At 71.1% G+C, this 40,846-nt stretch carries 38 protein-coding genes and 1 pseudogene; 24 read left to right on the top strand and 15 right to left on the bottom strand.

The window, feature by feature from the left end; all coding sequences use genetic code 11:
* Positions 1 to 192: 192 nt before the first annotated feature.
* Complete coding sequence (locus tag ACFCX4_RS00400; protein WP_376137576.1) at positions 193 to 1,080, bottom strand: hypothetical protein; 888 nt, start codon at positions 1,078 to 1,080, stop codon at positions 193 to 195.
* Positions 1,081 to 1,317: 237 nt separating this feature from the next.
* On the opposite strand from ACFCX4_RS00400, the gene bioB reads away from it, so the two are divergent.
* The 7 genes from bioB (at position 1,318) to ACFCX4_RS00365 (ending at position 8,559) form a co-directional block, all read left to right on the top strand.
* Positions 1,318 to 2,589, top strand: a complete 1,272-nt coding sequence (gene bioB, locus ACFCX4_RS00395; RefSeq protein ID WP_376137574.1) for a biotin synthase BioB — start codon at positions 1,318 to 1,320, stop codon at positions 2,587 to 2,589.
* A gap of 68 nt (positions 2,590 to 2,657) precedes the next feature.
* On the top strand, positions 2,658 to 3,962 hold the full coding sequence (locus ACFCX4_RS00390; protein WP_376137572.1) for an adenosylmethionine--8-amino-7-oxononanoate transaminase: 1,305 nt from the start codon (positions 2,658 to 2,660) through the stop codon (positions 3,960 to 3,962).
* Positions 3,959 to 4,807 carry a dethiobiotin synthase gene (gene bioD, locus ACFCX4_RS00385; RefSeq protein ID WP_376137570.1) on the top strand — a complete coding sequence of 283 codons (849 nt, stop codon included), beginning with the start codon at positions 3,959 to 3,961 and terminating at the stop codon, positions 4,805 to 4,807. Before ACFCX4_RS00390 ends, bioD begins: the two co-directional genes overlap by 4 nt.
* Before the next feature lie 141 nt (positions 4,808 to 4,948).
* The gene (locus ACFCX4_RS00380; protein WP_376137568.1) at positions 4,949 to 5,395 is read left to right on the top strand and encodes a hypothetical protein; all 447 of its coding nucleotides are present in this window, start codon (positions 4,949 to 4,951) and stop codon (positions 5,393 to 5,395) included.
* A gap of 262 nt (positions 5,396 to 5,657) precedes the next feature.
* Positions 5,658 to 6,740 carry an endonuclease/exonuclease/phosphatase family protein gene (locus ACFCX4_RS00375; protein ID WP_376137566.1) on the top strand — a complete coding sequence of 361 codons (1,083 nt, stop codon included), beginning with the start codon at positions 5,658 to 5,660 and terminating at the stop codon, positions 6,738 to 6,740.
* Positions 6,741 to 6,860: 120 nt separating this feature from the next.
* Entirely contained in the window at positions 6,861 to 7,511 is a 651-nt protein-coding gene (locus ACFCX4_RS00370; protein WP_376137564.1) for a hypothetical protein, read from the top strand.
* A 238-nt stretch (positions 7,512 to 7,749) separates the two neighbouring features.
* Complete coding sequence (locus ACFCX4_RS00365; protein WP_376137562.1) at positions 7,750 to 8,559, top strand: thioesterase family protein; 810 nt, start codon at positions 7,750 to 7,752, stop codon at positions 8,557 to 8,559.
* A gap of 55 nt (positions 8,560 to 8,614) precedes the next feature.
* On the opposite strand, the gene ACFCX4_RS00360 is transcribed toward ACFCX4_RS00365, so the two are convergent.
* From ACFCX4_RS00360 to ACFCX4_RS00350, 3 genes are all read right to left on the bottom strand, one after another.
* Positions 8,615 to 9,172, bottom strand: a complete 558-nt coding sequence (locus tag ACFCX4_RS00360; RefSeq protein WP_376137560.1) for a hypothetical protein — start codon at positions 9,170 to 9,172, stop codon at positions 8,615 to 8,617.
* 193 nt (positions 9,173 to 9,365) lie between these two features.
* Positions 9,366 to 9,806: a GNAT family N-acetyltransferase gene (locus ACFCX4_RS00355; RefSeq protein ID WP_376137558.1), complete on the bottom strand. Its 441-nt coding sequence runs from the start codon at positions 9,804 to 9,806 to the stop codon at positions 9,366 to 9,368.
* A gap of 43 nt (positions 9,807 to 9,849) precedes the next feature.
* On the bottom strand, positions 9,850 to 10,551 hold the full coding sequence (locus ACFCX4_RS00350; RefSeq protein ID WP_376137556.1) for a methyltransferase: 702 nt from the start codon (positions 10,549 to 10,551) through the stop codon (positions 9,850 to 9,852).
* Positions 10,552 to 11,093: 542 nt separating this feature from the next.
* Between ACFCX4_RS00350 and ACFCX4_RS00345 the strand changes: the two genes are divergently transcribed.
* Positions 11,094 to 12,278 (top strand): ROK family protein, encoded by a 1,185-nt coding sequence (locus tag ACFCX4_RS00345; protein WP_376137554.1) that lies wholly within the window; start codon positions 11,094 to 11,096, stop codon positions 12,276 to 12,278.
* A 138-nt stretch (positions 12,279 to 12,416) separates the two neighbouring features.
* Here ACFCX4_RS00345 and ACFCX4_RS00340 read toward each other — a convergent pair whose 3' ends face one another.
* Entirely contained in the window at positions 12,417 to 13,190 is a 774-nt protein-coding gene (locus ACFCX4_RS00340; protein ID WP_376137552.1) for a GntR family transcriptional regulator, read from the bottom strand.
* Between the two features lie 295 nt (positions 13,191 to 13,485).
* On the opposite strand from ACFCX4_RS00340, the gene ACFCX4_RS00335 reads away from it, so the two are divergent.
* The 4 genes from ACFCX4_RS00335 to ACFCX4_RS00320 all read left to right on the top strand — a co-directional run bounded on the left by ACFCX4_RS00335 (position 13,486) and on the right by ACFCX4_RS00320 (position 16,646).
* A complete protein-coding gene (locus ACFCX4_RS00335) occupies positions 13,486 to 14,289 on the top strand; it encodes an exodeoxyribonuclease III (protein ID WP_376137550.1) in 804 nt (267 codons plus the stop codon).
* Between the two features lie 640 nt (positions 14,290 to 14,929).
* Positions 14,930 to 15,070: a hypothetical protein gene (locus tag ACFCX4_RS00330; RefSeq protein WP_376137548.1), complete on the top strand. Its 141-nt coding sequence runs from the start codon at positions 14,930 to 14,932 to the stop codon at positions 15,068 to 15,070.
* 89 nt (positions 15,071 to 15,159) lie between these two features.
* Positions 15,160 to 15,624 (top strand): hypothetical protein, encoded by a 465-nt coding sequence (locus ACFCX4_RS00325; protein WP_376137546.1) that lies wholly within the window; start codon positions 15,160 to 15,162, stop codon positions 15,622 to 15,624.
* 194 nt (positions 15,625 to 15,818) lie between these two features.
* Complete coding sequence (locus ACFCX4_RS00320; RefSeq protein ID WP_376137544.1) at positions 15,819 to 16,646, top strand: SAM-dependent methyltransferase; 828 nt, start codon at positions 15,819 to 15,821, stop codon at positions 16,644 to 16,646.
* Between the two features lie 13 nt (positions 16,647 to 16,659).
* Here the strand turns inward: ACFCX4_RS00320 and ACFCX4_RS00315 are convergent, their stop codons facing one another.
* Positions 16,660 to 17,583, bottom strand: a complete 924-nt coding sequence (locus ACFCX4_RS00315) for a helix-turn-helix domain-containing protein (protein WP_376137542.1) — start codon at positions 17,581 to 17,583, stop codon at positions 16,660 to 16,662.
* A gap of 128 nt (positions 17,584 to 17,711) precedes the next feature.
* Positions 17,712 to 17,951 (bottom strand): DUF397 domain-containing protein, encoded by a 240-nt coding sequence (locus ACFCX4_RS00310; RefSeq protein WP_376137540.1) that lies wholly within the window; start codon positions 17,949 to 17,951, stop codon positions 17,712 to 17,714.
* 309 nt (positions 17,952 to 18,260) lie between these two features.
* On the opposite strand from ACFCX4_RS00310, the gene ACFCX4_RS00305 reads away from it, so the two are divergent.
* Entirely contained in the window at positions 18,261 to 18,773 is a 513-nt protein-coding gene (locus tag ACFCX4_RS00305) for an excalibur calcium-binding domain-containing protein (protein ID WP_376137538.1), read from the top strand.
* A gap of 454 nt (positions 18,774 to 19,227) precedes the next feature.
* The gene (locus ACFCX4_RS00300; RefSeq protein WP_376137536.1) at positions 19,228 to 19,614 is read left to right on the top strand and encodes an STAS domain-containing protein; all 387 of its coding nucleotides are present in this window, start codon (positions 19,228 to 19,230) and stop codon (positions 19,612 to 19,614) included.
* A gap of 28 nt (positions 19,615 to 19,642) precedes the next feature.
* Here ACFCX4_RS00300 and ACFCX4_RS00295 read toward each other — a convergent pair whose 3' ends face one another.
* Entirely contained in the window at positions 19,643 to 19,975 is a 333-nt protein-coding gene (locus tag ACFCX4_RS00295; RefSeq protein ID WP_376137534.1) for a DUF6296 family protein, read from the bottom strand.
* A 205-nt stretch (positions 19,976 to 20,180) separates the two neighbouring features.
* Here ACFCX4_RS00295 and ACFCX4_RS00290 point away from each other — a divergent pair, with 205 nt between their 5' ends.
* The 7 genes from ACFCX4_RS00290 (at position 20,181) to ACFCX4_RS00260 (ending at position 27,533) form a co-directional block, all read left to right on the top strand.
* Positions 20,181 to 20,444 carry a hypothetical protein gene (locus ACFCX4_RS00290; protein ID WP_376137532.1) on the top strand — a complete coding sequence of 88 codons (264 nt, stop codon included), beginning with the start codon at positions 20,181 to 20,183 and terminating at the stop codon, positions 20,442 to 20,444.
* The gene (locus ACFCX4_RS00285; RefSeq protein WP_376137530.1) at positions 20,441 to 21,418 is read left to right on the top strand and encodes a hypothetical protein; all 978 of its coding nucleotides are present in this window, start codon (positions 20,441 to 20,443) and stop codon (positions 21,416 to 21,418) included. The genes ACFCX4_RS00290 and ACFCX4_RS00285 overlap by 4 nt, the downstream gene beginning before the upstream one ends.
* The gene (locus ACFCX4_RS00280; protein WP_376137528.1) at positions 21,418 to 22,446 is read left to right on the top strand and encodes a Ku protein; all 1,029 of its coding nucleotides are present in this window, start codon (positions 21,418 to 21,420) and stop codon (positions 22,444 to 22,446) included. The genes ACFCX4_RS00285 and ACFCX4_RS00280 overlap by 1 nt, the downstream gene beginning before the upstream one ends.
* A 545-nt stretch (positions 22,447 to 22,991) precedes the next feature.
* Entirely contained in the window at positions 22,992 to 23,714 is a 723-nt protein-coding gene (locus tag ACFCX4_RS00275) for a DUF1524 domain-containing protein (RefSeq protein WP_376137526.1), read from the top strand.
* Positions 23,715 to 25,231: 1,517 nt separating this feature from the next.
* Positions 25,232 to 25,522, top strand: a complete 291-nt coding sequence (locus ACFCX4_RS00270; RefSeq protein ID WP_376137524.1) for a trypco2 family protein — start codon at positions 25,232 to 25,234, stop codon at positions 25,520 to 25,522.
* Positions 25,519 to 27,129 carry a restriction endonuclease fold toxin-2 domain-containing protein gene (locus tag ACFCX4_RS00265; RefSeq protein ID WP_376137522.1) on the top strand — a complete coding sequence of 537 codons (1,611 nt, stop codon included), beginning with the start codon at positions 25,519 to 25,521 and terminating at the stop codon, positions 27,127 to 27,129. Before ACFCX4_RS00270 ends, ACFCX4_RS00265 begins: the two co-directional genes overlap by 4 nt.
* Positions 27,130 to 27,158: 29 nt before the next feature.
* A complete protein-coding gene (locus tag ACFCX4_RS00260; RefSeq protein ID WP_376137520.1) occupies positions 27,159 to 27,533 on the top strand; it encodes a hypothetical protein in 375 nt (124 codons plus the stop codon).
* Between the two features lie 450 nt (positions 27,534 to 27,983).
* On the opposite strand, the gene ACFCX4_RS00255 is transcribed toward ACFCX4_RS00260, so the two are convergent.
* From ACFCX4_RS00255 to ACFCX4_RS00240, 4 genes are all read right to left on the bottom strand, one after another.
* Positions 27,984 to 28,733 (bottom strand): hypothetical protein, encoded by a 750-nt coding sequence (locus ACFCX4_RS00255; protein WP_376137518.1) that lies wholly within the window; start codon positions 28,731 to 28,733, stop codon positions 27,984 to 27,986.
* A gap of 196 nt (positions 28,734 to 28,929) precedes the next feature.
* The gene (locus ACFCX4_RS00250; protein ID WP_376137516.1) at positions 28,930 to 32,256 is read right to left on the bottom strand and encodes a hypothetical protein; all 3,327 of its coding nucleotides are present in this window, start codon (positions 32,254 to 32,256) and stop codon (positions 28,930 to 28,932) included.
* 253 nt (positions 32,257 to 32,509) lie between these two features.
* Entirely contained in the window at positions 32,510 to 33,331 is an 822-nt protein-coding gene (locus ACFCX4_RS00245; RefSeq protein ID WP_376137514.1) for a hypothetical protein, read from the bottom strand.
* 22 nt (positions 33,332 to 33,353) lie between these two features.
* A complete protein-coding gene (locus ACFCX4_RS00240; RefSeq protein WP_376137512.1) occupies positions 33,354 to 34,844 on the bottom strand; it encodes a recombinase family protein in 1,491 nt (496 codons plus the stop codon).
* A gap of 138 nt (positions 34,845 to 34,982) precedes the next feature.
* On the opposite strand from ACFCX4_RS00240, the pseudogene ACFCX4_RS00235 reads away from it, so the two are divergent.
* Positions 34,983 to 35,120, top strand: a pseudogene (locus ACFCX4_RS00235) (exodeoxyribonuclease III); the annotation flags it as partial.
* Positions 35,121 to 35,129: 9 nt separating this feature from the next.
* A protein-coding gene (locus ACFCX4_RS00230) for an IS5 family transposase (RefSeq protein WP_376137510.1) occupies positions 35,130 to 36,055 on the top strand; the annotation gives its coding sequence in 2 pieces (ribosomal slippage) (positions 35,130 to 35,517 and positions 35,517 to 36,055; 927 coding nt in all).
* Positions 36,056 to 36,114: 59 nt separating this feature from the next.
* Here ACFCX4_RS00230 and ACFCX4_RS00225 read toward each other — a convergent pair.
* Together ACFCX4_RS00225 and ACFCX4_RS00220 are read right to left on the bottom strand one after the other, a co-directional pair.
* Complete coding sequence (locus tag ACFCX4_RS00225; protein ID WP_063352004.1) at positions 36,115 to 36,324, bottom strand: DUF6243 family protein; 210 nt, start codon at positions 36,322 to 36,324, stop codon at positions 36,115 to 36,117.
* 1,095 nt (positions 36,325 to 37,419) lie between these two features.
* Complete coding sequence (locus tag ACFCX4_RS00220; protein WP_376137508.1) at positions 37,420 to 39,054, bottom strand: zinc-ribbon domain-containing protein; 1,635 nt, start codon at positions 39,052 to 39,054, stop codon at positions 37,420 to 37,422.
* Between the two features lie 117 nt (positions 39,055 to 39,171).
* On the opposite strand from ACFCX4_RS00220, the gene ACFCX4_RS00215 reads away from it, so the two are divergent.
* Entirely contained in the window at positions 39,172 to 39,585 is a 414-nt protein-coding gene (locus tag ACFCX4_RS00215; RefSeq protein WP_376137506.1) for a hypothetical protein, read from the top strand.
* 563 nt (positions 39,586 to 40,148) lie between these two features.
* On the opposite strand, the gene ACFCX4_RS00210 is transcribed toward ACFCX4_RS00215, so the two are convergent.
* The gene (locus ACFCX4_RS00210) at positions 40,149 to 40,724 is read right to left on the bottom strand and encodes a hypothetical protein (protein WP_376137504.1); all 576 of its coding nucleotides are present in this window, start codon (positions 40,722 to 40,724) and stop codon (positions 40,149 to 40,151) included.
* Between the last annotated feature and the right edge of the window lie 122 nt (positions 40,725 to 40,846).

Raw genomic sequence — 40,846 nt, 5'->3', positions numbered from 1 at the left:
GGGTGGGGAATCCGGGGCGGGCCGCGGTGCGGGCTCTCGCGCGGGGCGGGGGTTGGGCCGCGGGGGGCCCCCCGCCCGGCGCCCGGCCGCGGCCGGGCGGGACGACAGCGGCCGGGCGGGCACGACAGCGGGGGCGGGACGCGGTGGACGCGTCCCGCCCCCGTGGCGGTCCGTGGCACGGCCCCGGGGCCGTCACATCCAGACGAACGGCGCGCCCGCGGTGTAGGAGACCGCCCGGGTCGCCTCGTCCAGCAGCTGGTCGATGTTGGCGACGGTCGCCGAGGGCCCCGGCTGCGGGCCCGCCGCCGGCCCGGTGGCACCCGGGGTCGCCGTCGGGCCCGCGGAGCCGGACGGGCCGGCCGTCGGGGTCGGCGAGGCGCCGGCCGGCAGGTGCGCGTCGGCGGGCCGCGAGCTGGTCACCGTCACGTAGTGGCCGACGAGTTCGACGTGCGGCTCGGTCGCGGGCCGGGCCACGGCGGTCGGCAGGACGGGGGCGGTGGAGGCGTCCGGCAGGATGAACGCCACCGAACCGGGCTTGCCGCGCAGCGCCTCGGCCGCCCTGGCGGCGGCCGAGGCGTCGGTGAAGCGCAGCACGGTGGCGCTGCTGAGCACCGGCTTCTCCTGGGCGGTGAAGCTGACGGCCAGGTAGCCCTTGCAGCCGGCCTCGCGCAGCAGGTCCAGGGTGCGGTCCTGGAGCACCTCGGTGCAGTTGTCGCCGCGCCGCACACCGGAGCGCTTGCCCTTGTAGCCGCCGGACTCGACGACCCGCTGGGCGGGGAAGTGCGCGTCGACGTCGAGGGCCTCGGGGTCGGCGAGGGCGCGCGGCGGCGGGTCGCCCACGATGGGCGGGGTCTTGGACGCCTCCCTGCTGGAGGGGCCCAGTCCGGGTATGTAGTCGCCGGGCGTGGGGCGGGTGACGATCCAACCGCCCGCCGCCACCACACCGGCCACCGCGACCCAGCCGACGACCCGTCGGTTGGTCACGCGTCTGGCCCGGTACGACCCGGCCGGCCGCTGCTGGGACGTCTGGTCTGCCGGTGGCCCGGCCGGTGACGGGGCGCGCTCCCCCTGCGTGGTCATGCGGCAGATTGTATGCAGCTCACGGGTGGTGAAGATCACGGGGGCGGAGGTCCCGCGGACGGCGGCGCGGCCGCTCCCGGGGACCGCCCGGCGGCGGCGTCCGGGGGCCCGCCGACCGACGTGACCTGCACCACTACCGTGAGCTGCGACACTGTGACAACTCGCACAGCTTCGCCGGTATCTTCTTGGTGGGTTTCCTCTGGCGTCCGTCGCGGCGCAGCAGGCAGGATCAGCCCCATGGATCTGCTCGATACCCTCACCGCCAAGGGCCTGCGTGGGGAGACCCCCACCCGCGAGGAGGCGCTCGCCGTTCTCGCCACCACCGACGACGAGCTGCTCGACGTGGTCGCGGCCGCCGGGCGGGTGCGCCGGCGGTGGTTCGGCCGCCGGGTGAAGCTCAACTACCTGGTGAACCTGAAGAGCGGGCTCTGCCCGGAGGACTGCTCGTACTGTTCGCAGCGCCTGGGGTCCAAGGCCGAGATCCTGAAGTACACGTGGCTCAAGCCGGGCGAGGCCGCGGAGGCGGCGAAGGCCGGTGTGTCGGGCGGCGCCAAGCGGGTCTGCCTGGTGGCGAGCGGGCGCGGTCCGACGGACCGCGACATCGACCGGGTGACCGACACCGTCGCGGCCATCAGGGAGGCCGACCCGGCGGTGGAGGTGTGCGCCTGTCTGGGCCTGCTCTCCGACAACCAGGCGGAGCGGCTGAAGGCGGCCGGCGTCGACGCCTACAACCACAACCTCAACACCTCCGAGGGCACCTACGGCGACATCGCCACCACCCACACCTACGCGGACCGGGTGGACACCGTGCAGAAGGCCCACGGCGCGGGCCTGTCGGCCTGCTCGGGCCTGATCGCGGGCATGGGCGAGAGCGACGGGGACCTGGTGGACGTGGTCCTCGCGCTGCGCGAGCTGGGGTCGGACTCGGTGCCGGTGAACTTCCTGATCCCGTTCGAGGGCACCCCGCTGGCCAAGGAGTGGAACCTCACCCCGCAGCGCTGCCTGCGGATCCTGGCGATGGTGCGGTTCGTCAACCCGGACACCGAGGTGCGGATCGCCGGCGGGCGCGAGGTGCACCTGCGCAGCCTGCAGCCGCTGGGGCTGCACGTGGCCAACTCCATCTTCCTGGGCGACTACCTGACCAGCGAGGGCCAGGCCGGGCAGGCCGACCTCGACATGATCCGCGACGCCGGATTCGAGGTCGAGGGCATGGGCGAGGGCACCCTGCCCCGGCACCGTGCGGACATCGCGGCGGCCGTGACGGCGGGCTCCGGCGGCGGCTGCGGGACGGCCGCGGCGGGTGCGGCGGCCGGTGCGGCCGGCGGCTGCGGGACGGGTGGCGGCTGCGGTCCGTGCGGCGGCCACGACCACGGCGCCGTCGAGGACGCGGCGGCCGGGACCCCGGCCGTCGGGGCCCCGGTGACCGCCGGCGGCGGCGACGAGGTGCGCACCGACCTGGTCCGGGTGCGCCGCCGCGGTGCCGGAACCGAGCTGGCGCCCAACGCCTGAGGCCGGGCGCCCGTCACCGGGCCCACGCCCGAGCCCGCCGCCGAACACCCCCGGAAAGACCCTTCCCCATGACCCAGTTGTCCACGGACGCCCTGCTCGCACTCGACCGGGCACACGTCTGGCACCCCTACGGGCCGATGCCCGGCACCGTCACCCCGTACGTGGTGGAGTCCGCCTCCGGCGTGCGGCTGCGCCTGGCCGAGCCGGCCCCCGGCGGGCACCGCGAGCTCGTCGACGGCATGTCGTCGTGGTGGGCGGCGATCCACGGTTACGGGCACCCGGTGCTGGACGAGGCGGTGCGCGGGCAGCTGGGGCGGATGAGCCACGTGATGTTCGGCGGGCTCACCCACGAGCCCGCCGTCCGGCTCGCCGCCACCCTGGTGGAGATCACCCCGGAGCCGCTGCGGCACGTGTTCCTCGCCGACTCCGGCTCGGTGTCGGTCGAGGTCGCGATCAAGATGTGCCTGCAGTACTGGCAGTCGACCGGCCGGCCGGCCAAGCGGCGGCTGCTGACCTGGCGCGGCGGCTACCACGGGGACACCTTCCACCCGATGTCGGTCTGCGACCCGGAGGGCGGCATGCACCACCTGTGGGGCGGGGTGCTGCCCGGGCAGCTGTTCGCGCCCGAGCCGCCGGCCGGGTTCGGCGCCCCGCTCGACGAGGAGTACGCCCGCGCCTTCGACGAGTTGATGGGGCGTCACGCGGACGAACTGGCCGCGGTGATCGTGGAGCCGGTGGTGCAGGGCGCGGGCGGGATGCGCTTCCACTCCCCCGCCTACCTGCGGATGCTGCGCGAGCTGTGCGACCGGCACGGGGTGCTGCTCGTCTTCGACGAGATCGCCACCGGCTTCGGCCGCAGCGGCGCGCTGTTCGCCGCCGACCACGCGGGTGTCTCCCCGGACGTGATGTGCCTGGGCAAGGCGCTGACCGGCGGCTACCTCACCCTGGCGGCGACGCTGTGCACGGCCGAGGTCGCGGACGGCATCAGCCGCGGCGAGATGCCCGTCCTGGCGCACGGGCCGACGTTCATGGGCAACCCGCTGGCGGCGGCGGTCGCCGGTGCCTCGATCGCTCTGCTGCTCGAACAGGACTGGGAGCGCGAGGTGAAGCGGATCGGGGCCGGGCTGGAGGCGGGCCTGGCGGACGCGGCCGGGCTGCCCGGCGTCAAGGACGTGCGGGTGCGGGGCGCGATCGGCGTCGTCCAGCTCGACCGTCCGGTGGACATGGCCGCGGCGACCGCGGCCGCCGCACGGGAGGGCGTCTGGCTGCGGCCGTTCCGGGACCTCGTGTACACGATGCCGCCGTACGTGACCGGCGACGAGGACGTGGCACGGATCGCCGCGGCCGTGACGGCGGCGGCGGTGGCCGGATGAGCGCGGCGAACCCGGCGGAGCGCACGGACCCGACGGGCCCGACGGACCCGACCCGACGGGAGGGCGGCGGGCGGGTCGTCTTCGTGACGGGGACCGGGACCGAGGTCGGCAAGACGGTCGCGACCGCGGCCGTCGCCGCGAGCGCGCTGCGCGCCGGGCTGCGGGTCGCGGTGCTCAAGCCCGGACAGACCGGCGTCGCGCCCGGCGAGCCCGGCGACGCCGAGGAGGTCGCCCGGCTGGCCGGCCCGGCGGCCGGCGGCCCCGGCACGCTGACGCTGCGCGAACTCGCCCGCTACCCCGAGCCGCTGGCGCCGGACACCGCCGCACGCCGCGCCGGGCTGCCCTGCCTGGCCGCGGAGGACGTGGCGAAGGAAGTGGCCGCCTTGGCCGGACGGCACGACCTGGTGCTGGTCGAGGGCGCGGGCGGCCTGCTGGTCCGCTACGACGAGCAGGGCCGCACACTGGCCGACCAGGCCCGCGCGGTGCGTGAACTCGGCCGGCCTGCCGAGGTGTTGCTGGTGGCGGCGGCCGGGCTCGGCACGCTCAGCACCACGGCGCTGACCGCCGAGGCACTGAGCGCGCGCGGCCTGCCGCTGCTCGGCGTCGTGGTGGGCGCCTGGCCCCGCTCCCCCGGCCTCGCCGACCGCTGCAACCTCACCGACCTCCCGCGCGCGGCGGGCGCCCCGCTGCTCGGCGCCCTGCCCGAACGCGCGGGCCTGGCCGGGGACTTCCCCGCCCTCGCCGTCGCCGCCCTGGCCCCCGAGCTCCACGGCCACTGGGACGCCGCCGCGTTCACGGCAGCCTTCACCGCGGAGCACGGCGGAGCGCACGCCGACGAGGGCTAGAACGGTGCCTCGCCGCAGCGGGCGCCGGGTGGACAGGACCACCCGCGTCCGCGCGGCGGAAACCGGCGGATTTCGCTCGAACGGGTGAGTTACCGGCCGGAGCGCCACCCTCCTGCGACCGGCCTCAATACGGTTCTCCGCATGACGGATGGCCTGATGGTGGACGAGGCCCTGCGGGCCCTCGCCGCGCTCGAAGCGGCATGGAAGGACGACGACGAGGCCCTGGCCGCGCTGGCCGCGCGGGGGCCGGCCGAGCGGCCGCTCGCGGAACTGGTCGCCCGGTACGGCGAGCACGCCGTGGACACCCTGATGGCGCTGGCCTTCGGACTGCGGTCCAGCATGAGCGACGAGGAACTGGCCGAACTCACCGACGCCGTCAGCTCCAACATCGGCGCCCGGATGAGCGCACTGCTCACCCGGACCCTGCGGGCGTGGGGCGGCACCGCCGGGGACGACCTCGCCGTGGTGAAGGTGATCGCGCACGCGGTGATCGACGCCATGCGGGCGGTCACCGAGGAACCGAGCAAGACCGACGTCCTGCCACTGCTGGCCACCTTCCGGACCTACGCCCTGAGCAACACGCCCTGAGCGGCACGCCCTGAGCCGCACGCCCTGAGCGGCACCCGGCGGGCAGCAACCGCCGGGCAGCAACCGCGGAGCGGCGGCCCCTGCGCGGCAGCCCTCGGGCGGCGCCGTCCGTGCGGCACCCTCCGAGTGAGGTGCCGGGACGCGAGGTGCCCCGGACGCGAGGTGCCCCGACGGACCGCCGGAGCGGCGCCGGGCAGGCAGGACGGCCCCGGGAACCGGGCAGCGGAATCGCTTCTTCCGGCCGCCTGCTACGCTCCGCGCCATGGATCCGGACACCGTCCCGCCCCGATTTCGGCGTGCCCCCGCCCAGTGGCTGACGGTCGGCGCCGCCGCGCTGTGGGCGGTGTTCCTGGTGCTGGACCTCGTGGCGAACGGCCGCTGGTGGTTCTGGCTGATACCCACGCTGGCGCCGCCCCTGCTGTTCCTCGCCGTACCGGTCACGCTGCTCGCGCTGGCCCGGACGGTCCCGGGCCGCTCCGTGCGGCGGTGGCTGCTGCCCGCCGTGCTGGCGCTGCTGGTCGCCGGCCTGCCCCGCGCCGGACTCAACTGGTCGGCCCTGGTGCCGGGTTCCGCGGCCTCGCCGGCCGGCCCGGCGCTGACCGTCTTCTCCTGGAACACCGAGTACTGGGACACCACGGACGACCCGGACACCTTCTACCGCTTCCTGCGGGACCGCGACGCCGACGTCTACCTGCTGCAGGAGTACATGGCGTGGGCGGGCGGCACGCACACCGAGATCGACGGACTCGACCGGATCCGCCGCGAGTTCCCCGACCACGAGGTGGTGGTGGCCGGCGAACTGGTCACCCTCTCCCGCTTCCCCGTGCTCGCCGCACCCCCGGTCGGCGCCGCGCCGGCGGCGGACGCCCCGTGGGCGGAGGTGTTCGACCGGCGGAAGGTGCTGCGCACCGACCTCGACCTGCACGGGCGCACGGTCTCCTTCTACAACGTGCACATCCCCGTCCAGGTGGACACCGAGCGGTCACCGTTCGGCAGCGGCTTCTACCGGGTGGTGCGGGAGGCCGACACGGCCCGCCGCGAGCAGTTCACGGCCCTGGAACGGGACACCGCCGCCAACCCGCAACCGCTGCTGATCGCCGGGGACTTCAACACCAGCCCCGCGATGGGCGACCTCGACCGGCTGCGGTCCCGCTACGCCGACGCCCGCTCGGCGAGCGGTGAGCTCTATCCCGGCAGCTGGGGCGGCATCCTCGGCACCGACTGGTGGCGCCTCGACTGGGCGTTCGCCGACCGCCGGATCGCGGTGGAGCGCTACACGTTCGTCGACGACCTCGGGATGTCCGACCACCGGGGCCAGCACCTGCGGATCTCGCTGCGGCCGTAGCGGGCACCCGGCTCCCCCCGGGGTCCCGGTGCGTCTCTGACGCCCCGCACGGCCCGCGCCCCGCACCCCCCGCCCGTCCCGCCGTCACCGTTCGTCGGTGGCCCGTGCTTCACTACCGGCATGCACGACTCGCACCACGCCTCCGACCTGCACGGACTCCTCGCCCGCCTGCCCGAGCCCGGCACGCTGCGCGACCGCTGCCGGGGCATCGCCATGCTCGACGCGATCCTCGCCCCCGACTGGGTGGACCGCTACTACTCCTTCGACTCCCACTGGGGCGACGGCGAGGAGACGGCGTCCATGCGCGACGGGGAGGGCGACGACTGGTACCTGGTCTTCTCCCCGGCCGGCGTGTACGCCCGCGGCTTCGACCACACCGCGCCCAACGCCGGTGCACGGCTGCTCCCCGAGGTGCCGGAGGCCTTCGCCTCCTGCGTCCGGGAACCGGCGTTCGGCGAGGAGGACGGCGTACCGCTCGCCACCGTCTGCTTCTGGCGCGAGCGCGAGGACGACGCCTGGCGGGCCCCGTCGGCCGCCCCCACCGGCGGCGCGGAGCTGTTCGGGCTGCTCGCCGCCGAGGATCCGGCGCAGGCCTACCGCGACTGGGCCGAGGAGTACCACGAGGCCGAACAGGGCCTCGACCTCGCGGCGATCGCCCACGTCCTCGCCCTGCGCCCGCTCACCGCGGCCGTCGTGGCGGCGCTGCGCGGCGAACCCGGCACGGACGGCCTCGCCGACGACATCGCGGAGATCGGCTACCCGACGGCCTGACCGTCACCGCACCTCCGATCCGGGCCCGGGCGGCGTGCCGCGTGCCGGTGCGGATGCCGTGGTGCACCGCGCCGGTGAAGTCCGTGAAGGAGCCGACAGGGTCGGCGGCCCCGTTCGGCCGGGATCGTCCCGGTGTGCGACAGATCACGGCGACCCGCCCCGGCACCGCCGCCTACGATTCGTGATCGACGTACCCGCTCCGGTGCGTCGCACCGCCCTGTTCGAGGAGACGGATCCCGTGACCACCAGCGATGCCGCGCGCGAGAGCTACTACGAGCGGACGGGCGCGCACACGTTCAAACCCACCGCGCACGCGGGTGGCGCGTGGAGCCCCGACGAGCAGCACTTCAGCCCGCTGGCCGGTCTGGTGGTGCACGCGATCGACGGCTTCCTCGCGGGGCGTCCGGGCGGGCTGACGCTGTCCCGGATCAGCTTCGACATCCTCGGCCGGCTCGCGCTCGACGAGTGCGCGATCACCGTGGAGACCGTCCGGCCGGGCCGCACCATCGAGCTGCTGGAGGCGACCGTGGTGATCGGCGGGCGCGCCGTCGTCCGGGCCCGGGCCTGGCTGCTGACCACCCTGGACACCTCGGCGGTGGCCGACAGTCCGCGGGAGCCGCTGCCGGCGCCCGGGACGCTGCCGTCCTGGGCGATGTCGGAGTCCTGGAACGGCGGTTACGTCGCCTCGGTCGACGTGCGCCGCGTGCCGCCGGTCCGCCGGGGACGCACGGCGGCGTGGCTCTCCTCGCCGGTGGAGCTGGTGGCCGGCGAGCCGATCGGCGACCTCGCCTCCTTCGTCGCCCTGGTGGACACCGCGAACGGCATCGCCGTGCAGCAGGACCCCGCCGAGTGGATGTTCCCCAACCTCGACCTGACGATCCACCTGCACCGCCGGCCGCGCGGCCGCTGGACCGGGCTGGACACCACGGTCACCTTCGGGCCGACGGGCCAGGGGCTCACCAGCAGTGTGCTCCACGACGTGGACGGGCCGGTCGGCCAGGCCGAACAGATCCTCACCGTCCGTCCGCAGCCGGGCGTCTCCGGCTGAGCGGTCCCGGCTGCCGGGCCGGGCGGCACCGAGCACCGGGCACCGGGCACCGGCATCAGGTACCCGCGCCGCCCGCGCCGCCCGGCCGTCGGCCGCGCAGCCACAGCGCCCCGCCCACCAGCAGCGCCGTGCCCAGCGCGTAGGCCGGCAGCCAGCGCGTCGTGGTCGCCGCCAGACAGTCGTCCACCGCCACCCGGCTCTGCTGCTCCTGCACGTGTGCCAGCGCCACGGGGTCGCTCCCGGCGAGGTCCCCCAGCGCGGCCTGCGTGCGCAGGCTCTCGTAGCGGCCCGACTGCACGCATCCGGCACGGGTGCCCGGCATCGGGAACAGCCAGTCCCAGCGCTGCAGCGCGGGGGCCACCGCGAGCGCCACGCACAGGCCGACGACCAGCGCGTACGCCGCCACGCCCCGGTGGTCGGCGGCCGGGCGGCCGGCGCGCTCCCGCCCCGGGCCCGGCCCCGGCATCGGACCCGGCGTCGGTACCGGCACCGGCACCCGGCCGAAGGCCAGCACCACCGTCAGGAGCGTCAGCCCGAGGTAGGCGGAGAACCACTCCCAGGAGCCCTCGGCGAGCGAGAAGGCCAGCACCACGCCCAGCGCGGTGCCCAGCACGCCCGCGTCACTGCCCCCGCCCGCGGAGCCCGCACGGCCACCCGCACGACCCGCGGGACCACCGGCCCGTCCACCCGCACGACCGCCCACACGCCCTCCCGACCGCCCGTCCGTTCCGGAGCGACCAGCCTCCCGCCCGCGCCGCCCGCCACCCCCGGCGCCACACCGGCGGAACGCGCGCCACCCGAACGGATCAGCCCGCCGTCAGCGGCTTCGCCCAGCGGGTCCACTGCGGCTGGGGACCGTACCCCGCCGCCTGCCACGTCCGGTGGCCCAGCAGGTTGTCGTCCAGGACCATCGCGTCCGCCCGCCGGCCGCCGAGCTCGGCGAACCGCCGCTCCGCGGCCGCCAGCAGCGCCGCGCCGATGCCCCGCCGCCGGTGCCCGGGATCGACGGCGAGCCGGTAGAGGTGGCAGCGCCAGCCGTCCCAGCCCGCGATGACCGTGCCGAGCAGCACCGACGGGTCGTCCGACCGCACGGCCACCAGCAGGCAGTCCGGGTCGCGGGCGAGCAGCGCCGCCACGCCCCCGGCGTCGTCGGTGATGCTGGTGCCCCTGGCGGCGCGGGCCCAGAGGGCGAGCACGGCGGGTATCTCGTCGGGGACGGCTGCGCGCAGGCCGAAGAAGTCGCTCACGGCCGAGTGTCTACCAGGGCCTTCGTCCGGCCCGCAGGGATTTTCAGCGGCCGGACGGACCCTCCGCCAGCTCCCACACCGTCGTCGTCTTCAGCGCCGCGTCCTCCAGGTCCGCGATCACCGGGACCTCGTACGCCGCGAGCGCGGTGAACCGCTCGCGCGGCAGGTAGGCCCGGCCCGGGTCGCCGACGATCACCACCGCGCCGCGGGCCCGGGCCCGCTGGAGGAACGGCAGGAACCGGGCCGCCATCGTCCGCTCGTAGAAGACGTCCCCCGCCAGCACGACCTCCGCCGGTGCGCCGTCGCCGTCCAGCAGGTCCTCGACGGCCGCGGTCACCTCGACGCCGTTCGCCGCCGCGTTGACGCCGATGGCGGCGACCGCGTAGGCGTCGATCTCGGCGGCCCGCACCGTGCGGGCGCCGCGCAGCGCCGCCGCGATGCCCACCAGACCCGAGCCCGCCGCGAGGTCCAGGACCGTGCGGCCGGCGACCAGTTCCGGACGGTCCAGCACGTAGCGGGCCACCCCGACGCCGCCCGCCCAGGCGAACGCCCAGAACGGCGGCGGCAGTCCGCGCTCGCCCCGCGCGGACTCGGTGGTCTCCCACAGCGCGATCGCGTCCTCGGCCATGTGCAGCCGCACCTCGGGCACGAAGGGCACCGGCGCGATCCGGGTCCGGGCCCGTACGAAGTCCCGGTCCGACGACATGGCAGCCCCCGTGCGGACCGGGTGTGTCTCGCTCAGCATGCGCAGCAGCATAGGGCCCCTGAGCGGGTGCGCCGCGCCGTGCGCCGGCGCGGGCGAAGCCACGCCCGACGGGGCCGCTCTGACGGACCGTCCGCCGGCCGCTCCGGTTCCCTCCGCAGCTCCGTCCAGGGCTCCTTCCGCAGGTCCGCGCGCCGGGCCGCCGGTGCGCCCCCGGACGGTCCGGCGCGCCGGAAAAGGGCCGCGGACCTGCGCCGGCGCGGCAGTCGCGGGGCCTCCGGGACGGGACGGCGGAGGCCGGATCACGCACCGCCACCCGATGCGTACCATTTCGATACCGAAGCCTGGGTGAGCTGGGAAGATGCTCGCCGGGCGGGGCGGGGCCCCGGTAGCATCCGGCTCAGGCCACCCGGCCCGGCGCAGGCGGCGCAGCACCGTCGTGCCGGATCCGCCGGGCGGCGGACTCCCGCGGGCCACCCGGGGGGCGGCCTCCGGCACGACTTGTCCGGTGGCGCCGTCCGGCGGTGTCCGCGCACACGGCACGCGCGCCAGGGCAGTCGCGCGGAACGGCGAAGGGCAGCGTCTTGGCGGACAGACTCACCGGTGGCGACTCCTCACTCCTGCGGCGGATCAACGCCGCGGTCACCCTGCGGGCACTGCGGGAGGGCCATGCGGTGACCCTGACCCAGCTGGTCGGTGACACCGGACTCTCCCGGCCCACGGTCGAGGGCGTGATCGAGGGGCTGGTGGAGACCGGCCTGGTCGCCGAGGTCGAGCAGCCGCAGGCGGGCGGCCAGTCCGGCGGCGGCCGGCGCGGCCGGCCGGCCCGGTGGTTCCGGTTCCGGGCCGAGGCGGGGCACATCCTGGGCATCGAGATCGGGGTGCACGACATCCGGATCATCCTGGCGGACCTGGCCGGTGAGCTGGTGGGCAGCCACTTCCGCCCGGTCGAGGAGAGCCTGGACGCCGAGGAGCGTCTCAGCACCGTGCGCTCGGTGATCGCCGAGGTGCTGCGCAAGGCGGGCGTCTCCCGGGACAACCTGTGGGCGGTGGGCGTCGGCACGCCGGGCATCGTCGACCGGGACGGCACGGTGCAGCTGGGCACCGCGATGCCGGGGTGGACCGGTCTGGACCTCGGGGCCCGGCTGCGGCGGTCGTTCCGCTGCCCGGTGATGATCGAGAACGACGCCAACCTCGCGGCGATCGCCGAGCACTGGCAGGGGGCGGCGGTCGGCGCCGACGACGTCGTGTTCGTCATGGCGGGCCTCAGTCCGGGCGCCGGTTCCCTCATCAACGGCCGGCTGCACCGGGGTTTCGGCGGCGCGGCGGGCGAGATCGGCGCGCTGCACCTGCTCGGCCAGGAGGTGACGCCGGAGCGGCTGCTCTCCACCACGGGCAAGCCGCTCAACCCGCTGGACGAGGCGGCGGTCGCCCGGGTGCTGCGGCTGGCCCGCGAGGGCGACGAGGTGGCGAAGGTCGCCATGGACCGCTTCCTGACCCGCCTGGTGCAGAGCGTGGCCGCGCTCGTCCTGGCCATCGACCCGCAGCTGGTCGTCGTCGGCGGCTGGGCCGCCGGCCTGGACGGCGTGCTCGACCCGCTGCGCGAGCGCCTCGCGGAGTTCACCCTGCGCGCGCCCGAGGTGGCCCTGGCCGCGCTGGGCTCCGAGGTCGTGGCGATGGGCGCCCTGCGGGTCGCCCTCGACCAGGTCGAGGAGCAGCTCTTCGCCGTCAATCCTCCGGCGGCCGATCCGGCCGCGCTGCGGGTCTGAGGCACGGCGGGGCCCGCCGCCGGGGGGTGCACGACTCCCCCCGCGGCGGGCAGCCGGGGTACGGGCGCGGAGAACGGCCCAGGCCCGGGCGCCCCGGAGGGCGCTCGGACCTGGGCCTGAGGGTTTTACGGAGATGGTTCAGGAGGCGGCGGCACCCACGGGGGTGGCGCCGACGGGGGTGACCTCGACGAGGCCGGTCTCGCCGAAGGTCAGCTTGCAGGTGTCCGCCCGGTAGGTGGAGACGGCGAGCGCGACGAGCCGTCCGGTGGCGGCGTACTGAGTGGTCATCACCAGGACGGGCGAGCCGGGCGGGCGCTCCAGCAGGGCGGCCTCGTCGGCCTCGGCGACGCCCAGCTCGACCGAGCGGGACTCGCCGTCGACCTCCAGTCGCTCCAGCTGGCGCAGCACCGAACGGGCGCGGTCGCTCTCGGCGCGGAAGCCCGGCAGGTGCGGCAGTGCGGCGGCGGGAACGTGCAGCGACTCGGTGGCCACGGTCTGCCCCTTGACCAGCCGCACCCGGCGGACGGTGTGCACGGGCGCGCCCTCGGCGACCCCGAGGGCCGCGGCGAGGCGCCGGGCGGCCGGGGCGGTGGTGCAGTCGACGGTGCGCCAGGCCTGGCTGCGGGCGGCGCCGGGCCAGCCCTCCTCCTGCCGGTTCACCGGGACGCCGACCCGGGGGGCGGCGATCAGGGTGCCGATGCCGCGCCGGCGGACCAGGCGGCCCTCCAGCTCCAGCTGGTCGAGCGCCTGCCGCAGGGTGGCCCGGGCGACACCGAAGCGGCCGGCGAGATCGCGCTCATTCGGCAGGATCTGGCCGGTGGAGAACTCCGTGTCGATCGCGCGGAGCAGCACCGTGCGCAGGTGCCAGTACTTCGGTTCCGGTACCGCCGTGAGCTGTCCTGTCGTACCCACCGTGTCCTCCACCCTGGTGTTCGCTCGCCCTGCCGAAAGAGGGCGGAGCCGGCCCGCTGCCCGCTGTTGCGGCAGGTGGGAGAGCGGGCTTTTTCCGTCCTTCTTTATTAAAGGTCCTTGCAGTAAGTGACCCTAGGGGCTGAATCGGGAGATGGTCAAGACCAATGGCGCGTCACGGCCGGACTGCCCCGGAGTTTCATGGCACGTTCACGTCAATCACTCAAGCGGACGCACCCCGGTGCGGGTCCGCACGCCTTCGCACGGCCCCCCGTCCGGCAATGGGTAGGCTGCCCGGGTGATCGTGGTGACAAGTGTGAACGTGAACGGAATCCGGGCGGCGGCCAAGAAGGGATTCGTCGAGTGGCTGGCCGCCACCGAGGCGGACGTGATCTGCCTGCAGGAGGTGCGCTCCGAGCCCGGGCAGCTGCCCGTCGAGCTGCGCGACCTGGACGGCTGGCACGCCGTGTGGGCCCCGGCCGCCACCAAGGGCCGGGCCGGCGTCGCCGTCCTCTCCCGCCGGGAACCGAGCCGCACCACCGTCGGTTTCGGTTCGGAGGAATTCGACAATTCGGGCAGGTATGCGGAAATCGACCTGCCCGGCCTGACCGTGGCCAGCCTCTACCTCCCCTCCGGCGAGGTCGGCACCGACCGCCAGGACGAGAAGGAACGCTTCATGGCGGAATTCCTCGTCCACCTCGGCACCCTCCGCACCCGCGCCGCCGCCGACGGCCGCGAGGTCGTGGTCTGCGGCGACTGGAACATCGCCCACCGCCCCGAGGACCTCAAGAACTGGAAGGCCAACCAGAAGTCCGCCGGCTTCCTCCCCGAGGAACGCGCCTGGCTCTCCCGCGTCTACGACGAGGCCGGCTACGTCGACGTCGTCCGCCGCCTCCACCCCGACCGCACCGGCCCCTACTCCTGGTGGTCCTACCGCGGCCGCGCCTTCGACAACGACTCCGGCTGGAGAGTAGACCTAAGTGTTTGTACAAAAGACCTGGCCGACAAGGCCATCGAGGCCTACGTCGAACGCGCCGCATCCCACGCCGAACGCTGGAGCGACCACGCACCAGTGACCGTAGTGTTCGACCACCGGTTCTGACCGCTCTCCATGGGCAGGGCTCGTCAGATGACTGGGAGCCCTGACCAGACGTTATGTCCGTCACGGATCGGGTGTGGGGGCGACGTAGCGCTATCCCTGCCTGGGGGAACGCAGCGGCGGGCCCCAGGCGTGTATCAGCCGTCAGTTCCGGCGGGCGCCTGGACGGACCCCCGGACGGATCGTGGGGCCGACCGCGAGGACCACCGGGCGCCCGGTGTCGACCGTCGGAGGCGTCTGGCCTGCCGGAGAGCCCATTGCCGCGCACAAAGCTGCAAAGCTGTCCGGGAAGGACCGGTTCCGTCACTGCGAGAGTGATCCGGGACAGCTTCTGAGCGGTATGTCGTAGACCAAAGGGTCGTCGGAAAAATGGATTTGCATCGGGCTGCTTGGGGGCCGGTGGAGCGCCGCAGGGCGGCTACCGTGAGCAACGGCTCCTCGTCGAGGAGTTGCCCCGGGCAGTAGTGGTGTACTGCCCGGAGCGTCCAGGGCTCCACGAGGAACATGTATGAACATGCGCTCTCGGCCCTCTCCCCCGCGCGCCCGAAGCTCGGCGGGGAAGGCCCAAGCTAGCAGTGCCGGAGGCTCCCGGAAGCGGAGGCCCGATGTTGTCACGCGCGAGACCGGCTCCTGGGTCGCCGTGTTGACGACTCTGCCGCTGCTCCTGGTGTCGGTGCTTCCGATGGACGCGGACCGTGCACGGGCCGTTGAGGCGGTGCTGAACGTCCTGCCGCGGCTGGTGCCGGTGCTCGGGCGCCGGCGCTCGCGCCGGAGCGGGAACTGAGCGGCGGGCGGTCGGGCGGCGCGCGAGGGGCGGTCGCCGTCTGCGTGGCCGTACCGTCCGAGGCGACCGCACCCGTTCGAAGGAGGCCCGTGGCTGCGGAGAGCGACCGGGCCGCGTCGGCGGCCCAGCCTTACCTGAGTGGCTTCAGCGCCTTCGTCCTCATGCAGAAGCCCGGCTACGACCTGTACGCGCTCGCGCGCCTGGGCGATCCGGGCCTGAGCGAGGCCGCGGTCCGGCTCGCTCTTCAGCGCACCGCCGGGCAGTGGGGTGGCGTGCTGCTGCAGCGGCGCCCCGTGGCGTGCGCCTGGCGCATCCTGCGGGAGGTCGTGAGCGTGGCCTGCCTCCACACTCCCGATCCCGCCGCCGACCGGCTGAACCAGCTTCTGCCGGCCGGCCTGGCGGACGTGGAACTGCTGCACCGCCTTGGCCTGTCGGTGGCGCAGAGCGCGCAGCTGACGGGCCGGGAGACGGCTGAGACGGCCGCTGACCTGCTGATGGCCCGCCGCAGGCTGGCCGTCGCCGACCCGAAGGAGATCACGATCCAGGACCGCTGAGCCGTACGCCGTGGCGGGCGGGCAACCGACCATCGTCCGCCACGGCGTTCGCCACCCGAGCGCCACGTCGGATCTTTCGTCACCCTGTGGGGTGACGGGCTTCTCGGCGTCGTGGTGCGCTTCGTGCTGCCCCTCTACCATGAGGCGATCATCTGCCCTGGGGAGAGCCGGGGTTGTCGGACACGGAGGGCACCGTGAGCGATTCCGCACCAGCGCAGAGGCCGATCGACGTGACGGTTCCCAGCGCGGCGAGGATGTACGACTTCCTGCTGGGCGGCAACAGCAACTTCGCCAGCGACCGGCTCGCCGTCGAGGAGCTGCTGGTGACCGCGCCGAACTCGCGGGAGCTGGCGGTGAACAACCGCGCGTTCCTGCGGCGCGTCGTGCGCACGATCGTCGCCGAGTACGGCATCGACCAGATCATCGACCACGGCTCGGGCCTGCCCACCCAGGACAACGTCCACCAGGTCGCGCAGCGCGTCAACGACCGTTGCCGGGTCGCCTATGTCGACAACGACCCGGTGGTGCTCACCCACGCCCGGGCGCTGCTGGACGAGAACGAGAACGTCGCGGTGATCGACGCCGACATGGCCGACACCGACAAGCTTCTCGCCGACCGCCGGCTGCGGGAGCTGATCGACTTGAAACGCCCGGTGGCGGCGCTGTTCGTCTCCGTCCTGCACTGCGTGGACGACGAGAAGGCCGCCGCGATGGTCCGCGAGACGCTCCGGCGCCTGGTGCCGGGCAGCGTGGTGGTGGTCTGCCAGCTGGTCAGCGACGACCCGGAGGTCCGGCGCAAGGTCACCGCCCTCATGGACGAGCAGACCCACGGACAGTGGGGCCGGGTGCGCACCGCGCGCGAGGTCGATGCCTACTTCGAGGGTCTGGACGTGCAGCCGCCGGGACTCGGCGACGTGAGCCTGTGGCGGCCCGACAACGAGGTCCTGCCGCGCCAGCGCACCCAGGAGTGGACCGAGTACGGCGGCCTGGCCCTCGTCCCCGCGGCGCCCGGCAACGCGTAGCCGACGGCGCGCCTCACAGCCGCCGCTGCCAGTGCTGCAAGGCTCTGAGGATCCGCGAGCGGCTGTCCAAGCGGCCGGCGCTGATCTGCATCAGCCGCAGCAGCTGCTCCTTGTACTGCTCCATCTCGGACAGCTTGAGCCGCTGGCCCCTGGCCGGCGGCTCGTCGGGGCCGTGGGTGAAGTACTCGCCGCCGGTGAGCGTCTCGTTGTAGATCAGCTCCCGCAGGTCGCTGCTGCCGAAGTCGAGATGCGTCAGCGAGCAGATCGAACTCGCGAACAGGTGGTCCATGCCGATGACGCGGATGCCGAAGCCCTTGCGGCACGTCAGCGCGTACAGCCGCTGAAGCTGCTCGACCATCACACGCGGCGAGCCGACCTGCCGGTAGAGGCTGGACTCCTCCAGGTAGAAGACGCAGCGGGCGGGGTTCTCGAAGAACAGCTCCTGGCGGCGCTCGCGCAGCGCGATGCGCCGCGCCAGCTCGTCCGCCTGCCGGGGCCGCAGCTCGGCCTCGAACAGCGCCCGGTAGTAGGCCGGGGTCTGGATCAGGCCCGGCACGATCTTGGCCTCGTAGGTGACCAGCAGCGCCGCGGCGGTCTCCAGGGCGATCAGGCGGTGCACGTCGCCGTCCACCAGGTCCCGGAAGGCGTACAGCCAGTGCGAGCGCGCGGCCCGCGCGTACTCCACCAGCTCGCCGATCGCGGCGGCCACCTCGCGGCCGGCCCGGTAGGCGCGCAGGAGCTTGGCGATGTCGGCGGGCTTGGGCGCCTGCAGTCCGTTCTCCAGGCGGCTGAGCTTGGCCGCCGAGAAGCCCGCCTTGCGGGCGGCCGCCGCGAGCGTCAGGCTCCCCCGCAGGGTCTTCAGCTGGACCCCGACCAGCATCATCGCCGCGGTCGGGTTCCGGGCGGGATCGGCGGCCGGCCGCGGAAACGCGTACACATGGCCATCTGAATCGTCGCATGCGAAAGGCACGCGCCCCCTCCTTAATGGGAAGACGTTTACCAGTCTTCCATAGAGTAAGGGCGCGCGCCCTCGCGTGTCGCCTATCGAATTATCGCCCGAACAGGTCAGGCGTAGATCAGGTGATCGAATTCACCGTTTCGCGCGCCGTCCAGGAAAGCCCGCATCTCGCCTGGGGAGAAGACGAGCGCCGGGCCCTGCGGGTGCCGACTGTTGCGGACCGCCACCTCGCCACCCGGCAGCGCGGCGGCCTCGACACACTGCCCGGTCGTGTTGCTGGCCTCCGACTTCACCCACGCCACGCCGCCGATCGCCTGCGCCGGCATGCCGTTCCAGAAATCGCTCATCAAGGTTCCGCCTTCCGCTTTTCCCGATGCGCCGGATCCGGCGCCGACCCGCACGAAGATGCAGGCCGCACCGAGTTCTGCAATTGAAACTGCAATTGCAGAACCACGGGAAGCCTACCCTCGTCAATTCGAACATCGCATGCCCCGTGCGAGTGAACGAAAAAGACAGAAAATAGCATGAGATGGACCGTGGACTTTCCGCTGGTAGGGTTCGTCCGCGCGCCGCCCCGGCGGCGCGCCCCGTGAAACTCCGTGACCCCATCGCCCCGGCCGGCCATACGGACGAGCTGGAAGCAGGACCGACATCCGATGACCAAGGTGAAGAGCTGCGCCGGACTGGGCTGCGCCGGCTTCGTGCTGCTCGCGATCGTGGGCGCGTGCAGCGGCACGGAAGCGGCCAAGGACACCTCCGACACGAGCCCGCGCCCGCAGCACTCAGCCACCGCGAGCGTGACGCCGACGCCCGCCGCCACGCCTCCGGCCGTCCCGGAGGTTCCCGCGGGCACGCCTTCGGCGGTGGCACCGTCCGCTCCCGCGCCCGCCGACGTGTCGGCGGCGCCGGAGACGCCCGCCGTGCCCCCTGCCCAGTCGGCCGCGCCGCCCGTGCCCGCCCAGCCTGCGGCCCCAGCCGCGTCTGCGAAGCCCGCGCCTGTCCCGTCCGAGCCCGCCGTCGCGGCGAAGCCCACCAGCGCGCCGGCCGGCGCCGCCTACTACAAGGCCTGCGACGCTGCCCGCGCCGCCGGTGTGGCCCCGCTGCACCGAGGAGAGCCGGGATACCGGGCCGCACTCGACCGCGACGACGACGGCGTCGCCTGCGAGTAAGGGCGCGCCAGGCCGGGCCGGTCCGCCGCCACACACGTACCGACGCCGGGCCGGCTCTTCGCGGAGCGGGGAACGGGCACGGGAGCGCGGATGGAGGGCTGTTCGCCCCTCGGCTCTGGCGTGGGCCGCGGGCAACGCGCCTGTGACGAAGCCGGTGTCCGCTCGTTGGACCGGCACCTGTCGGCCCCCGGTCGGTGCGCGGACCGGCCCCCCGGTCCATGCACCGACCGGGGGCCGGACGACGCTTACCGAGGCGCCGCCGAGCGCGGGTGCCCGGGTGCGGCCGGCGACCGAGGGCACGAATGGACGGCGGCGGTCCAGGTCAGACGCGTAGATGTCGCCGGGCCCGGGTTGAGCGGCCGGTCCCGGCGGCACGGCGCGCGCTGGCCGCGGCAGTGGCGCACGGTGGCAGGCTCGAACGCGGACAGCTTCCCCCGCCGAAGGAGGCCCGCTCATGTCCGCCCGGCATCCCCTGCGCGCCGCCGCTGCGCGCACTCCGCTGTTGCGGGTCACCACCGCCCACCTCCCCGACGGGGCCGAGGTCGTGCACCTGGACGGCACTGTGGACTACGACCAGCGCGACTACTTGCACGACGCCCTCGATCGGGCGCTGGCCGAGAAACCGCCCCTGCTGGTCATCGATCTGTCCCGCCTGCTGTTCTGCGACTCCACCTGTCTCAACGAGCTGCTGCGGGTGCGCCTCGCCGCCGAGGCCGCCGGGACCGGGCTGGCGCTGGCCGCGGTCCCCCCACAGGCCCGCCGGCTGCTGAACGCGACGGGCACCGACGAGCTCTTCACGATGCGTTCCAGCGTCCGCGCCGCCCTGGCGGGCACCGGCTGACGGCACGGGCCCGGCGCCCGGGGCGGGGTCAGGGCATCGGAACGGCCTCCAGGCAGGGGTGGCGGCCGGTGTAGTCCGCCGGAGCGGAGAGCACCGTCGCCACTTCACCCTCGAACCGCAGGCGCCACTGGCCGGTGGCATCCGTCCACACGCGGCCGCCGCCTGGCGCAACGTTGTCGCTCAGGTGCACCAGAAACACCGTGGGCCGCTCGTGGGCGCCGGGGCGCCCGGGCAGGGTCACCGCATACCGCTGGTGAACAGGCACGTCCACCGCCTCCTCACGGGGCTGGCCGCCGGGACAGCGGTCGGCGTCCTGGGAGCGGTGCCCGGCCGTCCAGGCGCGGGCCGCGCGCCTGTTCACCACGCTCACCTCACCGGGCAGCCACACCTGTGGTCGCCCGCAGCCCTCGCACGGGGGCGGCGGGACCTCCGGCGCCCGACGCGGCGCGCGACTGTCCATGCCCCCACCGTACGCCGCACACCCTGCCGGGCCGGCGGCCGCGGGTGAGTGGGCCGACCGGCCGACCCGGGGTGTGATGGCCGTCCCGGTGCCTGATCCTCGGACCATGGCCTCGATCGTCGTCCTCTTCGAACTACACCCCGGCCAGGCGGTCGACCCTGGCCAGGGTGAGCCGGCGATCGTAGCGGTGCACGCCGCCGGGGCGGACCCCGACGTGCCAGAGGACCCGCAGGCGAGCACCCTGTGCGGGCGCGACACCGTGGCGATGGAGCACTCCCACTACCAGCCCAGGTACGGCGAGCCCTGGTACCCGTCCGCGCTGGCCGACTTCCGGTGCCGGGAGTGCGAGCGCGCACTGCGGACCTCATGAACACGGCCGGCGCCGACGGGAGGCCAACCCGGCCGCAGCCCGACGACCCCACCGAGGACGACGCGCTGTTCGCCCTGGAGCCCGGCGCGTTCACCAAGGCCCGCAAAGAGGCCGCCGCCCGCGCCCGCGCGGCCGGCGACCGCGCGGGAGCGGCGCGCATCCGATCCCTGCGCCGCCCGACCATCGCGGCGTTCGCCGTCAACCGCCTCGCCCGCACCCACCCCGACGAGGTGAGGGCGCTGCTGGAGCTGGGCCGGGCGCTGCGCCAAGCCCAGGAGGAGCTGGCCGGGCCTGCGCTTCGGGAACTCTCCGCCCGGCGGCACCGGCTGGTGGCCGCGCTCACCGCCCAGGCCCGCGCCACGGCGGCCGAGGCCGGGGTGCGGCTCGGTGAGGCGCAGCTGCGCGAGGTGGAGCAGACGCTGCGCGCGGCGCTGGCCTCGCCGCAGGCGGCGGACGAGGTGGCGGCCGGGCGGCTGTCGGCCGCGGTCGAGGAGCCCACCGTGCTGCCGGCCGCTGCAGCGGGCGGCCCGGTGAAGAAGGCGGGCAAGGCCGCGGCGGCCTCGCGGCCGGGGGCGCATGGCGGGAAGGAGGAGCGCGAGGAAGGGCGTGAACCGGGCGCGGTGCGGGAAGCCGCCCGGCAGGAAGCCCGGCGGCGGGTCGCCGAGGCCCGCGGCGAACTGAAGACGGCCGAGCAGCGCGAGCGAGACGCTGCCCAGCAGCGCGACCGGCTCGCGGCGCAGGTCGAGGACCTGGCCGCCCGGCACGAGCAGGCACAGGACGGCATCGACCGCGCCCAGGCGGTGCTGCGGCGCGCCCAGGACCATGCGGAGGGCGCGGCCGCCGTGCTCACCGAACGCCGTGGTGACCTTGACCTTGCCACCGCCGAGGCCGCCGGCGCCCACGCGGCCGCAGTGCGGGCCCGCGAGGAGTACGAGACGGCGCGCCGGGCCGCCGAGCAAGAAGGAGAGCGGTGATGGCCAGACCGTTGTGGAAGGGGGTGATCACCTTCGGGCTGGTGTCGCTGCCCATGGCCCTCTACAGCGCGACCGACGACCACACGGTGCACTTCCACCAGATCGAGCGCGGCACCGGCGACCGGGTACGCCTGCGCCGCGTGAACGAGCGCACCGGCGAGGAGGTGGCGTTCGAGGACATCGTGAAGGGCTACGAACTGTCGGAGGGGCAGTACGTGGTCGTCGAGCCCGAGGAGCTGGAGGAGATCGCGCCCGGCCGCAGCCGCACGATCGAGATCACCGGCTTCGTCGACCTCGACGCCATCCCGCCGATCTACTTCGCCAAGACCTACTACGTCGCCCCGGCGGACAAGGCGACCGCGAAGATCTACCAGCTGCTCACCCAGGCCCTCGACCGCACCCGCAAGGCGGGCCTGGCCGTGTTCAGCATGCGGGGCAAGGAGTACCTGACCGCGCTCAGCTCCGTCGCCGGGATGCTGCAGCTGCACACCATGCACTGGAGCGACGAAGTCCGCGACCCCCACGCCGAGATCCCCGAACTTCCCGACAGCAAGGCAGCGTTCAAGGGGCAGGAGGTGGCGACGGCCGAGCAGCTGATCGACATGCTGACCACCGACTGGAAGCCCGAGGAGTACCAGGACACCTTCGAGCAGCAGGTCCGCGACCTCGTCGAGGCCAAGGCCAAGGGCGAGGAGATCGCCGTCTCCCAGGGCGCCCCGCCGGAGACCACCAACGTCATCGACCTCATGGACGCGCTGCGCGCCAGCCTCGACGCCGCCTCCAGTACCGGCAAGGAACAGGCGGCCGGAGCGGCGCGCGATGGCCGCTCTGCGCCCAAGAGCACCCGGACACCGAAGGCGGCCGGCGGGAAGAAGACCGGCGAGGACCTGTCCACGCTCACCAAGGCGCAGCTGTACGAGCGGGCCAGCCGCTACGAGATCGCGCACCGCTCGACCATGAACCGAGACGAGTTGCAGAAGGCCGTGGAGAAGGCCGCGCGAGGCCGGCACCTCAAGTCCGCGTCCTGACCGGGGTGGGCCCGGCGGGGCCAGATCGCCGGTTCGTCGAGCGCGCGAAGCAGAGGCTCGGCCTGCTGTCGCAGTCACCGTCACGTGCCGAGGATTCCGCCGATGAGCTCTCCCAGCAACCGGGCCCCGACCCGGGCCGCCGCCAGCATCCGCGTCTCCGGAGCTGCCGGCTGTGCGACCGTCCTGCGTCGGCGATCGGACGGCCTTCTGGGCCTGATGGTGCGCCGCACTGCTGATCCACCTCGCGCCATCGCGGACCGCCTCTCGGTACCGGGCCTCCTGGTCAAGACCGCCGGCACGGATACTCGCCGAACACGTCACGCCTGTGGGGAAACCCCCCAACCCCTGTGGACAACTCCGGGGTGTGGATAAGTTCGTACACCCGGTCGGCGTAGCTCCGGGTCTGCACCGGCCGGGTCCGGCACGCCGCAGTGCAGGACCTGTGCCAGCCAGGCGGTCCACCGAGGGGCGGGTTCGACACCCGGCCGGGTGATCTCCTGCCGAATAGGGGCCGGACGGGGGCAGGGGGTCGCTATAACCGCCTCATGATCAAATACCTTCGGCTGCGTGGCCTGGCCGTGCTCGCCCTCGCCACGCTGCCCTTGCTGGGCGGCACTATCCCCGCCGGCGCGCTCGGCACCCCGGCCCCAGCCCCTGCTGGGGAAGCCTCCGCCGGTGCCGCGCGCGTTGCAGGTCCGCTGTCCCTGGCCGACGCGGTCGCCTCCCTGCCGATCGCCGCCGAGCACCGCGACGGCTACGACCGCAGCCTCTACCGGCACTGGAACCGCGGCCTCGACCTCACCGACGGCTGCAACACCCGGGCGGAGGTCATCCTCTCCGAGGCCGTCGTCGCGCCGCAGGTCGCGTCGGGCTGCAAGCTGATCGGTGGCGAGTGGTACTCCTACTACGACGGCGTGACCGTAACTTCCGCCTCTGCCCTAGACGTTGACCATATTGTTCCACTTGCGGAGGTGCACGATTCGGGTGGATATGCGTGGAATGCCGGACGTCGTGAAGCCTACGCCAACGACCAGGGCAGCCCGCTGACGCTCGTCGCGGTCACCGCGAAGTCGAACAGATCGAAAGCGGACAAGGACCCGTTCGAGTGGCTCCCGCCGCTCGCCGATGTCCACTGCCGGTACGCCGCCGAGTGGGTGTCCACGAAGCTGCGCTGGAGCCTGGCGGCCGACCCGGCCGAGGCCGGCGCGCTCGCGGGCATCGCCCAGGGGTGCCCGACAACGACTGTGGAGTACGAACCCGCCGCGTAGGCGGCTGGCGCTGACCTCGCAGTTCCCGCGCTCTTCCCGTGGTGAGAGCTGCCGGGAGAGTTCGAAGGTGCCCGCCGGTGATGGCCCTCAAGATTGTGCGTCTCGCGGTACCGGCGGGCACCGCGTCAAGGCTATCCGGAGTCATCGGCCGAGTTGGCACCGGCCTAGCCTCGGAGGAAAGCGAACCGACCGCTCGACGTCGAGGCCGACCGGAACCCACGCCCCCCGGACAGAGCGACCCGCCGCGCCCCGGACGAGGCGCCTTCGTTGAGCAGGCGAGTGCCTGCTTCCCCAAGGCACTCACAGGCTCCACACACCCGGTCGGAGTTCCGGCCGGGCGGAGCGCCGACCCACGCGGGAGAGGGCGGCTCGCACACCCATCGGGCGGGCCGCTCCTCCTGGGCGTTGTTGGGCTGACCTGGTCAGGCGTCCCGGTGGGCGACTCCGGCGAGGGCGCCTCCTCGCTGTCCGTGAGAGCCAACCCGCAGAACAGGCAGGAGAAAGACTCGGCGACACCGACATCGAGTTGGTGGCCCGGGTGCTCGCAGTCCGTGTCGCAGCACTCGCAGGGCACGGCGGTGAGGTTCCCGCTCGCCGTTCCGCTGTATCCGCACGCCGGACATTCCCTCCACCCGAGGTAGTCGTCGCCAGGACCTTGGCGGCCACGCAGCCAATCTGAGCGGTCGATCGTGTCGACGATCTTGAGGATCGGCAGGCGGGGGTACTCAGTGCGCGCGACGTCGACCAGCCCGGCGATGACGCTCGATGAGATGAGCACTTTGACCGCTACGGCGGTCCTTGCCCGCTGGTTGATGCCCGGGGCAGCGTGCATTGCGTCCGGTCGGGCCGGCTGCTCACGGACGGCCGGGAGATGCAGGCCGCGCACCTAGACCTCATCGACCAGGCGTTCCGCCGGATCGCGGCAGGAGAAACGATCCGCCTGCTGCTGACGATGCCGCCGCGGCATGGCAAGTCCCGGCGGGCCGCGCGCTGGGCGCCGCTCTGGTACCCGCTCCAGCGGCCGGACCACCGAGTGATGATCGCCTCCTACTCCTCCGACCTGGCCGGCGACCACGGCTGGTGGATCAGGGACGCGATCACGACGTGGGGCGAACAGCTTGGCCTGCACCTCCACCCCGACTCGAAGGCCGCGAACTGGTTCGACATCCTCTCGAAGGAAGGCGGCCTGTTCGCGGCCGGTGTCGGCGGTGGCCTCACCGGCAAGGGCGCCCACTTGGCAATCATCGACGACCCGATCAAGGACGCGATCGTACTGGTGCACCTACTCCCGCGCCTGGACCGACATCACACCTCTACGGCCTGTCCGTCACCGAGCCGGAGAAGGCCGCTCTGGTCGAGATGCTCGACACCTGCGCGTAGCCGGCGGCGGACCTACCCGCCGCGCCCGGTTGGCCGGCGGGCTGGTTCGGCCGAAGTCGCCGTTCCTTTGAGCAGGCCGCCGCGCGGGCTCTACGGTGTCCGCATCGGCAGGACCACAGGGTCGGGTGCTCGAAGGGATGGATCTGATGGATGTTCCGCTGGCGGACGCCGTCGCGGCAGTACGCGACGAACTGCTCGAAGCCGCCGCCCGGGCCGGTGCAGACCCGCAGGTGGTGTTTGCGGTCGGTCCGGTGGAGATGCAGTTCGAGGTCGAACTGCACGCCGACCGTCGGCCAGGCTTCGTAGGTTGGTTCCAGGACAGCGCCGGGCCGTACCTGAGGTCGCTTGCTGTCGGCTGCGTGTTCCCGGCCCGGCAGCACCCGTCCCTTGTTACCGTGCAGGGGGACGGACAACGGGGGGCTCGATGACCAGTTTCCACGTCAAGCCGGCGGACATGATCCTCTCCTCCGCCGGGTTCACCGACCTGCATAACACGGCCGCTCAGATCTACCGTGGCCTCGTCCTCGCCCTGGACGATGTCGCGGGTATGGCCGGTGACGACGACGCTGGCAAGAAGTTCGCCGCCAAGTACGAGCCCGCCGCGCAGAAGCTCGTCGACGCGATGGCGGCGGCCGTCGGCCAGCTTGGCGGTACCGCTAACGGCTTGTACACCATGGCGGTCGCCTACATCCAGACCGATGCCGACATCGCGGCCTCGCTGATGGCTCCGCAGAAGCTGCCGGCGTCCCCCAGCCCGGAGTGCGACGAGGAGGTCGCCAAGGCGAAGCTCCACTCCGCTGTCGGCCACAACGGTGGCGGCGCGATCCACGACCTCCTCAAGCAGTTCTGGCCGCAGGGCGACCCGGGCAAGCTCCGCCGGGCCGCGGCGGCCTGGAAGAACTTCGCGAGCCTCGTCAGCCGACTCGGTGTCGAAGGTGACAAGAGGGTGCAGCGGGTCACCGCGTCGAGCACCTCCAGCGCCGTCACGGGCTTCGCCCAGAACTGGGCGAAGATGCACGACGGCTGCGCCACGCAGGGCCCGCTGCTGAACAGCATCACCAACACGGCTTTCAAGCTAGGTCAGGCCTGCGAGGCGTACGCAAAGGAGGTCGAGGACCTGCGGGACACCCTGGAGACCCTCGCCATCGCCGCGGGCATCGTCGCGGGCGCCGGGATCGTGCTGACGGTCTTCACCCTCGGCGGCTCCGACCTCGCGGCAGCCGGCGGAGAGGCCGCAATCGCCGCCGAGGCCGGTACCGCGGCGGTCGCGATGGCCGCAGCGGTGGAGGGCAGCGCCGAGCTTGCCGTGCTGGCCGAGGCCGCGGCCGTGGTCGACGGCGCGGCGGCGAGCCTGATCCCGGTGGGAGCAGGGGCCCTGGCCACGGCGACCGCGGCCGTCGTCCTGGCCGGTGCGGGCGATGCCGTGGCGGCACCCGCGCCCAAGCCTCCGCCGTTCACGGTCACCCCGGGCATGCCGCCGCTGCCGCACGACCCGACCAGCCCGTTCCCGGTACTGCCCCCGCAGCAACAGGCCGCGATCCGGGCGTGGATGGCGCAGATGCAGCAGGACGGCCGCACGTTCCAGGCGAACGGGCCCCACGCGCCCAAGCCACCGGACAAGCCCGACCCGAAGATCAACGCGAGGCGCGCGTACCAGGTCAGGGTCGCGGGTTCGACGGAGTACCGGTTGTACACCGACGTTGAGGACCCTGCGACCGGGCGCGAGCTGGGCATGGACGCCGACGGTGTCCGCCCGGAGGACGGTGCCGCGATCGACGCCAAGTACATCGGCCAGCAGAACAGCTGCAAGTCCCCGTTCCGGCTGGACAACGCCGACGGGGTCTTCGAGTTCGCCTACGAGAACACCATGGAAGGGGAGTCCAAGAAGCTGGAGAAGTACGCATCGGCGCTGAAGGACCCCCGGAACAAGGTCAACCACCTCGAACTCATCACGAACGACCCCAAAGCCTCCGCCTACTTCCAGGCCCTCATGACGAGCCAGGCGGTCACCGGCCGCGTCCGCATCGAACCCTGACCCGCACCAACCAGAGAAATGAGCACCCTGTGGGATCCAGCTTCTATGTCAGCGCCGACCACGAGAAGGCCGGGCCGTGGGCCTTCACCGGCGACCAGGTGACGGCCAGCGTCCGGCGGCACTGGCCGGATGCCACGGTGAGCAGCGCGTTCGAGGGCTTTCTGGAGATCGTGGCGGATGTCGAGCCCGGGCGGCCGGCGGAGCTGTCGTTCAATCTCCGCCACGGCGTGTTCGGGTTCGAGGACCGAGGATCGCCCGTCGGGCCCCTGACCGTCATCTACACGGTGCTGAACGACCTCGCACCGCAGGTGCCTGTCGCGTGGTGGATCGACTACGACGTGGATCTCCAACCCCTCGACCTGGCCGGAGGTCTCGACGCGTTTATCGCGAGCTTCCCGGCCTAAGCTCTATCTGACGATCAATCTTTTGGCTGATCATCCTTCTGGCGGTCAATCAGAAAATTGCGGTTGCCCTGCATGGAGACCAACGTCGAGCGATCGGCCTCCCATGCCGACCGATGGAGCTACCACGCACCGGTTACCGTCGTCTTCGATCTCGACCAAATTTTTAGTGCTTCGCGAGGTTCGATGCATCGGCTTCGGCCGCTGCCGTCGTCGCGCGACCTGCACAGAGTGACGATCGCAGCGCGGCCAACGTCGGAAATCAGGTAGGTCCTTGGCGTTCTGGTGAGCCCTGCGTAGCCAACGCTCCTCCGGCGCCTCAGCACTTCATTTTGAAACGATCAGTAAGTACCGGAACGACGACGCCCTGGCCTCGCGAGTGAAGCATGACCAGGGCGTATCGGAGCCGGCTACTGCTTCAGTCGGTAGGAGAAGTCGGAGTCGGCCGCGGTATCAGATCGGGACAGTCATCACGCAGCCGGCGTTGAGCAGCTCCTCGGCAGGCGGCAGGTGGCGCCCCCAGGCGATGCGGTGGAGGGCGGGATCCGCAGCGCGTACCACCGCGGCCAGCTCGTCGAGACAGTGCAGGACGCGGGCACCGTCGAGCTCCACACGGTGACTGGGGAAGATCCTCTCCGGTGCACCAGCAGGCTGGTAGTCGAACCGCACGCGTGCCGCTTCGGTATGCAGCTCGCCGCGCTGGTGAGTCAGGAGATGCCGCAGGTCGCGGATGTATTTCACGGTGGGAGAGTCGATGTCGTTCCCGAACACACTGTGAGCGTCGCGGATCACTCCCCAGCCCGGCGACTCCTGTTTGCCGGTCTTCTTCAGCCGAAGCTGGATCTTCTGACCGTCCTCCTGGGGGTAGGAGAAGATGGTCAGCACCTCGTTGAGCGACATCTCCATGAAGATGTCGAAAGCGCTGACGGCGTCCTTCATCGCGGAGGCATAGAGCATCCACTCGTAGTCGTGAGGCCAGAGCCCGTCGACCCGATCGTGGAACCAGTTGACGTGGTCGGCGGGATCGTCGTAGTCGGGATCGAAGACGGAGGCGAAGTCGTCCTCGGCCTGGTCCCATGTCGCCTGGTAGGCCCGCTTGGACCAGGTCATGGACAGCTTCAGGAAGGCGCGGATCTGACGGTCGGTGCGCTTCCAGTCCTCGAACGCCCGCGTGACAGTCCCGCGGTCCTCATTCCACCCCATACCGGAAGCCTAGAAGGTCAGTGCTGTTCCTCTCACCCGGTTTTGAGAGATCACGCGCTCGCCAAGTCCGGCGGAGGCGGCATCAGCGATCGACCAAGTGCGCCAGAGCGGCGACGAGCAGGCCTCCGAGCGCGGCGATCGTGCCGGCGGAGCCAGACGCCGGTGTGCCTGACGTCGCGTGGATCCTTGGAAGTGCCTACGTCTGGTTCTTGAGGTGACGGATGGTGCTGACGGTAGCGACTGCGTACTCGCGCTTAGCAAGGTAGGAGGACAGCAACAGCACGCTGTGCTGGTTGCCTACTTGAGCCAGGAGTTGGATGACTGTTTCGACGGTCTCCCGATGGAGTGGGTGGGAAGCAAGCGTGGTGATCTTCTCTGGTGCCTGCAGGCCGTGGTGAAGGATGTCGCGCACTTGGTCAGGAAACACGGCCGTGATCCTTCCGAGGAAGGTCTGGTCCGGCTGCGAGGCGGCATATGCCGCCCACTTGAAGCGGTGAAGCGGATCGACTGCAGCATCAAGAAGGGCACCCGTGAGCTCACCCCAGAGAGGCTGGCACCGCTGTGCCACCTCCGCGTGTCCGAGACTTGGGCGAGCCAACCAGAAGGCTATCTGCCCGTAGTAGCGCCAAGCATCTGCGTCCGGGCCGCTATGCCCTTGCATGAGTGGCGGAGGAGCGGCGAGGTGCGCGGCGCACCCTCGGATCCCGAGAAGGTGACAGCTCACCGCGTCCTGCACAAAGCCCCCGCGCAGGTCCAGCTTTCCAGCCCAGTACGTATACGCGGGTAGGGCAGCCGGGCTGCCCCACTTGATCAGCTCCTTCAGCAGGATGTCCGTGAACAGATTCGCGTCGCTGCCGACAAGGGCAAGGCTGTGCAGGAGGACAAGCTGTTCTTCGCTGAGTGAGTCAAGGACCTCGCAGAAGGGGGCCGCGATGGCGTCCTCGAACTGGCTGTACAGAATCCAGCGCGCCCTTTCGCTGGCATCGGCGGCGTGGGGACTGGTGAGGATACCAGCGATTTCGGCCGCGATGTCAGCGGGAGCATATAGGGATTCGATCAGCCCGTAGACGTTCAAGGCGTCGACGAGGACGGTAGACACCCACACGTCGTCCGTCTGCAGGCTGTCCAGAACAGCGCAGATGGCCGCCGTTGTCTCCTTGTCAGCTGCTGATCGGACACCCAAGGCGAGATCCATCGCAGCCATCTGCAGATGAGCGGCGCCGCTGGCCCACGCCAGACTGATCACCTTCGGAGCGAGACATGCTGCTTCAGGCGTATCGGCGAACCGCAGCAGAAGGCATGCCAGCATCAGCACCCCGATGTCCTGGGGACTGGACTCCCCGACCCATCGCTCCACGTCCTCTACCAGACGCTGCTGTCTGTGCCGTCCCAGTTGACGGAACGGCGAGGATGAGCTCACTGACTCCAGGATGACATCAGCGGGCAGCCTCTCCCCGTCTGGAATCACCGGCCCATACAGGGCTGCGGCGATCAGCGAAGGCAGCACTTTCCTGTGAGGCTCTGATGCGCCCACGGCCCCGCGATGGCACGCTCTCTCGCTCTCTCGCAGGAGAGCAGCGATCAAGTCGAGAAGGTAACCGCTCCGGGCGGCCAAACCGATGCCACTGAACAGTGACATCTCCGCAGGACTCCACCTCTGCGGCGGCACCACTCGATAGCGCAGTTCGTCCATGAACTCCACCCGGGCGCCGGCTGTTCGACCCACGGCCCTGTCCAACAGCTGAGCCGCCTCTGACAGCGCCACCTCGAAGGCCACCGGACTCAACCGGCCCGCGAGCGCCTGACGAGCCAAGCCGTTGTTTGTAAGGCCCCGCAGGAGGTCACGCACCATGTCGTGATCACCTACCAGCGCAACGACAAGAGATGCGAGATCCCTCCGCTGCGGGGCACCCAACGAGGACACGAGATCCGCGACCGTCCCCGCTCCCCACAACAACTCTTCCGCAGCCAGCAACCGGCCGAATAGCTCATGCCGGAATGACAGGCGCTGCTGGCGAACCTGAATCAGCGGCGACCTCAGTACCTCATCCACGACCTTCACTGGTAGAGCCTGAGAAGCCAGCACCTGGGCGGCCAACCCCTCGGCCTCCCCCAAGGCAAGCCAACCGACCAGGCGCTCGTCCATCACAAGCGCCCACCGTCGCAGAACCTGCCGCACCACCGCAGGATGCGCTGTCGCGCGAAGCCTCTCGCGAATGAATGCGTCCAACAGCCCCCCACGGCCCGTACCCGCCGGCAGCTGACTGGCCAGCTGCGCCGCCAGCGAGAGCTCGAAAGCGGTCGTGAAAGCCTCGTACCCCTCCTCTGCCCCATCAGCCCCGTAGGAGTCCAGCAACGCCCGACGCTGATGGGCGTCCGGAAGGGCAATGGACAGCCGGAGCCCTACCAGCGCGCTCGGCACCGCCACGTACTCCTGGCTGCTCAGCAGCACCATGGCCTTCATACGGCGGCACCACGCGCTCAGCTGCTGCACGAGTGGCTTCCGCAGCGACTCCGGGCACTCGTTGACCGCGTCCAGAAGCACCGCTACCGGCACTCCGAACCGCTGGGCAGCCTCGACCAACTCTTGCGCGCCGTGGCTGCTGAACGGCTCCACCGCATCGTCGAGCAGGTCTTCAAACCGCCGGTCCTTGCCGTACGTGCTGACGCCAACCAATAGCGGTAGCCAGCCAGAGCGAGCCAGCTCGACCGCGATATGCGTGAGCGTATGTGTCTTGCCAGCTCCAGACGGCCCGACCAGCTGTACATGGCTGCCGCTCATCAGCCGAGAAGCAAGATCAGCGGAGGACAAGACCTCGTCTGCCCGGTCCGAGCGGAGGAGCGCCGGCACCAGTTCATGCAGACCATCGGCCAAGTACTCAGCAACCTCTGACCTATACGCTTCCACGCCTGCCCGGCCCACTACGCCGTCAGTCCCAGCGCAAGCTTGAGGCTGGGGACGACAGAACGCCTGCATAGTTGCCTCACCGAAGAAGCGGCGTACCAGGCCTGGCCGCTCCCGCAGCAGGTCCGACAACTGTCCCTGGTCCCAGAGCTCGATCACCAGATCGCAATGCCGGTTACGAAGCGCCGCCAGCTCGGTGACCACCTTCGTGTCGGAGGCGTCTGCGCTAGTGACCACGACCAGACGTGTGGCGGAGAACGGCCGAGGCCCATCTGCGTAGGTGCCGACCGCCTTCCGTAGATCAGCCGCCGTGAAAGCCGAATAGCGCTTGGCCTGGTACACAGAGGTAGGTCCTGCGTCGAAGAAGGCCACCACGTCGATGCCCTGCTGTTTCTGCCCGCGGCGCCCGAACAACCGGGCCTCCCTCGCCTGGTCGACCTCCCTAGCCAGGGCCACGACCAGGTGTTCGACGGCCTCCCACGAGAGATCACCGGTATTGAGCAGCACCGGGGCAGTCGTCGTCAACGGCGGTGGCAACGGCACAGTAGAACAAACCAATGGGTGATCAGGACCAAGGACTTCTCCGTCCTGCTCCTCGCCGCCATCAGCACCTTCCATGACGCCCCCTTTGAACACACAGAAGACATCATCCACCCGATGGGCACGGCCGCGAGTCGGTGCGACCCTCCCCAGGCCTGCTTGATCTCACGGCTGGCAGGACATCGTCCTGGCCGAACGGCAGGCTGGCGTCGGCTCCAACAGGCGCCCGGTCTACCTGGACGCGGAGCACAGCCTCCAAGCCGAGCACGCCATCCCAGCGTGTGGAGCGTGAGACGGGGCGAGCCGACGGCCAGAACCTCGCCTGGGTCAGTCACTCGTTGCCCTCGTCGTCCCCATCCAGGAGTGCGGTCATGGCTTCCCACATAGCCTCATCGTCGTACTCGGGCTCGACGAGGTCCGGGTTGAGATCATCGCTGGCGGGATCCAGTTCCTCGGAGTGCGCCAACACCTTCACCAGGAACTGCTGCGCGGCCCTCATCAGGCCCGGATCGTCCAGCCACAGCCCGAACTCCAGGCTCCGCCGCGAGCTCTCCGTGCCGTTGGCGCTGCCCACCCATAGCCGGTGTGGCGTGAAGCCGATCACATCCGCAACTCCACCAAGGCCATCCTCGTCATGCCACCACAGCTCACCAAGCAGCAACATCTTCGTGTGCAGGATCGGCACTAGCTGGTCCCCCACCTTGCGGTATCCCAAGGCCCGCAGTGCTGGCAACCGAACATACTCCCGAGGCGCGTGGGGGCCGAGAACTGGTGCCTTCCCATCCTGATGAAGCCGCAGCTCCTCCAGCTCTGAGAACGCCGACGCAGGGAAACCCGCTGCGCCCTTGACCGCATCGGCCACCCTCCGCAGTCGCTCCCCGTGGCGCCTTCCCCGCGGCTGCTTGCTCACCACCACGCAAGCGGAGGGGAACTCGGCGATGCGGCGCAACAGCTCCGCATCATCCACCCAAAGGAACGCCCCAAGCATCGCGGGCCCCAGGCTGCGTGAGCGCCTCTGCTGCTCCAACTCGTCTCGAAACCTGTCGATCCCATCAATGAGACCGCCCAGCACGTTGGTCCCGAACCGGGCCTGCGGTACCTCCCCCTTCAGAAGTGCATGCACGTCGAACTGGTTGGAAAACGATGGACTCATACGCCCTCCTGCGTCATGAGCATTATGGCCGTACTCTCGCTTCGAGTTCGGCGGGTAGGTACCAGCCTTCGGTGGCCGGTGTCATGTAGAGGCGGGCCTTGAGGCCGAGGAGGAGCTGGCGGCGGTGTTCCTGGTCGGCTTGGGTCCAGGCGTCGGCGAAGGTCTGGCCGGTCTCGACCTCGACCCAGGCGGAGGGGCGTTGTGGGAGGGCGGCGAGGCGGCGGCGTTCGTCGACCAAGGTCTCGAGGGCTTCGGCGTACTCGTCGTCGCCGCCGGGGTAGTCGAACAGGTTGCGGCGCTTCTCCTCCCGGAGATCCTTCATGGCCTGGGTGACGTGGTTGAGCTGCTCGGTGTGGTCCTCACCGGGGATGAACCGGCGCACCATCATCGCCAGCCCCGCCAGGCGCTCCACCAGGGCGGTGATCGCCGCGGTGACGCGCTCGCCCTTGACGGACTGGCCCTTGCAGGCCGGCTTGCCGGCCGTCTTCGCGCACCGGTAGTACTCGTAGATCCGTCCGTTCTTGGCGAGGTTCACCTGCCGGTAGAACCGGTCGCCGCACCGATCGCAGTGCGCAACGCCGAGCCAGGGCGACGCCCCGTTGGAGCGTTCCTTGGTGACCGATCGCTCGTCCATCGCGGCCTGGATCTCAGCCCACACCTCGTCCGTGAACAAGGGCTTGGCCATGCGGATCGGCAGGCCCTTGGCGTCGCGGGCGATCTTGCGTGTCTTGACGGAGCGGCCGGTCAGCTTCAGGCCCATCGTCGCCGGCGAGCGCAGGATCTTCCCCACGCTGGTGGGGTTCCAGTGGTTCGACGGAGCGGTCTTGCGCTTGCTCGAGTACGACTCGCCCTGGTTCCTGAACGCGTGCATCGACGGGGTGTCGAAGCCGGCGTCCTCCAGGGCCGTGGCGATCATCCACTGGCTCTGCCCCTCCAGCAGGAGCTTGCCCATGTACCGGACCGCCTCGGACGTGACCGGGTCCGGCTCCAGCGTCCGGCCACCACCTGGACGGTCGACGATCCGGTACCCGTACGGCGGCTGCCCGCCCGCCCACCGGTCCGTCTTGCGCAGGTGCTTGTGCGCGGCCGAGACCCGGGCCTTGATCCGCTTGAGCTCCATCTCCGCGAAGATCGACGCCAGCATTAGGAAGGTCTTCGCCAGCTCGTTTCCGAACGACGACTCCCTCCCCTCCCGGTAGTCCAGCGTGATCCCGTCGTCGGTGAACACCAGGACCTTGTGATTCTCCTCCGCCCAGTGCGCCACGTCCGCGCAGTCCTTGGCCGAGCGGAACGCCCGGTCGACCTTCGCCCACACCAACGCGTCCCAGTCGCCCTGGCGCTCGGTGAGCCACGGCCCCAGGTCGGGACGCTCCCACGGGGTGATCTGGGCCGAGACGTCCAGGTCCTCGAAGGACCCGACGATCTCCCACTCCTTCGACAGCGCGTGCCGCGTCGCCGACTCCGCCTGCACCAGGTGCGAGACCTTGCCCTCATCCCCGTGTGTGTCCGACACACGCGAACCAACCACCGCCCGAACCGGCGCCAAAGCTGTCATGCTGCCCATGGGCCTCCCCTACCGCCAAGGCCAGCAGACACCCTCGAACAACCTGCACTCGAACGGGTGGACCTTTTACAAAAGGCGTCGTTCCGCTGGAGGATTGACCTAAGTGTTTGTACAAAAGGCCTCGCCGACAGGGCCGTCGAGGCCTACGTCGAACGCGCCGCATCCCACGCCGAACGCTGGAGCGACCACGCGCCGGTGACCGTGGTGTTCGACCACCAGTTCTGACAGCTCTCCATGGGCAGGGCTCCTAAGGCCTGTCTGATAATTGATCTTGTGGCAGGTCGAGGCGAGTTGACGGACGCGGCGTGGGAGCGGATAGCACCCCTGTTGCCGCAGGTGGACGGGCGTGGCCGTCCGTGGCGTGATCACCGGCAGGTGGTCAACGGGGTGCTGTGGCGGCTGCGGACCGGGGCTCCGTGGCGCGATCTCCCGGAGCGGTACGGGCCGTGGCAGACCGTCTACGAGCGGTTCGCCCGCTGGGAGGCGGACGGCACCTGGGCGAAGCTACTGGAACATGTTCAGGTCCGCGATGACGCGGTGGGGCGGGTGGAGTGGTCCGTCGCGGTCGACTCCACGGTCAACCGGGCCCACCAGCACGCGGCCGGCGCCCGCAAAAAGGGGCCGCAGACGGGGACGAACTGGAAGATCCGGGCCGCTCGCAAGCGCGCCAGGCCCTCGGCCGGTCCCGGGGCGGGCTGACCACCAAAATCCATCTCGCCGTCGACGGCCGCGGCCTGCCACTGTCGATCGTGCTCGCCCCGGGCAACATCAACGACGCCACCGCGTTCGGCCAGGTCCTCGATGGCATCCGCGTCCCGCGCACCGCCGCGGGCCGCCCGCGCACGACGCCGGATCGCGTGCTGGGCGACAAGGCCTACTCCAGCCGGGCGATCCGCCGCCTGCTGCGACGCCGGGGCATCTCCGCCACGATCCCCGAGTGCCGCGACCAGGCGGCCAACCACAAACGCCGAGGGCGCTTCGGCGGCCGACCGCCGGCGTTCGACAAGGAGATCTACCGCGACCGGAACGTGGTCGAACGATGCTTCGCCCGCCTCAAGCAGTTCCGCGCCATCGCAACCAGGTTCGACAAGCTCGCCGACCGCTACCGTGCCGGAGTCCTAGCCTCCCTGATCCTCTGGCTGCGCGAACCAACCCGGTGATCATTTTTCAGACAGGCCTTAGCCCTGCCCCGTGCGGCTCCGCGCTGCGGCCGCGGTGGTCAGCCCTGTACGGTGTCGCCGCCCGCCTGCCCGGCACCCTCAGCCGTTCCTGCCTTCTCGCGCATCTTGCGCACCAGCTCCGCCTTCTGGTCGGCTGCACCCTGGCGGTCGAGGTTGCGGTGCGGACCGTTGTTCTGCCGTTCGGCGCGGGACTGCCTCTTGCGCTGGCCGCCGCCCATGCCCACGGGGTTGTTGATGTTCTTGCTCACGGTCGTGGGTTCTCCCGGTGGTGAAGTGAAGTGAAGTGATCTACGGATTCATCGGTGGGGGACGGGCGGCGACGTCGAAGGACGTCAGCAGGGGCCCATCACGCGCTCACTCGTAAGTCGGCGTCTGGAAGAACATGGCAAAGACGTTACCCGGTTCCGTCGGCTCTGAACACCAACCTTTTCGCCGCTCCCGCGTCGGCCGGGCCTTCGGCGAGCGACCGGGGCCGACCGGTTCCTTCGGAATCCCAGCACCGCCAGCACCCGCCAGTCGTCGCCGCCCGCCGTGTCCAGATGGGCGTTGTGGCGGGTTCGCGACGGAGGCCGAGGCCGCGCAGGAGCTGGCGGTCCTGGAGGGTGGGCTGAACGGGGCGCACGAGGAGCGTCGTGCCACTGTGGCGGAATACCTGCGGGAGTGGCTGGCCACGCGGAACGAGGAGCTCACGCGAACACCTCCGCCGGTTACAAAGCGTACGTGGAGAGGGACCTGATCCTGGCGTTCGGGCGTTGCCGGCTGCTGGATCTGCGGCCGAAGCAGATCTAGGACTGGATGGCCGCACAACGGAAGGCCGGCCGGGGCCGGGTCACGCTGTACCGGGTCGTCTCGACGCTGCGCAACGCGCTGAACCACGCGGTGCGCTCGTGGCGGCTGAAGTTCAACCCGGCCGAGCACTGCGTACCGCCCAAACCCCGCGCCGAGGAGCGCACGTGCTGGACCCCGGCGCAGGCTGCGGCGTTCCTGCGACACAACGCGGAGCAGTACGCAGACCAGCTGGCCGACCTGTTCGAGGTCCTGCTCGGCACCGGCATGCACCGCGGTGAGGTCCTCGCCCTGCACTGGTCGGACGTCCACCTCATGGACCGCAAACTGTTCGTCCGCTGGACCCTGTCCGCCGCGGACAACGGCGACCTCCACTTCAACCAGCCCAAGACCGAGGCCAGCCGCGCCTGGATCAGCCTCTCCGCCAGAGGGGTCGGACTGCCAGCTGATGACGCCGCCGGAGTAGGCGTGGGTCCGGATGCCGCCGTCTGGGCGGGTCACATTGGTGGTGGAGCAACGAGAACCTCAGGCATCAGGATGCGATCACCATGCGCTTCTCAGCCCGAAACGGCCGCGTCTATCGCTGATGCGGCTGCCGCGTCCGAGACTGCCGCATGCACTGTGATGCCCTGGTCCCCCGGCGGACAGTGGCCGTGTTCGTCCTTGCGTTCACGGGCCTTCCGACTTCTGCGTGAGTGGGGGCAGTGCTGGCAGACCATGCCCTTGCTTCGGTTGGCCACGGGGTCCTCGGCAGCATGCCCCTCGGTGCAGAGCCACCACACCACGCGACGGGTATGGGGCGTGACATGTATGGGCAGAAGGGTGCCGTTGAGGGTGGGGTGCCACTGCGCGGCGAGGTCAGGTCTGCGTGCTGCGAGCGAGGTTGTCTCGGTGGCGTAGCGGCCGGAGCAGAAGCCGCATCCGGTACTCTTGCCGACCCGCTGGTCGATCTTCGCCCGCCATGCGTGTCCTTCGGTACACAGCCACCACACCTCTTTCCCCGAGCGGGCAGTGACCTGCTGCGGGGACAGCTCCCCGTTCAGGTGCGGATGCCATTTCTCGGCGATGAGGGGGAATTGCGCAGCAAGGGATTTGGAACCGTGATCTCGGGCGCGCAGCCCGTTGACGGCTCGGTCCGCTTCTTCCTGGGCGACGAGCCGGCCCGCGCTAATGTAGGTCCCGGCCGCTTGTCGCGCAGCGCTTGTGAGGAGGAAGTCCTCGTCGAGCATTTTTTGTAGGACCGCTGCTGCCACGTGGAAGGGCTTCGCGGCTCTCGGTGCCGTGGTGTCGCACGGGCCTGTCAGAGGCAGTGGGTGCTCGCGTACCCTGATCACCTTGTATCCGGCCCGTTGCAGCCGGTCTGTCTTCTCCCGGTCAATCGAGACCTTGTCCTTGTGCCAGTAGGAGCCGTCGTACTCCACCGCGACGTCGCCGAGGATCATGTCCACCCGCAGGCGTTGCCTATGCTGCGTACTCAGGCGCGCATCGCGCCTGAGCGGCTTCACGTGGCCGCCCAACACCTGGCGAAGCTCGGCGAAGGCTCTCAGCTCCACCTCCGATACGCCGATGAGCTTGCACCGGGCGCACGAGCTTCCAGCGGATCGCTTGAAGACCATGGCTTGCCATTCGTGGCCGCTGGCACAGCGCCACCATGCGTTGAGTCGTGCCCCGTAAGGGATTTGCTCTGGTGACAGGCCGCTATTGCGGGTGGGGTGCCACTGCGCTGCGAGTTCCGGGTACCGCGTGGCGAGGTCGTTGCCATACCCGACCTTCTGATTAGCGCAGTACGGGCATCCGGAACGCCTGGCTGTGCGGTTCGCCACGGTCGCATGCCACTCGTGACCGCAGGATCCCAGCCACCACACCTTCCTGTTCGACTTGGGTGCGGTTCGGTCCGGTTGGGCATCACCGTTTCGGGTGGGGTGCCAGTCACGAGCCACATTCGGAAACTGAGTCGCCAGGTCGTTGCCGTATCCCACTCTGCGGCTGCCGCAGTAGGGGCATCCGCATCCGCCGCTCCTGCTGTGGACCACTGCCTGCCACTCGTGGCCACACGGGCCGAGCCACCACGCCTTCCGGCTCGACCCTGCTGCGACCGAGTCCGGAGTGAGTTCACCGTTACGAACGGGATGCCATTCGCCGGCTACCTGTGGCGCGGCCAGCCTTAGGCTGGCACCTCTAGATGTGTCCATTGCGGGTTCACCCTCTTCATCACCACCGCCAGTCAACGGATTCGCCCACGCGCGGGTGGCGCCGACGGTAGGTTCGGCTGCGGACCGCGGCCACGAAACGGGGAGATCGTCTCGATCATGTACGACGCTGAGATCACAGCAGTGGCGACCGGCGCAGCGGGGACGCTGGTTGCCGCCATCGCCACCTGGGGCGCCGGGAAGATGCAGTCCACAGTGGCACACTTCTTCCGCCTTGGAACGGCCCACCAGCAGCAAGCAGCTACCGTGGCGGTCGGCACCACCGCAGCGCAGCTCTCCTCCGAAGACGGGGAAGCACGGGCTGCGGCGACCGAGGCATGGGCAGAGGCCATCGCGCGATACCTGTCCGAACACCGAGAGGCGATGGCCGAGGTCGATGGGCTCGCGCAGCCCATGCCGTCGACCTCGAACGTGTGGAACCAGCGCAACTCTGGAACGGGGACTTTCATCGGCGGGAACGTCTACGGTGGTCTGACCCTCAGTCAGGACGGGACGCCAGATGGCGGACGATGACCGCAGGGAGCAGCACAACCACCGGTCTGGCACCTTCGTCGGCGGGAACGTCCATGGCGGGATATGGCAGATCTTCCTACCGCCGTACGGGAAGAAGAGCGCCGACACCTCCCACCCAGGCCAGCGGCCCCCCGAGCAAGGCGATGAGGATGCAGACGACTACGAGGACATCGGAAGCCCTTTGGTGGCTTCTGCATTCTTCGCCTCGTTTTTTGGGTATGGCGGCGTCCATGAAGCAATGGGCTGGCCATGGGCTCCTGGCACGCCACCCCCAGGTGTTGCCCAGCGTGTAATTGTAGGGTTCATTGCTTTCTACGCGTCCTTGGCTCTCGTCGCCGTCTTCTTTGCGCGCCTTGCACAGGTCTTTGAGCTTTGGTCCGAGCAATGTGCCATCACGGCTTCGCAGAGTCGCGGCCGGCTGGTTGCCCGGCCGCCGGCTCTTATGGCGCGGCTCACGGCGTTTGTGTCCGCAGGGGTCGCAGCGGTGGCTGAGTTGCTGGCATCGCTGTATGGCTGGAGTCCCTTCGGGGGCGAGGTCTCGCGGCGCGCCCACACGGCGCGTGTCAACTCAGCCGCCAACGCAACAACGGCGCGCGCTGCCGCCAAGAGGCCTGCCGCCTAGGTGTTTTGACCAGTGGGGCTGGAGACACACTGGCGGGTCGTGGCCGGGCGCGGCCGACATACTCCCAGGTCATCATGCTGCTGCGAGCCTTGCGACCGGCCAGCAGCGCGGTCGAGCCGGCGGCACGCTCGAGCCGGGCCGCCGCACGGGCGGCCGCGTATGGTCTGTTCTCTGTCAGGTCGCAGATCCGATCCACCAGGGCCGCAACCAGCTCCTCGACCTCGCGCGGCACGACGCCCTCGGCCAGGTCGACGTGTTGCTCCCAGTCCGCGAACGGACCGCTGGCTTCGCCGACCGCCTCGGTCGCCACGTCGTCACCGAAGTCCAACAGGTGCAGCCGCTCACCTCGCCAGCCGCAACCGCAGCCACCGCGCACGGCAACGGCCCGAGGGCCATACGCACCGTTGTAGAGCCACCAGGTGGTGCGCCCGTCCGGCAGCGGCCCCGGCTCGCTGCCGTCCGCCAACACCGCTGCTGGGAAGCCCCGGTGGTGCTTGCTCTCGTCAACCCATGGCATGCCGTGCCCCTCATGTCCCTGGAGTACAGGGCACCAGAGTTCGCAGCTCGTGACACCTTGTCAAGGCGCCCTGACAATCGGTTCGATTCGCAGCCCAAAGGCTGCATACACCGGCGCCGCCG

Origin of the sequence: Kitasatospora sp. NPDC056327 (genome assembly GCF_042261735.1) — a bacterium.
Classification (GTDB): Bacteria; Actinomycetota; Actinomycetes; order Streptomycetales; family Streptomycetaceae; genus Kitasatospora.
The sequence above is the reverse complement of the archived record's forward strand: the minus strand, read 5'-3'. Positions and strand labels throughout refer to the sequence as shown.

Bases quoted from the DNA above. Each gene is read 5' to 3' on its own strand.
- ACFCX4_RS00400 (WP_376137576.1), bottom strand. From the start codon at position 1,080: ATGACCACGCAGGGGGAGCGCGCCCCGTCACCGGCCGGGCCACCGGCA.
- bioB (WP_376137574.1), top strand. From the start codon at position 1,318: ATGGATCTGCTCGATACCCTCACCGCCAAGGGCCTGCGTGGGGAGACC.
- ACFCX4_RS00390 (WP_376137572.1), top strand. From the start codon at position 2,658: ATGACCCAGTTGTCCACGGACGCCCTGCTCGCACTCGACCGGGCACAC.
- bioD (WP_376137570.1), top strand. From the start codon at position 3,959: ATGAGCGCGGCGAACCCGGCGGAGCGCACGGACCCGACGGGCCCGACG.
- ACFCX4_RS00380 (WP_376137568.1), top strand. From the start codon at position 4,949: ATGACGGATGGCCTGATGGTGGACGAGGCCCTGCGGGCCCTCGCCGCG.
- ACFCX4_RS00375 (WP_376137566.1), top strand. From the start codon at position 5,658: ATGGATCCGGACACCGTCCCGCCCCGATTTCGGCGTGCCCCCGCCCAG.
- ACFCX4_RS00370 (WP_376137564.1), top strand. From the start codon at position 6,861: ATGCACGACTCGCACCACGCCTCCGACCTGCACGGACTCCTCGCCCGC.
- ACFCX4_RS00350 (WP_376137556.1), bottom strand. From the start codon at position 10,551: ATGCTGAGCGAGACACACCCGGTCCGCACGGGGGCTGCCATGTCGTCG.
- ACFCX4_RS00310 (WP_376137540.1), bottom strand. From the start codon at position 17,951: ATGAGCGATTTCTGGAACGGCATGCCGGCGCAGGCGATCGGCGGCGTG.
- ACFCX4_RS00305 (WP_376137538.1), top strand. From the start codon at position 18,261: ATGACCAAGGTGAAGAGCTGCGCCGGACTGGGCTGCGCCGGCTTCGTG.
- ACFCX4_RS00300 (WP_376137536.1), top strand. From the start codon at position 19,228: ATGTCCGCCCGGCATCCCCTGCGCGCCGCCGCTGCGCGCACTCCGCTG.
- ACFCX4_RS00290 (WP_376137532.1), top strand. From the start codon at position 20,181: ATGGCCTCGATCGTCGTCCTCTTCGAACTACACCCCGGCCAGGCGGTC.
- ACFCX4_RS00285 (WP_376137530.1), top strand. From the start codon at position 20,441: ATGAACACGGCCGGCGCCGACGGGAGGCCAACCCGGCCGCAGCCCGAC.
- ACFCX4_RS00280 (WP_376137528.1), top strand. From the start codon at position 21,418: ATGGCCAGACCGTTGTGGAAGGGGGTGATCACCTTCGGGCTGGTGTCG.
- ACFCX4_RS00275 (WP_376137526.1), top strand. From the start codon at position 22,992: ATGATCAAATACCTTCGGCTGCGTGGCCTGGCCGTGCTCGCCCTCGCC.
- ACFCX4_RS00270 (WP_376137524.1), top strand. From the start codon at position 25,232: ATGGATCTGATGGATGTTCCGCTGGCGGACGCCGTCGCGGCAGTACGC.
- ACFCX4_RS00265 (WP_376137522.1), top strand. From the start codon at position 25,519: ATGACCAGTTTCCACGTCAAGCCGGCGGACATGATCCTCTCCTCCGCC.
- ACFCX4_RS00255 (WP_376137518.1), bottom strand. From the start codon at position 28,733: ATGGGGTGGAATGAGGACCGCGGGACTGTCACGCGGGCGTTCGAGGAC.
- ACFCX4_RS00250 (WP_376137516.1), bottom strand. From the start codon at position 32,256: ATGGAAGGTGCTGATGGCGGCGAGGAGCAGGACGGAGAAGTCCTTGGT.
- ACFCX4_RS00245 (WP_376137514.1), bottom strand. From the start codon at position 33,331: ATGAGTCCATCGTTTTCCAACCAGTTCGACGTGCATGCACTTCTGAAG.
- ACFCX4_RS00220 (WP_376137508.1), bottom strand. From the start codon at position 39,054: ATGGACACATCTAGAGGTGCCAGCCTAAGGCTGGCCGCGCCACAGGTA.
- ACFCX4_RS00215 (WP_376137506.1), top strand. From the start codon at position 39,172: ATGTACGACGCTGAGATCACAGCAGTGGCGACCGGCGCAGCGGGGACG.
- ACFCX4_RS00210 (WP_376137504.1), bottom strand. From the start codon at position 40,724: ATGCCATGGGTTGACGAGAGCAAGCACCACCGGGGCTTCCCAGCAGCG.